Origin of the sequence: Brevibacterium sp. CT2-23B (assembly GCF_013168765.1) — a bacterium.
GTDB lineage: Bacteria > Actinomycetota > Actinomycetes > Actinomycetales > Brevibacteriaceae > Brevibacterium > Brevibacterium sediminis.
This window is the reverse complement of the sequence record NZ_JABBYK010000006.1, coordinates 228,472-286,142: the sequence shown is the minus strand read 5'-3', so window position 1 is coordinate 286,142 and position 57,671 is coordinate 228,472. Positions and strand designations below refer to the sequence as shown.

Sequence of the window (57,671 nt, the reverse complement as noted above, 5' to 3'; positions counted from 1 at the left end):
CGCGGCTGTGATCGGACTTCTTCTCCAGAGCGGTCATCGTGTCGGCGATGAAGAACCCGAGGTCGCGGTTGAGTGCGAGCATCGGTTCGTTGTCCGTCGCCGTGTACGTCTGCACCCATTTCGCCAAGGCGGTCGCCGCGACCGCGGGCAGCTGACGCAGGTTCGCGACCTTGAGGGCCCGACCGATCCCGCGGCCTCGATAGGCTCGGTCGACGAGCGTGTCCTCCTGGATGACGATCTGCGGATCGTGGGACGAGACCATGATCTCCGTGTAGCCGACGGCGAGTTCGCCCACGTGCGCCATCGAGCTGACCAAGATCCAGCCCTGCTCTTCCATCCGCTCCTCATGGCTGCGGATCGCCGCGGTGCTGGCATGGGTGGCGGAGCGGGTGAGCTTGCCGACGGGCACGTCCTCATCCATCTGCACACGCAGTTGGGTCCAGGATTCCAACACCTCCTCGGGGCAGGCTCCGATCCATGAGGTGACCGAGAAGTCCGGGTCCTCCCTGATCACCGGCACAACCGTCGACGCGCCCGAATCCTTGTACCGATTCGCATCGGCGTCCAGGTAGGCGGGCAGGTCGAGCAGCAGTCGGTGCTCTTCGTTGCCGATGCTCATCCCGTGCGCCTGCGCGAAGGCGACCCCGGCCGGGCAGTAGGTTTCGGTCTGCACAATCTCCGAGGAATCGTCACCATCATCGAGGAACTGTGCGGCCGCCTCGGCGAGGGCAGTGCCGAAACCCTGCCGACGGTGAGCCGAGAGGACACCGAGTTCGATATCGGTCGGAGTTTCCGGGGAGAGACTGATCTCGACGCCGCCGATGATCTCCTCGCCGAGGCAGCCCACCAGGGCGATGTCCTGCCCTCCCGGACGCGGGTGGGCGAATTGGGTCAATGTCGTCTCGGCGCTGCGCCACCAGGCGGCGGTGCGGCCCTCGGTGTAAGCGATGCGCATGACGTCGTTCCACGTCAGCAGCGCAGATTCATCGTCGGCGGCGATGCGCGTGATCTGAATCTCAGACATAGTGAAAGTCGATCACGGCAGGTGCCGGTTTTCAAGGACGCCGCGGTTCGGGGTCCTCGGGACGGTCAGGGTCGTCGGTGCTGTTCGTCCCCTCGGGGTCGAACTGGTCCGCAGCGGATCCGCGGTCGGACGTGTCGGTGGGGGCCGCCTCGGCGTGGGGATCATGTTTGGGCAGGCGGGAGCCGATATGAGAACCGGGAGTGTTCATCACCCGGTACACGAGGAAGGCGCCGATGCTGAAGACGACGATGATGCACAGGGTGAGGAAGATGACCGCGCCGAGCCCGGGCTCCATTATTTCGCCATTCGCCGACGGTCGAAGTAGTTCGCGAAGCGGGCCTTGAACGAGCCCATGCCGATCGATCCGCCCACGCGCACGAGGGGTCGGCGGCCGGTCGGAACCGCATCGACGACGGATTTCACGCTGCCCCAGGTCTTCGAGAGCTGGTCGACGTTGACGGCCCAATCGGCGGGGACGACGACGGTGACGGCGCCCATTCCGGCGACGATCTCGACCTCGATGACTTCGAGATCCGTCTCGACCTCGAGGAAGTTCAGTTCGATGTTCGACATCGAGGGTTCGCAGCGGATATACGGCGGGACCGCCCACCTGGCACGGCGGACCTCGGATTCCCAACCGGCCTTGATGACGAGCGGATCGAAGCGGTCGTGGCCAGTGACCGCCATCGCGCGGCCGGCGGCGGGAGTGATCGCCGAGGTGGGGCGGAAGCGATCGGAGGGCAGCTCGGTGGTGAGGTCGGCGAGCACCTCGTCGAGGTCGATGGGGAACTTTGCGGATTGGACCTTCTCCATCCGTTCGTCGAGCTCGTCGACCGTGATTCGACCGTCTCCGGCGGCTTCGCGCAGGATCTCGATCGCCTCGTCGCGCTCTTTGTGGCCGATGCGGAAGGTCTTAGCGGGGTCGTTCTCGTCGGGGGAGGGGGTGGCTGAGCTCATGGTCTCTATCGTGCCTGATCGGGAAGTCAGCGACAACGGCAGGGAGTCGGGGGCCGTGTCTCGTGTCAGTCGTTGGCATTAGGCTAGGGGACGTGTCCACCGCACTGTACAGAAGATACCGCCCAGAGACCTTCGACGAGGTCATCGGTCAAGAGCATGTGACCGATCCGCTGAAGGCCGCCATCGAACGTGGCCGCATCAACCATGCCTACCTGTTCTCCGGGCCGCGCGGGTGCGGTAAGACCACCTCGGCGCGGATCCTGGCCCGGTGCCTCAACTGCGAGCAGGGACCTACCCCGGTGCCGTGTGGGGAATGCCCGAGCTGTCGGGATCTGGCCAACGGCGGACCCGGCTCGCTCGATGTCGTCGAGATCGACGCGGCCAGCCACAACGGCGTCGATGATGCCCGTGACCTGCGTGAACGTGCCGTCTATGCGCCCGCGCGCGATCGGTACAAAGTGTTCATCCTCGATGAGGCGCACATGGTCACCTCGCAGGGCTTCAACGCTCTGCTCAAGATCGTCGAAGAGCCGCCGCCGCATATCAAGTTCATCTTCGCCACGACCGAACCCGAGAAGGTCATCGGCACGATCCGGTCGCGGACCCACCACTATCCGTTCCGACTGGTGCCGCCGGAGGCCCTGGGCAACTACCTCGAGGAGCTGTGCGCTCGTGAGGGTGTGCAGGTGGCCAAGGGCGTGCTGCCGCTGGTCGTGCGGGCCGGAGGGGGATCGGTGCGTGACACGCTGTCGGTCCTCGACCAGCTCATCGCTGGGGCTGGGCCCGATGGAGTCGACTACGGTCGAGCCGTCGCGCTGCTCGGATATACTCCTGATTCGCTGTTGTCCGACATCGTCGATGCGTTCTCCGCCGGCGACGGTGCCGGGGTGTACCGCGCGGTGGAGCGGGTCATCGAATCCGGTCAGGATCCGAGGCGCTTCGTCGAAGATCTGCTCGAGCGCTTCCGGGATCTCATCGTCATCAACGCCGCCCCCGAGGCGGCCCATGCCTTCCTGCCCGAAGTGCCGCCGGACCGCCTGGAGAGGCTGACCCTGCAGGCCAATGGTTTCGGACAAGGCGAACTCTCCCGCGCCGCAGACCTGCTCAACGTGGGACTGACGGAGATGTCGGGTGCCACCTCGCCGAGGCTGCAGCTCGAACTCATCTGTGCCCGCATTCTGCTGCCCGGTTCCGGCCGCAGCCGGGATGCTGTGCTCAGTCGTATGGAGCGGATGGAACGTCGCATCGGCATGTCGGCCACCGGTGTGGCAGCGAACGTGCCGCCGCCGCAGGCAGTCCCGGATCAGGGTGCGGCGCAAGCCCCTGTGCAGGGGCAGGCACCTGCTGTCGATCAGGGACAGTCGGGCGGTCGACCGCCGGCAGGTGATGCGTCGCCTGGTGCGCCGGGCCGCGGGGCCGGAGCACCGGATGCGGATGCGACCGCCGGTCAGCTCCAGAGCGCAGCTCACGACGACTTCGACGACATCGCGGCCATGGCCGCGGCCGCCGAGTCGATGCTCAACGAACCGGTAGCGCAGCCAGCGCAGCAGCGTGAGCAGGGGCAGCAGCGTCAATCTGATCGGCAGGGGGCGCAAGGGCAGGCCGAGCAACAAGAACAGTCGGATCAGCAGGCTCAGTCGTCTCAGCACGATGGCCAGACCGAGCCGGAGCAGGCATCGCCGTCCGGACCTCAATCTCAGACCGCGCTCGCGGGTCCGCAGCAGCAGTCTGCTGAGGATCCCCGGAGCGCAGCTGACGGCCAGCCGGCGCAGGAACAGCAGCCATCTCCCGATTCGCCGCCCGAGCCTGCGGCCGAAGCGTCGGGCGCGCCGCAGAATGAGTCGCAATCTGTCCAGGACAACCAGCACAGCCAGGACTCTGCCGGTGCCTCTGTGCCCAGTTCCGCAGCGGACTCCGCGTCGGCGAACCAGCCTCAGCGTCAGTCCGCTCCTGCGCCTGCGGCACCAGCCGGACCTGACGATGGCTCACGACAGTCCGAGCAGGCTGCGGCGCCGGAAGCGACATCGGTGGCGGGATCCGGCGACATCGGCGGTGAGATCGAAGCGATCCGCCGCGCATGGCCGAGCATCCTCGCCTCGGTGGAGAAGCGCAGCCGACTGACACGAGCGATCATCGCGGCCAATGCGATCCCGCAGTCGTTCTCCGACGGGGTCGTCTACCTCGGCTTCAACAACGCGGGATCCGTGCAGGGATTCCAGCAGCGTGACCATGCGGCCAAACTCGCGGCGGCGATCAACGACGTTCTCGGCATCCAGGCTCGTATCGACGTCGGTGATGTCGGTCGGATCGGCGGAGGAACTGCCGGCGGAGGCAGCCAGGGCAAAGGATCCTCGGCTCCGCCCATGAATGACTCCGGCGGCAATCACGGACCGGCGCCTAGCCAGCGACGCCCGAGTCCGCAGGAAGTCGCCGCAGTCGTCGGTACTCGTGAAGTCGACAAACCACAGGTTGACCACGAGAAGTTCTGGGAACCCAGCGGCCCGACGCAGGGGCCATGGTCCTCCGACGACGAGGAGGGGGAACAGCCGGGCCCTCCGACTGAACCCACACCTCAGGACAACCCCGGTGAACCGGCCGAAACCACCGAAGAAGGATCGGCCGAGTCTGAGCCGGAATCCTCGGTCGCTCAGGTTCCCGCTGCGGACTCGGCCGAGTCTGAAGGATCAGACTGGACTGCTCCTGAGCCGAGAGATCCTGACCACGATTCTTCCGAACCAGCGGTCCCGGATGTTGTTGTGCCCGACCTGTCCGACGACGACTTCTTCGGTGCGCCGACAGACACCGGAACCGAGTCGACCGACTCCGGTAACGCACCGACCGACGACTTCGGACGGTCTGACCACTCGCGCGAGCAGGAACCAGCTCCAGCAAGGTCGTCCGGCTTCGCCGACGATTCGCCGATGGAATATGTCGAACCGCGGTGGGAGGAACCGAATTGGAACGACGGTCCCTCCCCGATCGACCCCTCACCGGTCGATGCGGCATCGACAGGCACAGCCTCGAACGACGTCGACGAGACGAGCGCCGGCAGTGGAGCTGTCGACGTCGGCGCCGTCGTCGTTCCGCCGCCCGACGACGATCTCGACTATCCCGATCTCGGCGACACCTCGAGCGACTTCGGAGGAGGTGTCTTCGACCAGTCGGCACCTGCCGTGCAGTCGCCGCCACCGACCCATGGGGGAGAGGCGAAACCGTTCAAATCGCGCTTCGCCGCACTTGCCGAAAAGCACGGTGCCACCACCACTCCGCCTGCCGGACCCGGCTACGGATCTGCTCCGCAGGCCAACCCGGCAGGAGGGGCAGCACCGGGGGCTGCCTCGGCGCCGGGATCGAACCCCTACCCGCAAGGGTCGGGATCGGACGAGGACGAGTATGATCCGGAAACGGACCTCGACGTCTCCGAAGCGCCGCAGATGGGCGTCGATGTGATCGCACGGGTCCTCGGCGGCGAAATCATTGACGAAAGAGAAGTATGAGCGCTGTATACGAAGGTGCCCTTCAGGACTTGGTCGAAGAGTTCGGCAAGCTTCCGGGCATCGGGCCGAAATCGGCCCAGCGTCTGGCGTTCCACATCCTGCAGACGGACTCGCAGGACGTCAATGCGCTGGCCCAGGCGCTCACCGACGTGAAGAAGCGAGTGCGGTTCTGCGAGATCTGCGGAAACGTCTCCGAGGAGGCCGAATGCACGGTCTGCCAGGACCCGCGCCGCGATCGGTCGATGATCTGCGTGGTCGAAGAGCCCAAGGACGTCGTCGCAATCGAACGGACCCGAGAATACCGGGGCCTCTACCACGTCCTCGGCGGAGCCATCGACCCGATGGCCGGGGTCGGGCCCGACAACCTGCGGATCAAAGAGCTCATGACGCGTCTGCAGGACGGTGAGGTCAAGGAGACCGTCATCGCCACCGACCCGAACCTCGAAGGCGAAGCCACCGCCACCTACCTCGTCCGCCTGCTCGGATCACTCGGCGTGACCGTCACCCGCCTGGCCTCGGGGCTGCCCGTCGGCGGCGACCTCGAATACGCCGACGAAGTCACCCTCGGTCGGGCATTCTCCGGTCGTCGCGAAATCGACTGACCGCCTCGGTTTCGCCCTCTTGACACCATATCGATAATCGTGAAACATATTGTTTATCGATATATCGACAAACGATAAATCATCGGATGCGGCGAAGGTCGGCGAAAAGCTCGTCTGCTGCTCGCCGGGACGGGAAGGCGTTGTCATGTCACCGACAGAGGAACAGAGGCCGGACGGCGAACCTCAGAAGCGCAAGGCGTTCGGAACAGGTTACGAACTATGGATCGGTTTGGCGGTCGGCTTCTACGTCATCTATGCCGTCACTGATCTCGTCACGCGAATGATCCGCTCCGAAGTGGCGGTGACGGTGGACTTCTCCGACGGCTCCGCCTCCTCGCTCGATGCCGGGAACGGAGCGGTATCCCTGTCCGGACTCACCGAGATCGTCGTTCCGACGGCCGACGTCTCGGCCGGGGCGGTCGTGCTGGTGACCATTGCCGAAGTCACTCTTATCCTCACCGTGTTGGCGGCCGCGATCTCCCTGGTGCCTGTCATCCGTGACATCGCGGCGGGAACACCCTTCACGCTCCGGGCGTCCCGCGCCTTTGCGGCGTTCGAGTGGATCGTGGCGATCGGGTGGATTCTCCACTTCATCACCAAGGTTCCCGGCGGCAACTGGATCTCCGCCGATATCGGCATCGCTGATGAAGTGGGGCCGGGAATCACCGTCGTCCACGCGTTCTTCGTTCTCGGGGTCGTCGGCGGCGCCGAACTGCTGCGGCGGTGCTTCAGATCAGGACGCGAAGCTCAAGAAGAGCTCGAAGGGCTCGTGTGATGGTCGAGGAATTCGACTCCTCCCGGGTCATCTGCCACCTCGACAGTCTGCTGACCCGGCGTGACATGAGCCTGACCGAATTGTCCAAACGCGTCGGGGTTTCGCTCGCGAACCTCTCCGTGCTCAAGAACAACAGAGCGAAGGCCGTGCGCTACTCCACTCTCATCGCTCTGTGCGAGGTCCTCGACTGTCAGCCTGGTGACCTCTTCACCGTGGAGCGACGATCGGACTGACCGTCAAGAGCAGCGCCCGTCGGCACGAAGCCGGCGGGCCGCCTCGGCGAGTGAATCCGGCGTTCCACGATGCCTCGTTTATAACGATTTCTGAGCAGGGGCTGAACGCCCGGTGACCAACCGCCGCCTCGCCTATGTGCACAGTCAACGCTCGGGTCCGCAGGGGCGGACATTCGGCCCGGTCAGGCGGTGTCTGAATGACGGGCGAAGGTGAAGCGGAATGACGCACCTCATACAATGGTTCAGGTGCCGGGAGCCCGACACGGCTGAAATCCTGATCGATGCAGCACGAGACCTCCATGTTTGGAACCATGGAATCGATCGCCTGGCACGGAACTTATCAGCGATAAGGAAGATACTGCAGTGAGCATAGTCGTCCAGAAGTTCGGTGGGTCCTCGGTAGCCGATGCGGAATCGGTCAAGCGGGTGGCCAAACGAATTGTCGAGTACCGTCAAGCCGGTCACGAAGTAGTTGTCGTGGTCTCGGCCATGGGTGACAGTACCGATGATCTCATCGACTTGGCCCAACAGGTTTCCCCCATGCCCCCCGCCCGCGAACTCGATATGCTGCTGACCGCCGGTGAGCGCATCTCGATGGCGGTGCTGGCCATGGCGATCGCCAACCTCGGCTTCGAAGCCCAGTCCTTCACCGGCTCCCAGGCCGGAGTCATCACCGATGAGCAGTTCGGCAAGGCCCGAATCATCGACGTCACTCCCGGCCGCATCCGGTCCTCCCTCGACGAGGGATACGTTGCCATCGTCGCAGGATTCCAGGGCGTCAGCCAGACTGCGAAGAACATCACCACACTCGGCCGCGGCGGCTCCGACACCACCGCTGTGGCACTGGCCGCGTCGCTCGACGCCGATGTGTGTGAGATCTACACCGACGTCGACGGCGTCTTCACCGCGGATCCGCGGATCGTGCCCACGGCGCGCAAGATCGATGAGATCGGCTACGAAGAGATGATGGAGATGGCCGCCTCGGGCGCCAAGGTCCTCATGCTCCGCTGCGTCGAATACGCCCGCCGTTACAACGTGCCGGTGCACGTGCGGTCCTCATTCTCTCGCAACCAAGGAACCTGGGTGACCGATTCACCCATCCCCGAAGCCTTCCGCCAGGGCCGGGGATCATCGACCCCGGCAGCGGAACCAGAAACGGAGTCCACCATGGAACAGGCAATCATCTCCGGCGTCGCCCACGACCGCTCGGAAGCCAAGGTCACGATCGTCGGTGTTCCCGATGTCCCCGGCAAGGCCGCTGAGATCTTCAAGACTCTGGCCAAGCAGGAAGCCAACATCGACATGATCGTCCAGAACATCTCCACCCGCGAGCCGGGGAAGACGGACATCTCATTCACCCTGCCCATGGACGACGGAGCCAAGGCGCTCGAGGCCCTCGACGGTGTGAAGGCAGAGATCGGCTTCGACCAGGTCCGCTACGACGACCAGATCGGCAAGCTCTCCGTCGTCGGCGCCGGAATGCGCTCCCACCCGGGCGTGACCGCGACCCTGTTCGAAGCGCTCAGCGAAGCCCAGGTCAATATCGACATGATCTCCACCTCGGAGATCCGCATCAGCGTCGTCACCCGAGCAGACCTGCTCGACGACGCGGTCCGTGCCGCTCATGCCGCCTACGGACTCGACAGTGAAGACAACGAAGCAGTGGTGTACGGAGGTACCGGACGATGAGCGTCAATATCGGAGTAGTCGGTGCGACCGGCCAGGTCGGCGGAGTCATGCTCGACCTGCTGGCCGACGATCCCGGGTTCGAGATCGGGTCCCTGAGGCTCTTCGCCTCGGCCCGTTCGGCCGGGAAGACGATCGACTTCAAGGGCCAGCCGATCACCGTCGAAGACGCCGCCGAGGCGGATCCGAGCGGACTCGATATCGCCCTGTTCTCCGCCGGTGGGGCGACGTCGAAGGCACAGGCCGAGCGTTTCGCCGCGGCCGGTGCCATCGTCGTCGACAACTCCTCGGCGTGGCGTTCGGACCCGGAGGTTCCGCTCGTCGTCAGCGAGGTCAACCCCAATGCCCTTGATGAGCCGCCCAAGGGCATCATCGCGAACCCGAACTGCACGACCATGGCCGCCATGCCCGTGCTCAAGGCCCTCCATGACAAGGCCGGACTGAGCCGTCTCATCGTGGCTACCTACCAGGCAGTGTCCGGTTCGGGTCTGTCCGGGGTCGAGGAGCTCGCCGGTCAGCTCGAAGCCGGTCTGCCCGATGCCCGCAAGCTCACCACCGACGGAAACGCGGTGAGCCTGCCGGAGCCTGACAACTACGTCGAACCGATTGCGTTCAACGTCCTGCCGATGGCCGGATCGGTCGTCGACGACGGGCAGAACGAAACCGATGAAGAGAAGAAGCTGCGCAACGAGAGCCGGAAGATCCTCGGCCTGCCCGACCTGCTGGTCGCCGGCACCTGCGTGCGCGTGCCAGTCTTCACCGGACACAGCTTGAGCATCCACGCCGAATTCGACTCCGACATCAGCCCCGAGCAGGCCACCGAAATCCTGTCGCAGGCACCCGGAGTCTCCCTCGACGAGGTCCCGACCCCGCTCAAGGCCGCAGGTCGGAACGACAGCTACGTCGGCCGCATCCGCGCCGACCAGTCGGCACCAGCAGGCAAGGGACTCGTCCTCTTCGTCTCCAACGACAACCTGCGCAAGGGCGCGGCACTGAACACCGTGCAGATCGCCGCTCTGCTGGCCAAGAAGCTCGAGGCGAAGGCCGCCTGAGCCGGCAAGGCAACGACAGTCAGGTGATGAACCGCCCGGAAGCACACGCTTTCGGGCGGTTCGTTGTTTCCCGCAGTCGCACTCGACTGCCCGTCAGCGGCAGTCTCGTTCAAGGCCACGCTCGTTTATCCAGAGTTCCCGCACGCCGGTCGAACTTGTTCAAGCGCAACCGCAGATTGCACGCGGTACACGGAGCGAAAAGTGCGCTCCGCCTTGAACGAGCGGACCTTGGGTGACGGTATGGGTGCCAAGTGTCGAAAGCGGCCAGAACATATAAAAGCGTTGCTATATATAAATATTTATATTAGTGGCGGGCCTCTGATCTGAGTATCGTCGACGATGTTGCTTCATCCTCGATGCCTTAGAAAGGCTCCTCATGACCTCCTCGCGCATTCTTCTCACTTCCGCTGCCATCGCCTCCTCGGCGACGCTGGTCCTCAGCGGCTGCGGGGGACAGGCCTCCGAAGCCGACACCGGGGCACTGCGCGTGGTGACCTCGACCAACGTCTACGCCGACATCGTCTCCCAAGTCGCCGGCGATTTCGCCGAGGTGAGCCCGATCATCGATGATCCGAACCAGGATCCTCACTCCTACGAGGCGACCACGCAGGATCGACTCAAACTGTCGAAGGCCGACCTCGTGGTACAGAACGGCGGCGGCTACGACGCATTCATGACCGGAATGCTCGATGCCTCCGGTACTGACGTCGACATCATCGATACCGTTTCGATCTCGGGCCTGCCCGGCTCGGAAGGCCTCGGCAACGAGCCCCACGACCATGAACACGGTGAGGGCCATGACGACGAGGAAGCCCACGGCGGCGGGCACGCTCACGAGGGTGAGGAGGCACATGACCATGAACATGCCGAAGAGGGCCACGATGATGCGGGCCACGAAGGCCACGATCACGGATCATTCAACGAACACCTGTGGTACTCGGTCCCGACGATGACGAAGCTCGTCGACGAGGCGGCGACCCACCTCGGCGAGGCCCTGCCGGAACATCAGGGAGAGTTCGAGGAGAACGCGAAAGAGTACAAGGCGCAGCTGACCGCCCTGCAGGACGATATCGATGCGGTGAAGAAGGAACACGGCGGCGAGAAGGTCGCTGCGACCGAACCGATTCCGCTGTGGTTGTTCGACGATATGGGACTCGAGAACGTCACCTCGATGGAGTTCCTCGCCGCGGTCGAAGAGGGCAATGATGTGCCGCCGCTGGTGCTCAAGGCCGCGGAGAAGCAGATCTCCGATGGAGATGCCGTGCTGCTTGGATACAATACTCAAGCGGCAGGTCCGCAGGCAGAGGCCTTGAAGTCCACCGCTGAGGACTCCGACGTCCCGGTCGTCGACCTCGCCGAGACCATGCCTTCGGGAACGCACTACGCCGACTGGATGGGTGGCTACATCACCGAAATCTCAACCGCACTCGAAGGGCACAAGCACTGAACATGGCCAAGGAATCCGACGCTTCCGCACCGGCAACGCGACGGGAGCCGGTGATTCGACTGCGCGGTGCCGAACTGCGGTTCGGCCCGCGTGTGCTCTGGCACGATCTCGACCTCGACGTCGCGCCCGGGGAGTTCCTCGCCGTGCTCGGCCCCAACGGCACCGGCAAGACCTCCCTGCTCAAGGTGCTGCTGGGACAGAATGCACTGTCGGCCGGCACCGCTGAGGTCGGCGGTCGGGAAGTGCACAAGGGCAATCCCGCCATCGGCTACATTCCGCAGCAGCGCGGAATCGATCCGCACACTCCGATGCGCGGCCGCGATCTGGTGCGCATGGGCATCGACGGTCACCGGTGGGGGATGGGCCTGCTGTCCCGGGGGCGAAAGAAGAAGGTCGAAGACCTCTTGGCCTCCGTCGGCGCCACCGACTATGCCGACGCCCCCGCCGGCACGGTCTCCGGCGGTGAGCTGCAGCGACTGCGTGTGGCACAGTCCCTGGCCAACGATCCCACGGTGCTGCTCTGCGACGAACCGCTGCTGTCCCTCGACCTGCACCACCAGCAGGTGGTGGCCGCGCTGCTGCACGAACAGCGGGTCAAACGCGATGCCGCCGTCGTCTTCGTCACCCACGAGATCAACCCGATCCTGCCGTATGTCGACCGGGTGCTCTATATCGTCGGCGGGCATTTCCTCATCGGCACCCCCGCCGAGGTGATGACCACCGAATCGCTGTCCCGCCTCTACGGTGCTCCGGTCGAAGTGGTCCGCGTCGGCGGCCGCCTCGTCGTCGTCGGCGGTGAAGAGGAATGCGTCGACCACCACAACCTGCCCGATGACTCCTTCGACCTCGACGGGACGGTGGTGAACCGATGAGCATTCCTGAGATCTTTGCCAACCTCTTCACCTTCGAGGATTACGGCGAGCTCGTGGCGCTGCTGGCCAATTCTCTCATCGCCGCGGCGCTGCTCGGCGTTGTCGGAGGCCTCATCAGTGTCTTCGTCATGGCTCGGGACATCCCCTTCGCAGTCCACGGGGTCTCCGAGCTCTCCTTCGCCGGTGCTGCCTTCGCCCTACTCGTCGGCTTCGACGTCGTGACCGGGTCGATCGTCGGGTCCGTCGTCGCGGCTCTCATCATCGGCATCGGCGGGGCCAAGGATTCGGAGAAGAACGCGATCATCGGCGTCCTCATGCCCTTCGGCCTGGGACTGGCGATCCTCTTCCTCGCCCTCTACGACGGGCGAGCGGCGAGCAAGTTCGGGCTGCTCACCGGCCAGATCGTCGCGATCACACCCGGCCAGATCCTCACCCTCATCATCTGTGCGCTGGCCGTACTCGTGGTGTTGGCGATCGTCTGGCGTCCGCTCATGTTCTCCAGCCTCGACCCCGAGGTGGCACGGGCCAAAGGTGTGCCGGTCAGTGTGCTCACCATCGTCTTCATGCTCACCCTCGGACTCGCGGTGGCGCTGAGCGTGCAGGTCGTCGGTGTCCTCCTCGTCCTCGCTCTTCTCATCACCCCGGCCGCCGCAGCAACCCAGCTCTCGGCCTCGCCGGTGTGGGTTCCGGTGCTCAGCGTGATCTTCGCCGTGACCGCCTCGGTCGGTGGAATCCTCATTGCGCTCGGTTCACCGGTGGTCCCGATCAGCCCGTTCGTCACGACGATCTCGTTCCTCATCTACGTCGTCTGCCGTCTCGTCGGAGGTCGCCGGATGAAATCCCTGCACCGACGCCGCGCCCACCGCGCTGCAAGAGAACACAACACCCCCATCCCTACCCCCTAGTTGCTACCTGACGGCGGCCCAGCAACCTCGCGCGAGGTTGCTGGGCCGCCGTCAGGTAGTTCTGGGAGCGGATAGAGTTGGGGGAATGAAGAAGCGCGCTCTCCTCGCCGGTGCTCTTGCCGCCCCCACGGCCGCCGGAATCTGGGGTGCGGTCATCGAACCGCACCTCTTCGCCATCCGCCACCACACCCTGCCGATCCTGCCTGCCGGAGCCGAATCCATCCGGATCCTCCACGTCGCCGACCTGCACCTGGCGCCCTGGCAGAAGCACCGTGCCTCCTGGGTCAAAGCGCTCACCCGGCTCGAACCGGACGTCGTCGTCAACACCGGTGACAACCTCTCGGCCGATATCGTGCCCGACGTCCTCGACGTCTTCTCCGGTCTGCTCGACACACCCGGAGTCTTCGTCCTGGGGTCAAATGACTTCTTCTCGCCGCAGGCGAAGAATCCCGCGAAGTATCTGCGATCGCCGTCCCAGGTCAAACACCGAGTGAACCCCGATCTCGACGTTGGGGCCCTCGTCCGCGGATTCGAAGAACCGACATCCCCGTCGGACTCGTCGGCCGGTAGTCAGGGATGGCATTTCCTCGACAACACCGAGGCGACCCTGACGATCAAGGGCACCCGGATCCACTTCACCGGGCTCGGCGACGCCCATATCGACCGCGACCGGATCCGTTGGAGTGGGGGAGCACCCGGCAAGGGCGTGCTTGAGCATCCGCGGTTCGATTCCGAGGCCGGGCTCAAGGTGGGCGTGACACACGCCCCGTATTCGCGGACCTTGGAGGCGTTCGCCTCGGCGGGGGCGGACCTCATCATGGCCGGACACACTCACGGGGGACAGATCCGCGTGCCCTTCTGGGGTGCGCCGGTGACGAACTGCGACCTCGATCGGACACGCGCACGCGGAGTCTTTCCGTACCGGAAGAGCCTCGTCGCCATCTCCGCCGGTCTCGGATTCTCACCGTACTCACCAGTGCGTTTCGCCTGCCGACCTGAAGTCAGCGTCTTGGAACTCGTCGCAATGGCCTAACCTGTTCAGCGGTTTCTGAAGATTTGCACAAGGCAAATTCGTTAAACTGGCTACCATGGTGTCTCCTGAGTCAAACGCCCCACCCACAAAAATGGGCGCGTTCATGCAGTTCGTGGCCGTCAGCGCAGTGGCGGGAATCGTCGCTGCCGGTCTGGCCATTCCCGGAGTCGGTGTCGCAACAGCCAGTGCGAACAGCGCTGTCGAGATCTTCGATTCACTCCCCGCGACCTTGGAGATCAAGGACCTCGGTGAGAAGTCGACGATGCTTGCCTCCGACGGGTCCGAGCTTGCGGAGTTCTACTGGCAGAACCGCCAGGAGGTCCCGCTGGATAAGATCTCGAAGGATATGCAGAATGCGACGATCGCCGTCGAGGACTACCGGTACTTCGAACACGGCGGCGTCGACATCGAGGGCATTGCTCGTGCAGCGGTGCACAATATGGTGTCCTCGACGACTCAGGGCGGATCGACGCTGACCCAGCAGTACGTGAAGAACGTGCTGGCAGAGAACGCGCATGCCGAGGAAGACTCCGAAGGTGTGGCTGCGGCGAAGGAGTCCGAAGGCACCGCCGGCTATGCGCGTAAGCTCCGCGAAGCCAAACTCGCTGTCGCGGTTGAGAAGAAGTACGACAAGAAGGAAATCCTCAATCGCTACATGAACATCAACAACTATTCGGGTTCCCCGAACGTCTACGGTGTCGAAGCCGCCGCCTACCGGTACTGGGGCATCCACGCGAAAGATCTCAACATCCAGCAGTCGGCGATGCTCGCCGGAATCGTGCAGAACCCCTCGGCGTTCAACCCGCAGCGGTTCCCCGACCAGGTGCTCAAGCGTCGCAACACCGTGCTCGGGCAGATGCTCAAGTACGACCACATCACGCAGAAGGAGTACGACAAGGCGGTCAAGACCGACCTCGACCTCGACCTGCATGAGACTCCGAACGGCTGTTCGGCAGCCAAGAGCAAGGCAGAATTCTTCTGCAACTATGTTCAGAACGTCATTATGAATGATGACACCTTCGGCGACACGGCTGACGAACGCCTGGCCTTCCTCCAACGTGGCGGTCTGAAGATCAAGACCAGCCTCAATCCCGATATCCAGAAGATCGCGGACAAAGAGATCAAGAAGCGCGTCCCCGTCGGCGACCCCTCCGGCGCCGGTCACGCCCTGGTGACGATCGAACCTGGAACCGGTGAAGTCATCGCCATGGCCGAGAACCGCGAATACACCGCGGGAGAGGTCAAGAAGAAGGACAAGAACAAGAAGACCTCGATCAACTACACCGTCGACAAGAAGCACAACGGAGGCGGCGGCTTCCAGGTCGGTTCGACGTGGAAGCCTTTCGTCCTGACGGCATGGCTGAAGGAAGGAAAGAGCCTCAACACCACCGTCAATGCGACGAAGCGCAATTTCCCGGCCAGCTCCTGGAAGTACGAGGGCTGTCCGAATATGGGCGGAGACTGGGACCCGAACAACGCCGGCGACGGTGAAGGCAAGGGTTCGATGACCGCGCTGGAGGCCACGAAGAAGTCCGTCAACACGGGCTATGCGGCGATGGGCAACCAGCTGAACATGTGTGATGTCATGGACACCGCTATGGACCTCGGCATCCGCTATGGCAGCGGAGAGGCGCTCGACTTCAAGGACAAGTCCGGCTTCATCCAAGCCCTGTCACCGTCGTCGATTCTCGGTACGACGGAGACCACGCCGATCGCCATGGCCGCGGCGTTCGCCACCTTCGCGAACGAAGGCGAATTCTGCGGACCGAAGCCGATCATTGAGATCAAGGACCGCAAGGGCGAGAAGCTCGACCTGCCTGGCGAAGGCTGCAAGCGAGTGCTCGACAAGGAAGTGGCCAAGGGCGTCGCCTACGCGCTGACTCAGACGTTCAACGGCGGTACGACGAGCTCGCTGAAGATCGGAGTTCCGGCAGGCGCTAAGACCGGTACGACGAACTTCGAGGTCGGTCACACCTGGCTGCTCGGGTTCACCAAGACGCTGTCGACTGCGGTCTGGACCGGCGATCCGGGGGGCACTCGGGACTGGCGCACCAACGGCGCCGGCGCCGTCAGAGGCCACATCTACGGTGCGACCATCTCCGGTAAGACCTGGCAGGCATACATGAGCCAGGCGGTGAAGGAGACCAAGGGCAATACCGGGTTCCCGAAGCCCAGCAGCAAGTACTTCTCCGGCGGCGGCTCCGGCGGTGGTGGCGGTTCGTCCAGCGGCGGCCGCGGTGGAGGCGGCGGCACCGGCACTGGTGGCGGTGGCGGAAGCCACGGCAACGGCGGTGGCGGCACCGGTGGCGGCGGCAACGGCGGCGGTGGAGGCGGCAACTCCGGAAACAACGGAGGCGGCGGCGGAAACGGCGGCGGCAACAACGGCGGCAGTGACGGCGGCAGTGACGGCGGTGACGGCGGCGGCGAGGCTCCCGGCCTCGGCGGCAACTGAGCCGATGAGATGCCGGTCGTGACCGGCCGATAGAACCCGGCGGAGAACGTCCCGGTGAAGGCGGGGAGGACCAGGGCCTCCCCGCCTTCGCTGTCTGACTTTCACGGGTGTCGCCGCAGCGAAACAGCTGTGACCGCCGCCCACGGAACACGGGTGCCCAGCGTGCCCAGTCTGGGCTAGTGTGGGGAACGGACCTGCGTCGTCGACCGCACCAGGAAAGCCTGGTCATACCGGATCACTCGGACCGCCTCGGCGCCGCACCAACAACTGAGGAGAACCATGACCAAGTGGGAATACGTCACCGTGCCGCTCATCGTCCACGCGACCAAGCAGATCCTCGACCAATGGGGCGAGGACGGATACGAACTCGTGCAGGTCGTCCCGGGTCCCGACAACAACGGACTCGTGGCTTACCTCAAACGCCCCAAAGAATGAGCTGAACCGGCCGGACCGTTGACACCCCACCCTCACCGAAAGAAGAACAATGTCGAAGACCCTTGAGCGCATGAACGAACTCGGCCTCGAACTGCCCGAGATCGCCACACCAGCCGGCGCCTACGTCCCCGCACTGCGCACCGGGAACTACGTCTATACCTCGGGCCAGCTGCCCGTCGTCGACGGCAAACTGCCTGCGACCGGTCACCTCGGCACGGACGTCGACCTCGACACCGGCTACCAACTTGCACGCACCGCCGGGCTCAACGCTCTGGCCGCCATCGCCGGAGTCATCGGCGATCTCGACAAGATCGTGCGCGTCGTCAAGGTCACCGGCTTCGTCAACTCCGCCGACGATTTCACCCAGCAGCCGGCCGTCATCAACGGCGTGTCCGAGCTCTATGGCGAGATCTTCGGAGACCGTGGGCAGCACGCCCGCAGCGCGGTCGGCGTGAACACTCTGCCTCTGGGCACCCCCGTCGAGGTCGAAGTCATCGTCGAGGTCTCAGGCGATGCCGCTTAGCGGACGCACTCTTCCCGTCTCGTCGGAGCTGCGGTGGCTGCTTGACCACTGGCAGTCCGACGGACGGTGGCCCGTCCCGGAGGCCCCGCGACCCACCTCGGCGATCGTGCTGATCCGGGATTCCGCGGACGGGCTGGAACTCTTCATCACCCGGCAACTCGACGCCCGCGGCGTCGAAGACCGCAACCGGTGGGCATTTCCCACCAGCAGCCTGCGCCCGGGTGATGTGCGGAAGCTGCCTCTGGCCGGATGGAATTCGGCCCGGTGCGCCCGTGCGCTGAGCATCGAAAACAAATCCCGCGCCCTCCACCACTTCTCCGCGGCCGCCCGCATCACCTTCGCTGCCACCGGAATCCTGCTCGCCGAGGATGTCGACCGGGAGATCGTGGCCGCACCGCAGACGGACTGGAACACCACCCGATCGAGGCTGTTCTCGAACGAAGTGTCCTGGTCACAGGTCTTACGCGACCGAGACCTGCGGTTGCGTCCCGATCTGTGCAAACCGTGGCTGCGCTGGATCAACACCCCCACCCAGCTGCACCGCTTCGACACCACCTACTTCATCGCCACCGTGCCCTTCGGCCAGGACGTCGACTTCCTGTCACCGAACGAGACCTCTGCCGGATGGAAACGCCCCGACCAGATCATCGCCGAGGTGGGAGGAGACCCCGACCGCATCGGCGCGGCCGCCCGCATCATCGTCGAAAGCCTCGCCGAGGTCCCGACCGTGGGCGCGGCCATGGCGCAGATCCGCAACCTCCACCCGCTGCGTCCGGAGATCGTCGATGACGACGGCGACTGGAAGGTCGTCATCCACACGGGCAAGGACCCCCACAGCAAGGGAAGCCTGCGCGACCGGGCCGTGGCCGTCGGCGAGACCGACACCGACCAGAACCCCGGCTTCCTGACATTCAGCGGTGACGATGACGAAACGACAGACGAGGAGAACGACGACTCATGAGAATCCGTGCGAACAACCCCGGCCCGATGACCCTGACCGGTACGAACACCTACGTTCTCACCAGCCAGGATGACACGTCCGCAGTTGTCATCGATCCCGGACCGGAGATGGCCGATCATCGTGAAGCCTTCCTCGCGGAAGTGGCCGACCGTGACCTGGCGGCGGTCGTTCTCACCCACCAGCACGCCGACCATTCTGAGATGCTCGGAAGCATCGACCAGTGGGCCCCCGACGTGCCCGTCTATGCCGTGCTCGAGCGTTTCGCTCGGCACACGGACCCGGTCAGCGACGGCGACGAGATCGCCTTCGGTGACACTCCGGCCGACGTTCTGCGCGTCGTCGCCACCCCCGGACACACGAGCGACAGCATCAGCCTCATCCACTCCGGAGCCCTCTACAGCGGCGATACGATCCTGGGGGAGGGGACGACGATCGTCACCCACCCGGAAGGCTCCCTGGGCGACTATCTCAACTCCCTCGACCGATTGAAGGAGCTGCTCGACGACGGGGAGTTCGCCATCATCGAGCCGGCCCACGGTGAGCGCATCGACGCCCCCGCCGAGGTGATCGACTACTACCGTTCCCACCGACTCGAACGCATCGAGCAGGTCAAAGCGGCATTGGAGCAGGGGGCGAAGACGGCCTCAGAGGTATGCGACATCGTCTACCACGACGTCGACTCCAGCGTACGGTCGGCGGCCGAGCAGATCGTCAAGGCTCAGCTGGCCTACCTCGACGCCCTGCCCGCCGCCGACGACGCCTGAGTCCCGCTGCGGTGCCTGGCGCGCGACGTCTTCGGTCTAGCTGGATGCCACACCACTCACAACTCGGGTTCTGATCCAGTCATCGAGTTTGAACTCGATGACTGGATCAGAACGCGATCACGAAACTTCCCACACCTCACGCGACAGCCCCTGAGACGGCGAGCGCCGGGCACGACGCACACCTGTCCCGACCAGAACGAACGCCCCAGCCGAATCGGCTGGGGCGTCCATTTGTCGCGGCGTCCACGCGGCCATAGCGGCCGGAGGTCGCTGGGAGGATCAGCGGGCGCGGTTGCGCATGCGGTCCATGTCGAGGATGACGACGGAGCGGGCCTCGAGACGGATGAAGCCGCGGGCGGCGAAGTCGGCCAGTGCCTTGTTCACGGTCTCACGCGAGGCACCGACGAGCTGAGCCAGCTCTTCCTGAGTGAGGTCGTGAGCGACGAGCACACCGTCGGGAGCCGGCTTCGAGAAGCGAGCGGCGAGATCGAGCAGAGCCTTGGCGACACGGCCGGGCACATCGGAGAAGACAAGGTCGCCGACGGTCTCATTGGTGCGACGCAGACGCTGGGCGAGGGCCTTGAGCAGGTTCATCGCGGCCTGCGGACGCTCGTTGAGCCAAGTGGTGAGGTCTTCGTGCTTGAGGCTGAGCAGCTCCGACTGGGAGACGGCAGTGACAGAGGTCGAACGCGGGCCCGGATCGAAGAGGCTGAGCTCACCGATGATCTCGCCGGGGCCGACCACGGACAGCAGGTTCTCACGGCCGTCGGAGGACTCACGGCCGATCTTGAGCTTGCCCGAGGAGACGATGTAGAGCTCGTCACCGGCATCGCCCTCATGGAAGAGCACGGTTCCCCGACGGAGACTCCGCGGGTTCATGAACTTCATCAATGCACTGGTGGCTTCATCGTCCAGACCTGCGAAGAGCGTCGCGCCCCGCACCACTTCAATATCCACTGGTTCCTCCTTGTCGTGATAATCACACACAAATCTACCTGGTCATCTGCATCGATACCAGCAAAGACGCGGGAGTGTGGCCCATCAGTATGAAAACCTCTCCCGCACCGCCCAACACGACTCCCGTCCACACCATTCCCGCAGCCGGCCAGAACAAGGTGCGCAGATACGAGCGCGAACATGATTCACGGGTGTGACCGGCATGACTGCGGAATGACAGGGCACGGATTAGGATGGTGAGTCGTGTTGACTGTGGCAGAGAAGAGCGCGCGGAAGTTCGCGAAGGAGACCCCGCTGGGCCGGACCCGCCGGGCGCGGAAGATCCATCGCATCCTCGCCGAGGTGTATCCGAACGCGAAGTGCGAGCTCGACTTCGAGTCTCCGTTCCAGCTGCTCATCGCTACCGTCCTCTCCGCCCAGACCACCGATATCCGCGTCAACTCGGTCACCCCGAGCCTCTTCGCCGTCTTCCCCGACGCCCACGCCCTGGCCGTGGCCAATCTCATCGAGGTCGAGGAGCACATCCGCTCCACAGGGTTCTACCGGGCCAAGGCCCGCAACATCGTCAAGCTCGCGAACGAACTCGTCGATGAATACGACGGCGTGGTGCCGAACAAGCTGGACAAGCTCGTCAAGCTCGCCGGAGTCGGACGAAAGACCGCGAACGTCGTCCTCGGAAACGCTTTCGACACCCCTGGGCTGACCGTCGATACACATATGGGCCGGCTGGCCCGCCGCTTCGGTTGGACCGAGGAGACCGATCCGGTCAAGGCCGAGCACGAGATCGCGGCCCTGTTCCCGAAGAAGGACCTCACCATGCTTTCGCATCGGGTGATCTTCCACGGCCGCCGCATCTGCCATTCCCGCAAGCCCGCCTGTGGAGCCTGCCCCCTGACGGCGCTGTGCCCATCGTTCGGGATCGGGGAACTCGACCCGGACAAGGCACGTGCCATGCTTCGGTTCGAAATGGCGCCTTTGGCCACTCCCGCCGAGGAGGCTGTCCCCGAGGAGGGACGATGAGCGCCCGAATCCCCGACCTTCCACCCGAATCGGCGACGATCGCCGATGGGGCCCTGCGCGGGCAGCTCGAAGATCTCGCTGCCTCGCACGGGTCCCCGCTGTGGCTGCGCCGACAGAAGGACGCCGCAGAGCAGTCCGCCCGTGACGCCGCCGTTCTCATGCTCTTCGGGCGCGGGGGAGAGCCTCGCACCGAGGCAGGAGGAGCAGAAGCATCGCGCCTGGCCGAACTCGGCGTCGCCGATGTCGACATCGTTCTTCTCCAGCGTGCCGCGACCCTGCGCCATCATCCCGGGCAGGTCGCCTTCCCCGGAGGCGGTCGTGATCCCGAAGACGATTCCATGGCGGCCGCCGCGCTGCGTGAAGCGGAGGAAGAAGCCGGAATCTCCCCGGACACCGTCGAAGTTCTCGGAGAGATGGACCCGCTCTATATCCCCGTCTCGAAGTTCGAGGTCACTCCGGTCATCGGCTATTGGCGTCAGCCGGGCCAAGTCCAGGTGATGGATCAGCGGGAGTCCTACTCCGTCTATCGGGTGGCCATCGCCGACCTCGTCGCCCCCGCCAACCGCGGAACCTTCGCCCGTCCCGATCTGAAGATCTCGACCCCGGCCTTCGACGTCGGAGTCCTCAAGGTATGGGGCTTCACTGCCGGCATCCTCGACTTCGCCCTCGACCATCTCGGCTGGGCCGGTGATTGGGACAAGAAGGTTCCCATCGCCATCGACTTCTGAATTCGGCCACTGCGGATTCCGGCGACGGTCAGCGCTGCCCGGCCTTCGCTCTGAACAGCACCGCCGCCCACACCGCCGCCACAGCGAGGATGAGCAGACACCAGCCGACAGCGAGATAGCCGGAAGCGCCCATCTCGGTGCCAATGAGCAGTGCGCGCAGAGCGTCGATGATCGGGGTGATCGGCTGATTGTCGGCGAACACCTCCAGCCACTTCGGCATGGTCTCGACCGGCACGAACGCGCTGGAGACGTACGGGAGGAAGAGCAGGATGAAACCGTATCCATTGGCGGATTCGGGAGACTTCGCGGCGAGGCCGATAGCGGCGAAGAGATACGTGATCGCCAGAATGTAGAGGGCGACGAGTCCGACGGTCGCCAGCCATTCGCCCACTCCGGCGGAGGGGCGGAATCCGATGGCGACGGCGACGAGGAGGACGATGGAAGTGGCGAACAGATTCCTTGCGAGGCTCGCCGCCACGTGCCCGGTGATGACGGCAGACGCTCGCACCGGCATCGTCCGCAGTCGGTCGACGAACCCGGAGGTCATGTCCGAAGCCACCGACAGCGAGGTCGAGGCGGCACCGAATCCGGCGCAGGTGAGGATGATTCCGGGGACGACGTAGTCGACGTAGCCGCCGTCGGGATCGAGAGCGCCGCCGAAGACGAAGGTGAACATGAGCATGAGCATCACTGGCAGAGCGACGGCCATGAGCAGCGATTCGACGTCGCGAACAGCGTGACGCAGGCTCCTGCCGATGAAGGCGGCCTCGGTGGAGAACCCGCGAGGGCGTGTACGGGAGACCCCTCGGGGGAGGGGAGAGGCGGTGGTCGCTGCTGTCGTCGGGGTATCGGTGATCGGGTGACTGTGTGACATTGGTCTGTCCTCTCTGGACGGTGTGGAGATCGGAGACGTGGGATCGGATATCGAGCGCTCAGTGAGGTGAGCCGGCCGAGGTGAAAGCGAGGAAGACATCGTCGAGGCTGGGACTGTGCAGGGAAACCGAGGCCCGAGGCGATCGGGAAGTCCACGGCTCGAGAGCCGCGGCGAGGCCGGCGACAGTGCCGTCGGTCGCGATCTCATCCAGTTGAGTTCCGTCTGTTCCGCGGATCGACACGGTGTCCTCGCCGATGCGTGCCTTGAGTTCTGCCGGTGTGCCCAGACCCGCCATTCGGCCGCTGTCGAGCAGGCCGATCCGGTCGGCCAGTGCATCGGCCTCGTCGAGGTACTGGGTGGTGAGGAACACCGTCGCGCCGCCTCGGGAGAGCTCGCTGACTTCAGTCCACAGCTCCTGCCGGGAGCGGGTGTCCAGCCCGGTGGTGGGTTCGTCGAGAATGAGCACCTCGACGGGGACGACGAGGCTGAGAGCCAGGTCGAGGCGGCGACGCATACCGCCGGAGAGTGCGGCGACCCGGGTGGACATGAAGGCTGTGAGGCTGAGCCTCTCGGCGAGGTCGCGGCTTCTCGCTTTCGCGGCACTCCGGCTCAGTCCGGAGAGCCGACCGAGGAGGACGAGGTTCTCTTCGGTCGAGAGGTGGGCATCGACGGCAGCTGACTGGCCGGTGACGGCGAATCGCCGCTTCGCCTCGGCGGGTGACTCACGCACATCGACGTCCATGACTCGAACTGATCCGGCATCAGGGCGGACGAGTGTGGTGAGGATATTGATGCATGTGGTCTTCCCGGCGCCGTTGGAGCCGAGAAGTGCGAAGACCTCGCCTCTGTGCACGTGGAAGTCGAGTCCGTCGAGGACGGTCTTCGTTCCGAAGCGCTTGCCCACCTGTGTGAAGGAGATAGCGGGAGAACGGAGGTCACCCGTGTCGTTGTGCCCTGTCGGTTTCGGTGACGGTGCCGTTGAGTCCTGTGCGGTGCTGGTTGAACTGTCCGTGGTCATGATGGGAGTCCTCTCACGAGTCGTGGTTCCCGGAGCAAGTTTCTGTATATGACAGAAACTGTGTATGACAATAACACGCAATATATGCCATACACAATATAGACTGGCGGCATGAGCACGGATGATCTGATCGAGCAGCTTCCCAGTGGAATCGCACTGGCCTGGGGTGTCGCGGCGACTCCCCAGCGGGGGCCGAAGAGGGAGATGAGCGTCGAGAAGATCGTCGACGCTGCGATTGAGATCGCCGACAGCGACGGCATTCAGGCGGTGTCGATGTCGGCGGTCGCGAAACGACTCGGGTACACGCCGATGTCGCTCTACCGCTATGTCAGCTCGAAGGACGATCTGCTGCTGCTCATGCAGGAGGAGGCGACCGGCCTGCCTCCGGAGCCAGGCGCGGAGGATCTCGGCTGGCGGGCACGACTCGGTGAACTCTATGAGGCGCAGTCACAGATCTATTCGCGTCAGTCCTGGCTGCTGTCGATGCCGATCACCGGCAGTCCGATCACCCCGAACAGTTCGGCCTGGCTGGAAGCCGATCTCGAGGCGCTCCGCGATACCGGTCTGACCGAAGAGGAGGGGATCGCTGTCTCTCTTCTCGTCACCGGTGCGGCTCGTTGGAAAGGGCTGATTGCGGCAGGCTACGAGGAGCAGAGCAGAGCGACCGGTTTGGACGCCGCCGAGGTGGCGGCGCGGGAGCAGCGTCTCTTCGACGCCGTCATCACCGAGGATGGATATCCCTTCCTCAGGAAGGCGATCGATGCGGGGGTCTTCGCCTCGGAATTCGATCCCTTCGACTTCGGGCTCGAACGGGGTTTGGACGGGGTGGAGGCCTTCATCGAGGCGATCGTGAACGCGCGGGCAGGTGCCGTGTCCGACGTGGCGAACGACGGCTCGAGCGCAGCGACCTCAGTCGCCGCGTCCGATGATGCGACGGAGGCAGCGGCTGCAGGGCATGCCGCGATCGCCGATGATGACCCTGCGGTAGCGGCCGATAAGAAGCTGAGAGAGGCGCAGAAAGCGGTCCGGCAGGCGCAGAAGGTGCTGGCCGAGGCACGGAAACGGGAACGTCAGGTTCTGCGGGAAGCCAAGGAGCGAGTCGCGAAGCGACGCTGAGCGTGAATGCGAGAAGCGGCGCCGGACGGAATGTCCGGCGCCGCTTCTCGCATCTGCCGCGGTTCTCAGATTGGGAGAGGTGTCAGTACCTGGGTCCCGAGGGATTCTTCACTGCGCGCTTGACAGAGGCCACCAGCGACTTGGCCGAACCGATCGCGGTGCCGGGAACCGGGTTGCCCTTTTTGAACAGCGGGAGGGCCACAAGGACGAGGATGATCGCAATGACGGCGAGGATGCCGAAGACGATGAGGAAGCTGCCCCACCATGGCCAGCCCAGACCCTCATGGAATGCGGCCGCACCGGCGAAGATCACCATGAACGAGGACAGGAAGAGCAGGAAGAGAGCGACGATGGCCAGTCCGGCCCCGATGCCCAGGTTCTTCGCACCGGCAGTGGCCTCGGCCTTGGCGAGGGCAATCTCTTCTTCGGCGATCGCTTTGGAATCGTCGCTGATGCCTTTGATCAGTTCGCTGATGGACCGTTCGGCCATGAGAGCTCCTAAATCGAGAACGAGGACAATCTAACTTAAGAGTAGTCTGAACGGGCTCTGCGGCCAAAGGCGAATCGGCGGGGAACCGGGAAAACCCGTCGGATCCGGACGACCGCCGTTATGCGGCAGGGTCGTCTGTCACCGACGGGTCATCCGATTTCGGCCTCAGAGCGAGGGGCTCAGGCTCCTGTGACGGACTTTTCGATCTGATCCATCACCGAGGCATCGGCGAGGGTCGACGTGTTGCCGACCTCGCGGTTCTCGGCAACGTCCTTGAGCAGGCGACGCATGATCTTGCCCGAGCGGGTCTTGGGCAGGTCCGTGACGATGTGCACCTTCTTCGGCTTCGCGATGGGGCCGATGTCCTTGCCCACATGCTGACGCAGCTCCTCAGAGGTCTCGGGGGAGTCCTCGACGCCGTTGGAGACGATGACGAACGCGACGACGGCCTGACCGGACGTGTCGTCGGCGGCGCCGACCACAGCCGCCTCGGCGACCTTGGGATGCGCGACGAGCGAGGACTCGATCTCCGCGGTGGACAGGCGGTGACCGGACACATTCATCACGTCGTCGACACGCCCGAGGAACAAGATATCCCCGTCCTCATCACGGCGGGCGCCGTCGCCGGCGAAGTACGTGTCTTCGAACCGCGACCAGTAGGTCTCCTTGAAGCGCTCCGGGTCTTTCCAGATTCCGCGCAGCATCGACGGCCATGGGCGGCGGATGACGAGCAGTCCGCCTTCGGGGCCGGCCGGGTTCTCACCCGAATCATCGACGACATCGACGGAGATGCCGGGAATCGGACGCTGTGAGGAGCCGGGCTTGGTTGAGAGCACGCCGGGCAGAGGCGCGATCATGTGGGCCCCGGTCTCGGTCTGCCACCATGTGTCCACGATCGGGCAGCGCTCACTGCCGATGACGCGGTGGTACCAGCGCCAGGCCTCGGGGTTGATCGGTTCGCCGACGCTGCCGAGCAGGCGCAGACTGGACAGATCGTACTTCGCGGGGATCTCCTCGCCCCACTTCATGCAGGTGCGGATCGCCGTCGGTGCGGCGTAGAGGATCGTGGCTCTGTACTTCTCGACGATCTCCCACCAACGACCCTGATGCGGGGTGTCCGGAGTGCCTTCGTAGATGATCTGAGTGGTGCCGGCGGCCAGTGGGCCGTAGGTGACATAGGAGTGACCGGTGATCCAGCCGACGTCGGCGGTGCACCAGAAGACATCGGATTCGGGCTTGATGTCGAAGACGGCCTTCATCGAGTAGAGCACCTGAGTGAGGTAGCCGCCGGTGGTGTGGAGGATGCCCTTGGGCTTTCCTGTCGTACCGGAGGTGTAGAGGATGAACAGCGGGTGCTCCGAGTCGAAGAATTCGCACTCGTGTGTGTCGCCGGCCTGGCCGACGGAGTCCTCCCACCACTGGTCACGGCCTTCGACCCAGTCGACGTCCTGACCGGTGCGCTTGACGACGAGGACGTGCTCGACGGGAGTGTCGCCCTGGGCGATCGCTTCGTCGACGGCCGGCTTGAGGCTCGTGGGTTTGGCGCGCCGGTAGCTGCCGTCGGCGGTGATGACGACGCGGGCCTCGGCGTCGATGATGCGCGAGCGCAGAGCATCGGCGGAGAATCCGCCGAAGACGACGGAATGCGCCGCACCGAGGCGGGCACAGGCGAGCATCGAGATCACCGCTTCGGGGATCATCGGCAGATAGATGGCCACCCGGTCGCCGGTCTTCACGCCGAGGTCGATCAGCGTGTTCGCCGCCTTCGACACCTCGGCGAGGAGTTCGGCATAGGTGAAGGTGCGGGAGTCGCCCGGTTCGCCTTCGAAGTTGATGGCCACTCGGTCGCCGTTGCCGGCGAGGACGTGACGGTCGAGGCAGTTATAAGCGACGTTGAGCTTTCCGCCGACGAACCACTTCGCGAACGGCGGGTTCGTCCAGTCGAGGATCTCGTCGAAGTCTTCGTGCCAGTCGACGAGCTCACGGGACTGTTCGGCCCAGAAACCCAGGTAGTCCGCCTCGGCGCGTTCGTATTCATCGGCCTTGACGTTGGCGGCGGCCGCGAACTGCTCAGGTGGGGCAAATGTCTCGGTCTGCTCGGCAGCGGTTTCGGTCATGCTTTCCCTCCGACTTCCTTGGTGGATCGAAAATTCTAGTTGCACTGTATACCTGTGGTCGGGGGGTGGGGAGAGCAGTTTCACTCGATGAACAGGCAAATCGGGGGTAGCCACCGTGCTTCTATCGTGGTATAGCTCACGCGATTTCGACGGCTACGCGGCGACGGAAGGGCCGCCTCGGCGGGGGACTGAGGAGTCTTCGACGTGCCTGAGAATGCGCATATGAGTGCACAGGTGGCCTGTGTTCTGCAAGGATGGGGTCAGAGTCTGTCGGGATCCGTCCCGCGCGGACACGGAAACACTGTTAGCTTTTCCCCGAGATCGACTGGAGTCAGCGATGAGTTCGCCGCAGCATCCAACCGGGTCCGGGCCACAGCCGTGGCAGGATCAGCCCCCGCAGTACCCGGGCCAGAACGCGCAGCAGCCTGGTGGTCAGCCGCCGGCCTACGGTTCGGGGCCAGGGCAGTTCGGTTCTGCTCCCGGGCCGGGCTATGGTTCCGCACCGGGACCCTACGGTTCGGCACCGGGACAGCCCGCCGCACAAGGACCCTATGGTTCGGCTCCGGCTCAGTACGGTTCGGGACCTGGCCCGTACGGTTCTGCTCCCGGTCAGTACGGATCGGCGCCGGGACCCTATGGTTCGGCTCCGGGACAGGGCCAGTTCGGTCAGGCGCCTGCGCCGAAGCAGAAGACCGGCCCGGGAATCCTCGGCCCGCTGACTCTGCGCGATCTCTTCCTCCTGTTCGCCGGACTGCTCGCCTTCATCGCATTGTTCGTGCCTTACCGGGGTTACGACTACGGCCTCGGCAGTGAGACGACCACTCTGTGGCACTGGAATGTCGCCGATATGGGCGCGCTCGTGTTCGGAGTGCTCACAATTCTGCTCATCGTGGCGGCCGTGCTCGTCAACAAGCTCGGCAACAGCCGACTGCGAGTCGGATCGCTCAGCCTCGACCAGTTCATCTCCGTGCTCTCGGCGATCGCCTTCACCTATGTGTTCGTCGATCTGCTCACTTCGGCGGTCTACTGGCATGTGGGTTCGTACCTGACGTTCTTCGCCGGCCTCATCGCGTTCTTCGCCGGAGTATTCACGATGCTGCCGTTCTTCGCCAAGGAATTCGCCGGCCGCGAGGACATCGAAACCCATCCGAAGGCTCGCCCTGTCACCAAGCACACCCAGCATCCGGCACCAGTGGCCAATGTGCCCGGTGCTGCCGGCCCGGGCGCTGGTGCACCCGGATTCGCGCCTTACGGAGCGGCTCCGGCCGGTGTGGGACAGGCGGCGCCCGGTCAGCCGGATCAGTTCGGTCAGCCGAGCGGCCCGGGACAGTCCGCCCAGCCGACTCAGTTCGGTGCGCCCGGACAGCAGGACCAGTTCGGCGGACCAGGACAGTCGGGTCAGCCTGCACAGCAGGGGCAGCAGGACCAGTTCGGTCAATCAGGACAGTTCGGCGGTCCGGAACAGCAGAACCAGTTCGCCGCTCCGGAACAGCGGGCCCAGCCTTCCGACCAGCAGAACCAGCCCAGCCCCTACGCTCCGCCGCAGGAGCAGGACTCCGAGCGTTCGGCTAGCTCCTTCGCCGCACCCGCCGCTTCCGGCACCTCGGGCGCGGGCGCTGCGCCCGAATCCGCGGACGTAGCATCCGACCAGGCCTCGGACGACGGACCGGTGCACAGCACCGGTGACGGACAGACCTACCTGGGTCGTCACGATTCGGGCGCCCCACAGCATTCGCAGAGCGAACCGACTCAGGCATTCGGTGTCGGAGCCGGACAGCCGCAGACCGATGCGACCGGAGACCAGACCGCCGCTGCGGGAAGCCGGGCTGCTGAGTCGGGCAGCCAGCCTGCAGCGTCTGACGCCCAGTCCAGGCAGTCCGATGACAAGTCACACTCGGGCGCCGCGGCCGCTGCCGCAGGCGCCGGAGTGATCGGTGCCGGTGCTGCCGGCGTCGCTGCCGCGCATTCGGATTCCGAACGTCGCCGTGGCCGCCACGCCGCTCCCGAAACGGAGTCCGACGCGGAAATGACGTCCGGTGCGGAATCGACCCTCGGTGCGGAATCGACCGACACCGGGTCGGCTGCTCGGAAGGATGAAGCGAACGACGACACGTCCGCGGACCGGTCCACGGCAGCCTCGTCGGAGTCAGACGAGACCCCCACGGTGGTGTCACCGTCCGAGAGCAGCGACCTGGTCTCCAAGGTCAACGCCAAATCGTCCGACACGAACGCCGCCGAAGGTGCGAACGTCGCCGGCGCGAATTCGGCTGCGCAGTCCTCGACCGATGTCGGTCAGGCCTCGACAGGAAATGCATCGGAAGATGCGGCCTCGGCAGATGCGGCGTCGAACGATTCGCCATCGGATTCCCCGGCATCGACCGACGGGACCACGGTGCAGGACCCGGACGACGACGCCAACATCCGCTCAACCGATGCCACCGTCGTCAGCACCCCGGCCGACGACAAGGTCGTGTCAGATGATGAACCCACCTCAGTTGGCAAGACGGGCGCGGACGACGACGAACAGGCGACCGCTGTGATGGAGCCGGCAGTCAACTCGGAGCGGACCACCGCTCCCGAAAGCGAAGAGCCGACTCAATACGTTCCCGTGGCCGACTACGCCAACCGGCCGGAGACCGACGGGGGCGCGGAGAGGTCGAACGACGAGACCATGGCACAGACGGCCGTCGACAACCAGCCGGTGCCCGCCGATGCGGGGCAGAACCGGTCCGGTGATGCGCCGAACGACGGACGGAACGCCGATCAGGACAATGGTCAGGCCGAGAACCAGGACGCTGGACGCCCCATCATCCAGGCCTTCTGGTTCGCCGTTCCCGAACCGCGCGAAGCCGTGGACGAGACCACCGGAATGCCGGTGTTCACGATCTACCCCGGCGACTGGTACCTCAGCCTCGAAGACAACGGATCCTGGTTCAAGGTCCGCGACTCCGACGGCAGCACCACTGGCATCCTGCGCAATATCGAAGGAATCCAGCGCGGCTGAGCCGACTGGAATCCACTCACGCGTCAACGCTGTGGACAGACCTCGGTCGAATCGGTGCCCACCGGCACCACATGATGTGACCGGCCGGTCGGCCCACCGCGGCTGACGTGGACGGAGGCCGCCGACTGCCGCTGGGGGCGCCTCCTGTGACTCAACCTCACAGGAGGCGCCCCTTCGTCGTTCCATCCACAGGGCGGCACTCCGGCCTGGCCGGTGACAGCCGGGCGGATCCAGGCTCGGTGCATGCAGGTAGCCCTCATCACCGACCTCGGTGCGATCACGGAAGAATGCGCCCGAGTGGCCGAAAGCATCGGCATCTCGCTGACCGTCCTGCCTCCCGACTCCGGAGGCTGGCAGTCCGCGTCGCTCATCCTCCTCGGAGAAGACGTCCGCGAAGCCCCCGCCACCGACCGGGCAGACACGATCCTCGTCGTCCTCGACGATGACGAACCCTCCTCGACCTGGGCGAGGGCCGCGCACCTCGGCGTCGACCAGCTCGCCGTGCTGCCTGCTGCTGCGGAATGGCTGAGCGGGCGGATGATCGCCGCTGTCGAACCGCCGACGGCACCCGGGACCACGGTCGGCGTCGTCGCCGGATGCGGGGGAGCCGGAGCCTCCGTGCTCGCCTGCGCACTCGCCCGGCGGGCCGGAGCCGATCACAGCACCGTCCTCGTCGACGCCGACCCGCTCGGCGGGGGACTCGACCTCGTCCTCGGTGCCGAACAGGCCCCCGGTCCGCGATGGACCGACCTCAGTGCCTCCCGCGGACAGCTGCGCCCCTCCACCCTGGCCGAAGCGCTGCCCCGCCACGACGGGCTCGCCCTTCTGTCCTGGGGGCGAGACGACACCGTCGACCTCGACCCGGACGTCTTCGACGACTTCCTCGCCGCGGCCGGCCAGGCCTTCGACCTCGTCATCGTCGATCTGCCCCGCCACGCCCCACCCCGGTGGACCCGGCGCTGCCATCATGTCCTCCTCGTCTCCCCGGCCCGGGTCAGATCCGCCGTCGCCTCCTCCCAAGTGGCCAAGCGGCTCTCCCAAGCCCACCCGGATGTGCGCCTCGTCGTCCGTGAAACCGGGGCCGGCGGGCTCGACGCCGACCTCCTCGCCGATTCCATCGGGCTGAGCCTGGCTGGAAGCATCCGCGACGATCGGGGCCTGTCCGCTGCCGTCGACCGCGGCGAGGGAATCCCAGGTGGGGCGCACCTCGGCCGCCTCGTCGACCGATTGCTGGGGGAGTGGGTGGAATGAGCGAATGGCTCGACGCCTCGCTCGTCGCCGATGTCCGCAAAACGCTGCTCGACAATCCGGGACCGGTGACCACGGCCGCCGTCGCCGAGGCGGTCCAGCGCACCGGACGCGTGCTCGGTTCCTCCGCCCTGCTCGAACTCGTCACCCGGCTGTCCGCGCAGCTGTCCGGGGCCGGACCCCTGCAGTCCGTGCTCGAGGTGCCCGGCACCACGGACGTGTTCGTCAACGGGCCGCGGGAGGTCTTCGCCGACACCGGTGACGGTCCCCAGCTGCTCGACCTGACGCTGGGATCCGAAGAGGACGTGCGGTCCTTGGCGGTGCGTTTGGCCGCCCTCGGCGGGCGCCGCCTCGACGATTCTTCCCCCTATGTCGACGTTCGTCTGCCCGACGGGGTGCGGATGAACGCGATCGTCCCACCGATCTCCGGGGAGACGACGACGATCAGCTTCCGCGTACCCAAACGGGCCGGATTCCCCTATTCCCAGCTCTGCGCCGAAGGGTTCGTCCCCGCTGAGATCAGCCCCCTCGTCGCCGAGGCGGTCACCTCGCGGGCGAACATCCTCGTCTCCGGCGGAACGGGCACGGGAAAGACCGTCCTCCTCGGCGCTCTGCTGTCGCTGGTCGAACCGATCCAACGCATCGTCATCGTCGAGGACTCCCGCGAGCTCATCGTCACCCACCCGCACACCGTGCAGCTCGCTGCGCGTCAGGCCAACGTCGAAGGCGGCGGCGAAGTGACCCTGACCGACCTCGTGCGCAATGCCCTGCGGATGCGGCCCGATCGCCTCGTCGTCGGGGAATGCCGCGGTGCCGAGGTCCGGGACATGCTCACGGCCCTCAATACCGGGCACGAGGGTGGGTGTGCGACGATCCACGCGAACACCGCCGAGGCCGTGCCCAGCCGGGTGGCTGCGCTCGGTGCGCTGGCGCAGATGAGTCCGGACGCCGTGTATTCGCAGTTCTCCACCGCCATCGACCTCGTCATCCATCTGCGTCGCACGGGTTCCGAGCGGGGAGTCACGGAATTGGCGATCCCGACGAGGACCGGATCCGAGGGAGTGGTGATGGAACCGGTGTGGGGTCGCCCCTCGCCGTCGACGGCCGGCACTGTCAATCGGCGTGCCCTGGCCCGGTTCGAAGCCGTGCTCGAACAGAAGTCCGCGCAATGATCGTCGTCACCGCCGTCCTCATCGCGGCCGGGATCATCCTCGCCGCGCCTCCGGACCCGGGCTCCAGGCTGCGCGAGCTCTTGCCCCGTGGCGAGGGCGGAGAATCTGTGCGGAAAGGGGTGCGTGCCTTCTTTCGCCCAGGCGGTCACACCGCCGACGATCAGGCCGAGCGTCTGTGGGCGATCGCCGCCGTGGAGAACTGCGCCCACCTGCTCAAGGTGGGGATGACCCCGCAGGCGGTGATGAGCACGCTGAGTCGCCGCAACGACGTCCTGACCCCGATCTCACGAGCCATCTCCCTGGGTGAGGAACCCGGACGTGCCATCGCCATCCGCAGCTCCGGACTGTCGGAAACCGCCGCTCACGTGCTGTCGGGAATGGCCGCTGTGTGGACGGTGTCCGAACGCTCCGGAGCACCGGCAGCGGAGATGATCCTCAGGTATGCGGCAGCCCAGAGAGACGCCCTCGACGCCGAACGCGAACGCCGCATCGCCATGGCCGGACCGAGGTCGACGGTGCGGGTGCTCAGCTGGCTGCCGCTCATCGGCGTCGGTCTCGGTCTGCTCATCGGCGTCCGCCCTCTGGAACTCATCACCGGACTGCCGGGACAGCTGAGCATCGGTGCCGGTCTCCTCCTGTACGGGGCCGGCCGGTGGTGGATGCGGACGATGATGCTCAGGGCACAGAGATGACCATGCTGATTGTGCTCATCGGTGTCTGCGTCGGACTCGGCGTGCTCCTGTGGTCCGGACCGACCCGCGGGAGACTGCAGAGCCTCCTCGGCGAGGGCCGATCCGTTCCCACCGACACCGAGGCGGCTGCCGGGGAGGCGGGAACGCCGGAGTCGGGGACGGCAGGAGCAGTGGCCGATGATCAGCTGGCGTTCGACCTCGACCTTGTGGCGATCTGCCTGACCTCCGGTCTGCCGATTCCCGTGGCGCTGACCCTGACCGCCGAGGCGACCGACGACCGGTCGGGTCTGCAGAGGATCGCCCGTGCAATGACGATCGGAAGGCGCAGGCTCGCCGACGACGATCGCCTGCTGCCGGTGCTCGAGGTCTTCGAGTTCTCCGAACACACCGGCGTCGGCCCGGCACCTCTCATCGAGTCAGTGGCCGAGGAGCTGCGGGCTTCGTCCCGTCGGCGTCGGCAGGAGGCGGCCGCCTCTTTGGGTGTGCAGCTGGTGCTGCCTTTGGGCGTGTGCATTCTGCCGGCGTTCCTGCTGCTGTCTGTCGTTCCGGTCGTCATCTCACTGCTGACCGACCTCACGACCGTGTTCTTCTGAAGTGGTGACCGGGTTTTCAGACTCGACCGATAGGCTCGGGACATGGCACCGGTCACACCTTTCAATCAGCTGTCCAATGTCGAACAAGCCGAGGACTACGCCGAGAATCTCTTCGTCGGTCGATCTGTGCGTCTCCGGCCGCTGAGGGAGGATGATCTGCCGTACCTCGAACAGTGGTGGTTCGATCCCTCGATCGTCGTCCTGCAGAATCACACGGTTCTGCCGCGGCCCGAAGGGGGTGTGTCCGAGCAGTTCTCGCAGTGGAGTGCGAACACCTCGAGCGAGGCAGTCGGCTTCAGCATCGAGCTGACCGAAACCGAGGAGTTCGTCGGCCATGTCACCCTCTACGGACGCAATCCCATCAACCAGTCCGCTACTCTGGCGATCGTCCTCGGCCCTGAATTCCACGGTCGCGGATACGGCTCGGATGCCGTGCGACTGGCCGTGAAATACGGGTTCCTCCAATTGGGACTCAATCGCATCGAGCTGCAGACCTGGGCGTTCAACACCCGTGGAATCGCCTCCTATACGAAAGCCGGATTCGTCGAAGAAGGCCGTCGACGCGAAGCCGTGTTCTTCAACGGCCGGCGCCACGACGAAGTCATCATGGCCATCCTCAGAGACGACTGGGCCGGCAACAGCTGAGGCGCCCCGCCACTGACTCGCACGCCGTTTCCTGTGGACGGCGCCTCCACTCACACACGGTGAGCCTGTGGATGCAGAACACGTTTCCACAGGTGCGAATCCGGCCCTGGACACGGCAGCATGCCGACTCCCAGGCTGAAGGTCCGCTCGCAGAGTGTGAACGGGGTTTCAGCCAAGGAGGAGAGCATGGCCACCACATCACCGTCCCCGCAGATCGAGGACCCACCGACCGGGCACGCGGAACCGGTCGAGGACCACAGCGAGATCGAACAGTTCTGGGAACCCGACGCCGGAGCGACCACAGCCGAATATGCGATCACCACTCTGGCCGCGTGCGGATTCGCCGCACTTCTCGTCGTGGTCCTCAAATCCGAACCGATCAAGGAACTCATCACGGGGGTCATCTCCTCGGCGCTCGGTCTGGGTAGCTGAACCGTCATGGCACGCGGACGCTCCCGTCAGCGGCAGCGAGGATGGGATCGCGATGCGGGAACGGCGACGGCGGAATTCGCCGTCGTCATGCCGGCTGTCGTTCTTCTCATCGTGCTGCTCGCGGGAGCCGCCGCTGTCGGGTTCTCCCAGCTGCGAGCCTTCGACGCGGCACGGTCCGCGGCCCGTGAGATCGCCCGCGGCGAACCACAGGCCGCCGTCGTGTCCGAAGCGAAGAAGCTCGCCGGTGACTCATCCTCGGTCCGTGTCCGAGCCGACGGCGGATACTCGGTCGTCACGGTCACGATCGAGCTGCCGGCCGCGATCTTCTTCCTCGACACCGTCGACGCGGATGCCACCGCACGGTTCGAAGGGGACAGAGGAGGACCGTCATGACGAACATCGTCGTGGGTCTCTGCTCGATCGTGCTCGTCCTCGTCACCGCCATCGGCAGCCTCGGCCAGGCGTTCGTCGCCCACAGTCGGGCACAGAGTGCCGCGGATCTGGCGGCGCTCGCCGCCGCGGACGCCGTGCGCGGACTGGCCACCGGGGAACCGTGTGAGACGGCGAAGGAGGTCGCGATTCGCAACGGCGGACACCTCAAGGACTGCCGTGCCTCATTGAGTGAGCAATCCGCCTATGTCGTCATCGAAGTCGACATCCCGGGACCTCTGCCGAAGGTCAGAGAGGAGGCCGTCGCCGGGAAATGAGGGGGATCGCTACCTGAGCACGGTGCGCAGCAGCCGCAGCGCAGCGTCCTTCTCCAACGGTTCGTTGCCGTTGCCGCACTTCGGCGACTGCACACACGACGGGCAGCCGTCGATGCACTCACATGCGGCGATGGCATCCCTTGTCGCACCCAACCATTCTTCGATGACCTCGCTGCCGCGTTCGGCGAAACCGGCACCACCGGCCAGACCGTCATAGACGAACACTGTCGCCAGTCCGGTGTCGGCATGCAGAGCTGTCGACACCCCGCCGATATCCCAGCGGTCACAGCCGGCGAAGAGCGGCAGCAGACCGATCGAGGCATGCTCGGCGGCATGGACGGCTCCGGGCAGGTCTCCGGAGACGACTTCGGCCTCGTCGAGGACGCTCTGCGGAATGGTCCACCACACGGCCTTCGTCCGCAGCGTGCGCTCCGGCAGGTCGAGCTCGTGTTCGGCGATGATCGCTCCACCTCGCTTGGCCCGCATCCGGTAGGCGACGACCTGATCCTTGACGTCGACGGTGCCGCTGCACACAGCCACCCCGGAGGGCAGAACCCGCTGCGCATCGGTGTCGACGATCGAGATCTCCGTCTGCGAGCGCGGCTGAGTCGTGTAGTCGACCTCGGCACGTTCGACGGCGACGATCCGGTCCTCGAGGTCGAGATCGAGGACGGTGAAGTCGATGCCCTGATGCGTGTACACCGCGCCCGGATGGGCTCCCGTATGTGCACCCGATTCGTCGACCGTGCCCAGCAGAGTGCCGGTGCTCGCTTCGACCAGGCTGAATTGTCCGCCGCCGGAACCGCGGATATCGGACAGGTCGGTCGCCGGTTGGTCTTTTGCCCAGAACCATCCGGTTGGCCGTGCTCGCAGCATCTTCCGCTCCACGAGATCGTCGATGACCTCGGACGAATCGTCCGGGAAGTGCACGAGATCGGCCGCCTTCAGAGGCACCTCGGCGGCGGCCGCACACAGGTGACCGGAAAGCACGTGCGGATTGCCAGGATGGATGACGCCGGCGTCGACGGGGGAGTCGAAGATGACTTCGGGGTGGTGGACGACGAAGGTATCGAGCGGATCATCGCGGGCGATGAACACAGTCATCCACCGTTGCCCGGCTCGGCCCGCGCGTCCCGCCTGCTGCCATAGGGACGCCAAGGTCCCCGGCCAGCCGGAGATGATGACCAGGTCGAGTCCGGAGATGTCGATGCCCAGCTCCAGAGCATTCGTCGACGCCACGGCCAGCAGCTGACCCGAACGCAGAGCCGTCTCGAGCATCCTGCGCTCTTCGGCCAGATACCCGCCCCGGTATGCCGCGACCTTGCCGGTCAGGGTCTCGTCCACCTCACCCACCTGGTCACGGACCGTCTGCGCCAGGGCTTCGGTGCCTCGGCGGGAGGCGATGAACGTGATCGATCGATATCCGGCGCACATGGAATCGGTGATGACATCGGCGGCCTCGACGAGGCCGCTGCGCCGGTCCCCGCCCGGTGACACAGGAGGCTCCCACAGTGCGAAGCTGCCTGCTGCCCGGGGTGAAGAATCCTCGGTCACCGCGTTTGCGGGCCGCCCGGTCAGCTTCGCAAAGGCTGCGTCCGGGTCCGCCATCGTCGCCGAGGCTCCGATGACGACCGGTGAGGCCCCGTAGTGGGCGGCGATGCGCAGTAGGCGGCGGAGGATGAGTGCGACGTGGGACCCGAACACTCCACGGTAGCGGTGGGCTTCATCGATGACGATGAAGCGCAGGTTTTTGAACATCCGGGCGAAGCGTTCGTGCTGGGGCAGAATGCTGCGGTGGAGCATGTCCGGGTTGGTGAAGATGATGTTCGCATGCCGTCTCGCCCAGTCCTTCGAGACCTGTGAGGTGTCCCCGTCGTAGCTGGCGGGACGCATGCCCTGGATGACGAATCGTTCGAGTTTGGCCAGCTGATCGGCGGCCAGAGCCTTTGTCGGAGCGATGTAGATCGCCGAGGCGGTGCGCAGCTTCCCGCGAGTCGATTGGATCGCTTCGAGCACCGGCAGCCAGAATCCCAACGACTTGCCCGACGCGGTGGGGGTGGCGATGACGACGTCGGAACCGTCCCTGGCCGTCTGCGCCGCCTTGAGCTGGTGCTGCCACAGAGCGTCGACGCCGATGGAATGACATGCGTGCTTGAGTTCCTCGTCGATCCAGTCCGGCCACTCGGCATCCCGTTCGAAACGCTGCGGGATATCGCGGACATGGACGATCCGCTCATCCCGGGCACCGAAACCGGTGACGATGTCGAGAAGAGCAGAGGAGGCCATGAGTCAATTATGGCGCAGTCGCTAGGATTCTTCTGTGACTGATCTGCCGTTGGCCCACCTGGGCGAGACCCTCTACCGTTCCGGATACACCGAACCACGGCTGCGCCAGTTCTGGGGTGGTCCGACCTCGGAGGCGCTGCTGCGCAACAACGCCGCACCCGCCATCCACCACTGCGCCCGGACGCTGGCGGACCAGTCGTCGACGGCCGCCGACCGTGCCATGGCCAGCGCGGCGCTGATCTTCCACTTCCACCGCACAGTCCCGGTCGCCCAGGTCCGCGCCCTGCTGGGGGAGTCCTTCGACACCGCCGCCGAGGCGGGGCTGATCACCGTGGACGACGACGAGGTGACCGCCCCCTTCGCCCTGACCCCCTATGAACTTCCCGTGGGTGTTCCCCGCGGCTTCCGTCCCGGGGACGAGAACCTCTACCTCGTGGCCGACCACGGGACCCTGACCACACCGGATGTCCTCGACGGCGAGTTCGTACTTGGACTCGGCGGAGCCGGCCGGACACTGGTGTCGATCACCCCGCGCGACCACGTCGGGGTGGCCGCCGACATCGGCACCGGCTGCGGAATCCAAGCTCTGCTGCTGACCCGCCACAGCGACCGAGTCATCGCCACCGACATCTCCCACCGGGCCCTGCGTCTGGCCGAACTCTCGGCCGGACTCAACGGTGTGACGACGATCGAATTCCGGCACGGCTCGCTTCTCGAACCATTGCAGGAACCCGTGGATCTGCTCGTGTCGAATCCGCCGTTCGTGATCACCCCGCGCAGCACGGACACCACCTTCGAATACCGGGACGGCGGAATGACTGGGGACCGACTCGTTCGGGAGCTCTTCACCCGGATCCCTGAGAACCTCGCCCCGGGCGGACGCAGCGTCTGCCTCGGAAACTGGGAAGCCGCCTCGGGGAAGGACGAAGGACCGGAGTCCTGGGTCAGCGATGACGACACGTCAGTGTTCGTCATCGAACGCGAAGCCCTGGACCCCATCGCCTACGCCGAGACCTGGATCCGCGACAGCGGGATCCCTCGCGCCAGCACTGCCTGGAACGACGCAGTCGCCGCATGGCTCGACGACTTCGCCACCAGAGCTGTGGACGAAGTCGTCTTCGGGTACGTGCTGATCGCGAAGTCCGATAACGATGTGCCAACGATTGGTACCGAAGATCCCGCGATCGGCGACGTCACCTCGGACGTCGACCGCGGACCGTTGGAGACGGCCGAGGGAGTGTTCAAGACCCGGGTCAGAGTCACCTCGGCGCCGGCGAACAATCCGCACGGACTCGCAGAGTTCCTCACCACGATCATCGCGATCCGGTCGTGGCTGGCAGCGGCCGGACCGGAGGAGATCGCCGCGACTGCTTTCACACGCTCTCCGGACCTCGTCGAACATCGCCATTTCCTTCCCGGGGCGCCGGAACCCAACTCGATCACCTTGGAACAGGGGATCGGCTTCGGGCAGGTCTTCGACCTCGACACGGCACTGGCCGGATTCGTGTCCGTCGCGGATGGGACGCTGACCCTGCGACAGACGGCCGGGGCCTTGGCCCAGCTTCTCGAGGTCGATCCCACGGCTCTGGAAGATCAGCTCGTGGCGCAGGTCAGAGCCCTGTGCGCGGCGGGTGCACTGCTGCCCGACGGCGGTTCGATCGGGACCTCGACGACTGGGACGTCGGCGGAATAGGGATAGGATCGGAAACCGTTGACCCCGTGTCCGAGCCGAGATCGGACGAGGTCCGGGCAGCATCCGGGCCGCAAGTGCCGATGAGGAACGTGTCCGTTCAACAGTGTTACATTGGGCCGGATCGTCCGTTGCAGCGGGCAGCTGATGCCGTGAGAGGAATGTGAAAGCGTGACCACAACCGAGAAGAAGCCCCGTCGCCTCGTCATCGTCGAGTCTCCGACGAAGGCGCGAACGATTGTGGGATACCTCGGCGACGGTTATGACGTCGAGGCCTCCGTCGGTCATATCCGCGACCTGCCCACCCCTTCGGAGCTGCCCGCCGATATGAAGAAGGGGCCGTACGGAAAGTTCGCTGTCGACGTCGACAACAACTTCGATCCCTATTATCGGATCGATCCGGGCAAGAAGAAGAAAGTCACCGAACTCAAGCGTCTGCTCAAGGACGCCGACGAACTCTATCTGGCAACGGATGAGGACCGCGAGGGAGAGGCCATCGCCTGGCATCTGCTCGAAGTCCTCAAACCGAAGATTCCGGTCAAGCGCATGGTCTTCCACGAGATCACGCCTGAGGCGATCGAACGGGCCCTGGAGAACACCCGCGATATCGATTCCGCGCTCGTCGACGCGCAGGAGACCCGCCGCATCCTCGACCGTCTCTACGGCTACGAGGTCTCACCCGTGCTGTGGCGCAAGATCCGTGCCGGGCTCTCGGCCGGACGTGTGCAGTCCGTGGCCACCCGCCTCGTCGTCGAACGCGAACGCGAACGCATGGCCTTCGTGCCCGCAGACTACTGGGACCTCGATATCGATCTCGGTCTGCCGGACGGGACGAACCCGTTCGCTGCGAATCTCACCACACTCGACGGATCGCGGGTGGCCAGCGGCCGTGACTTCAACGACAAGGGCGAGCTGAAGAACACCTCGGCGACGATCGTCGACCAGGCGCGAGCGGAGTCGTTGGCCACGGAGCTGAACGGCAGCGCCAAGGATGCGCTGACGGTGACCGCGGTGGAGTCGAAGCCGTACTCCCGGCGCCCGGCCGCACCCTTCACGACCTCGACCCTGCAGCAGGAAGCCGGACGCAAACTGCGCATGAGCGCTCGTCAGGCCATGCGCACCGCTCAGTCGCTGTACGAGCACGGCTACATCACCTATATGCGTACCGACTCCTCGGCGCTGTCGGGTCAGGCCATCGCTGCCGCCCGCAAGCAGGTGACCGAACTCTACGGTCCCGAATTCGTTCCGCAGTCGCCGCGCCAGTACGCGAGCAAGCAGAAATCGGCGCAGGAGGCCCACGAGGCGATCCGTCCCGCCGGTGACTCCTTCCGCACCCCGGCACAGGTGTCCAAGCAGCTCAACGGCGACGAGTTCCGTCTCTACGACCTCATCTGGAAGCGCACCGTCGCCAGCCAGATGGCCGACGCGAAGGGCAAGACCGCGACGATCAAGGTCAGCGCTGCTCTCGCCGACGGCCACGAAGCCGGTTTCAGCGCCAGCGGCACCGTCATCACCTTCCGCGGGTTCCTTGCCGCCTATGAAGAGGGCCAGGACGCGTCCCGCTACGACACGAAGTCCGGAGAATCGCGGCTGCCGCAGGTCGAAGAGGGCCAATCGCTGTCGGTCGTCAAGGCCGAAGCCGACGGCCACACCACCGCTCCGCCGCCGCGCTTCACCGAAGCCAGCCTGGTCAAGCAGCTCGAAGAGCTCGGCATCGGCCGACCCTCGACCTATGCTGCGACGATCTCCGTCATCCAGGACCGCGGCTATGTGACGACTCGCGGCAACGCATTGGTGCCCAGCTGGTTGGCGTTCTCCGTCGTCCGCCTGCTCGAAGAGCACTTCACCGGTCTGGTCGACTACGCGTTCACCGCTGACCTCGAATCCGAACTCGACCGGATCGCGATGGGCGAGGAGGATCGCAACGACTGGTTGGCCGGATTCTATTTCGGTGACAAGACCCAGGACCGTGAAGGACTCAAAGCCATCGTCGACGACCTCGGCGATATCGATGCCCGCGAGGTCAACACCGTCGCCATCAGCGAGGGCGTGAACCTGCGCGTGGGCCGCTACGGTCCCTACCTCGAGGTGGCTTCGGAGAAAGACGGAGAGGACCCGAAGCGGGTCTCCGTCCCCGACGATCTGGCACCCGATGAGCTGACAGCGGCGAAGGCCGCCGAACTCATCGAATCCCAAGGCGACGGCGACCGCGAGCTCGGCGTCGACCCGGAGACCGGACACACCATCGTGGCGAAGAACGGTCGTTTCGGACCCTATGTCTCCGAGGTGCTGCCCGAACCCGAGGAGAAGCCGAAGCGCGGCGCGAAGAAGCCGAAGCCGCGCACAGGTTCCCTGTTCAAGTCGATGGATCTGAACTCGATCGACCTCGAGACCGCGCTCAAGCTGCTCAGCCTGCCGCGCGTGGTCGGACAGGACGAAGAGGGCACGGACATCACCGCGCAGAACGGCCGATACGGACCGTACCTGAAGAAGGGAACCGACTCCCGCTCCCTGACCGATGAGGAGCAGATCTTCAACATCACCCTCGAAGAGGCGCTGAAGATCTACTCCGAGCCGAAGCAGCGCGGCGGTCGTCGGGCCGCGGCACCGCTGAAGGAACTCGGCGAGGACCCGGAGACGAAGAAGCCCGTCGTCGTCAAGGACGGTCGCTTCGGACCGTATGTCACCGACGGTGAGACGAATGCGACCCTGCGCAAGGACGACTCCGTCGAAGCCGTGACGCTCGAACGCGCCGCGACTCTGCTCGCCGAGAAGCGCGCGAAGGGACCGGCGAAGAAGAAAGCTCCGGCAAAGAAGGCCCCCGCCAAGAAGTCGACTGCGAAGAAGACGACGGCCGCCAAGACGACTACGTCGAAGACCACCGCGTCGAAGACCACCGCCGCGAAGAAGACGACGGCTTCCAAGTCGACTGCGTCGAAGTCCACGGCGGCGAGAACTCCGGCTGCGAAGAAGACGAGCACGGCCAAGCCGAAGACTCCCTGAGTCGACGTCCGCCGAGCCCGCGGCGTTCACCTGTCACTGCTTTCGCCACCTGCCTGATGGTCCGGCAGGTGGCGAAAGTCGTTTCTTCTCCCGTCGCCTGTGACACCCCGTGGCCCGTGATTGTTGGGTCGATCCACGGTGATCTCGACGTCGAAAACACCGTGGATCGACCCAACAATCGCCGTTTGCCGGCGCCGGCCACGTACTCCAGTGCCTCAGGGACGAGGACAGCAGTGCCTCAGGGATGAGGTCAGTCGCGCGACGAATCTGCGAAATCCGTGAGCGCCTGGCCGTCGAGTCGGTAGGTCTCCCACTCGTCCTGCGGCTTCGCACCCAGCGATTCGTAGAACCCGATGGACGGGGTGTTCCATTTGAGCACGCACCATTCGAGCCGCGTCAGTCCGCGCTCCTGGCAGATCTGCGCCAGCCGGCCGAGCAGCGCCTTTCCGGCTCCCGAGCCGCGATGTTCGGGCAAGACGAAGAGGTCCTCGAGCCAGATGCCGTTCCTGCCCGTCCAGGTCGAGAACGAATGGAACCAGATCGCGATGCCGATGACCTCGCCGCCCGACTCGGCCACGAGACCGAACGTGTTCGCATGACCACCGTCGGGGAACATCACTGCCGCGAAATCCGCCTCGGTGGCCTCGACCGCATCCGGTTCCTTCTCGTAGACGGCCAGCGCGCGGACGAGCCGCAGGATCTCGGGCAGATCAGAGCGTTCTGCTTCACGAATGGTGACGGTCATGGTGTGTGCTCCCAAAGTCGTTCGGTCAAAGGAATTCAGTCTCCGCGGTTCGCGCGCTGTCCCGGCCTGTGCCGACCACAGCTTTCGCCGACCTCACAGCCGGTGCTTGTCCGCGTGGGCGGCTACTTCGGCCAGCTCCTCGGCAGTGGGGGACAGGGGCGAATCCGGATTCGCGTCGGCATAGTAGGCGGCGAACGCCTCGGCGACGGAATCGATCGTCACCTCCGGATGGACCTCGCTGATCGATCCGCCCGTGGACGGATCCCAGTCGATTCCGAGGGCGGCTTCGACATCGGTGAGTACCGCGCGGATCGGATCCGGGTCCTCGACGACGACGGACGACGAGAACAGCCAGGCACCGGAGACCACGCGCTGGGCGGTGCCGATCGCCTTGATCCGCCCGGCCACGTTGACGCTGTGTTCACCGGGACAGTATTCGCCGGGAATCTCGCCGAGGCGGGCATCGATGCCCAGCCCGCGCAGCACCTCGACATAGTCCTGGCCGAAACCGGTGAACCGTGCGTTGGTGTTCGTGATGAATGAATCACTCGGTTCGATGTGATCGATGACCAGCGAACCCGGATGGTATGCGGCCGCGCGCCCGCCGAGGCTGCGCAGGGCAGGCGTGAAACCGTGATCCCGGGCCGCTTCGATGGCGGCGGCGAAGCCGGGCAGGAAACGATCCCTGGCACCGAACGCCAAGGTCGGGGCCGGTCGGTACATCCGCAGAGTCGCTCCGCGGCGTCCGGCCTTGACCGAATCGAGGAGGACGCGGGCGAATGCGAGTTCCTCCACGGGGCCCAAGCCTTCCGCCGCCACCGTTGTCATCGCCAGTGAGTCTGTGTGCACGAGTTCAAGGGTAGAGGATCGGCAGGCCCCGGTCGGGTTCGGGTTGTCGCAGATCGCACTCGTTTCCAAGAGATATGTCAGTTCGGCCAGATAGTGTAGGGCTGTGAGCATGTTGACGACTACAGGACACCGACTGCCCGGAGCCCCCGGCCGCCTGGTCACCGAGACCGCCGCCTGGGGTGCCCTGATCGTTCTTGTCGCGATCAGCTATGTCGTGGCAGGAACCAGCGGACTCGTCGCGACGGTGGGCGGACGCGCCTACACCGCCATGGGGGAGTCTCTCAGCGCCGGAGGTTTCGACAATCAGTTGGGCAGTCTGTCGCTGCTCATCGTCTTCGCCCTCTCCTGCGCAGGTCTCTTCATTCCCGCAAAGGTCTTCGCCTCCCGACCGCCGGCGGTGCGCAAGACAGCTCTGAGCATCTCAGCGATCGTCGAAGCCGCACTTCTCGTCGTCCTCAGCCTGGCTCCCAGCGCCTGGTTGACCTGGGTCGCGGCCCTGTTCCTCGGCGCCGTGGTCGGTCTGCTCATGAGCATCAACCCCTTCAGGCACGAGAAGCCGTGGCGCCGTGTCGGCATTCCCGCGGCCGTCCTCGTCTTCGTCTCCTGTGCCTTCCAGATCCTCGGCGGCTCTGCAGCGGGAACTCAAGCGCTCGGCTGGGTGTCCCTGCTGGTGGGCATCGGCATGGCCGCCGGTTCCGTCATCATCTTCCTCACCCCCGAACGTGCCCTGCACGCAGAGTCTGCGACGACCGGGCAGTTCCCCGAACTCAAGGCCCGGGTCGCCCGCCCCGCCGAGGCGATCGCGAATCCGTGGGTGTGCATCGGCCTCTTCGCCGTCCTCGGCGCGACCTTCATGCTTGCCCAGCCGACGGCGATCGGCCACGGCTATGGTCAGGCCGGTTTCGCGCTCATCATCGCCTGCTGCCTCGTCGGGTGGGCCGTCGGATTCGAGATGGGGCCGACCTTCGCCCCCGGAATGTCCCGTCCGCGTGTGTCCACTTTCGCTCTGCTCGTCTCCGGTGTGCTGCTGCTCGCCACCGGCGCCATCAACGAACTCTCCGGCAAGGTCGTGCTCTCGGCCGCGATCGCGTTCCTCGTCGGCATCGGCGTGCGCGCTCAGCCCTATGACTTCTCCCGCCGCTACGGTGCCGTCGCGGGCGCCGGTCTGGCCTTGGTGATCAACGCCCTCGATCTCGGCGGCACGGTCGAAGTCGGTTCAAGTCCTGACTGGATCCTGGCTCCCAGCGACGTCGCGTTCCTCATCTTCGGCATCGCCGCCCTGGTCGCCGGAGTCATCGGACTCTTCACCTTCGACCCGCACAGACTGCAGGGGCTGTCCGTCGACATCGTCCACGGATTCCGCCCGCCCAGCCAGCCGGAGACTGCGGCCGGCGGACTCGGGAACTCGGCCGAACGCCTCGGCGCCGGATTCTTCATCGCCATCGAAGGCGGAGATGGTTCCGGCAAGACCACACAGATCAAACGCATCTCCGCGGCTCTGGCCGATGACGGCTATCACGTGGAGGCCACTCGCGAACCCGGCGGCACCGAACTGGGCACGAAGATCCGTTCTGTTCTCTTCGACTCCGACCCGCCGAGCTCGCGCACCGAAGCCCTGCTCTTCGCCGCTGACCGTGCCCACCATGTGGCATCCCTGGTCGACCCCAGCCTCGACGCCGGAAACATCGTCATCACCGACCGGTACATCGATTCGACGATCGCCTACCAGGCAGCCGGTCGCAGCTTCGACGAGAAGACGATCCTCGCGCTGAGTCGGTGGGCCACCCAGGGGCTCGTACCGAACCTGACGATCGTCCTCGACATCGAACCCGAGGTCGCGGCCGAGCGGATGGGCAAGCGCGGCGACAGCAACTACCTCGACGACGAGAACCAGCAGTTCCACCAGCGCGTGCGCCAGACCTACCTGTCCCGCGCACACAAGGAACTCGACCGGTATGTCGTCCTCGACGCCTCGGTCGACGCCGATGAACTCACCGAGCAGATCCTCGCGGCCATCCGCGCTCGGCTTCCGCAGACCCTGGTCAAGCGCGACACCGGCACCGAGGCGCCCCCCGCCTCAACATCGAATGCTGAGCCCGACAGCGGCCCGGAACGCAGCTCCGTGCCGATCGCTGCCGTGGCCGCCGGAACCGTGCCTGACGACGATAAAGACGAAACATCCTCTCCCGACTCCTCCGCAGAAGTGGACGGTGCACCTGAGACTGCAGACGACTCTGTCGACGGCCGGGATACGGCAGATGGCTCCGCCGAGGATGACACCGATGCGAACGACACCGACGAACGCGATACGCGCGGCGAAGACGAGATGCACGAACGTGGACCGCGTTTCGTCCCCGCCTCCGGCGATCGCTTCGTTCCCTCTGCGGTCACCGACGCCGAGGCCGAGATCTCGGGTGCTGTTCCCACCAAACGCGTCGACCTCGGAGCGGATCTGCGAGAGGATCCGACCGCCTCGGCGAGTGAGGAACCATCCGGTGCTACCAGTGCTCCGGGGGTCGCCGGTGAGGCCGCGGACCGGGACTCGGAGAATGACGAGGAGGAGCTCCCGTCGTTACTCGAGCAGAAGGGTGCGCGCCGATCCGACGAGGATGATGCCACCACGGTGCTGCCGACCCACGGAACCGACGCGATCATCGATGACAGCGACGATGCCGATGGTGTGCCGACGGACCGAATCGTCACGGATGAAGACGCGGAAACCCGCATCGTCAACCGTGTCGATCCCGAAGACGCCGAAACCCGCGTGGTTCACCGGGCCGATTCGAGTGCCGAGGCAGGTGCGGGTGGCGCATTCGAGGACTCGGCCGATGCCGGGGATGCGGAAACCACGGTGCTGCCGGTCCGCAGTGCACGGGAGATGAGTCGTGAACGGCTGCAGGCGCAAGCCGAGATCGAACGGCAGGCTCGGGAACGTCTGCGCAGGCAGCGGGAACGCAGCAACCGCCGCTTCACCAACCCGGAGGATTCCTGAAGTGAGCGTCTTCGACGAACTCGTCGGCCAGGATGACGTCGTCACCCAGCTCGGCTATGCCCTGGACAACCCGGCGGCGATGACCCATGCCTGGCTGTTCACCGGTCCTCCCGGCTCAGGGCGATCCAATGCGGCTCGGGCCTTCGCCGCGGCCCTGATCTCCGGTGGCACCGAATCGAACGACGTGACCGCCAGGGTGCTGTCGGGACATCACGAGTCGCTGACGATCATGTCGACGCAGAAGTCGGTCATCTCGATCGAAGAGGTCCGCGAACTCGTATCCAAGGCTCAGTCGTCGCCGGTGAACTCGAAATGGCGTGTCGTCATCATCGAAGATGCCGATCGGATGATGGAGCGGACGGCGAACGTGCTGCTCAAAGCCATCGAAGAACCTCCTCCGGGAACTGTGTGGCTGCTGTGTGCACCGAGCCCGATCGATGTGCTGACCACCATCCGATCGCGGTGTCGCCCGGTACGCCTGCGTATTCCTTCTCGGGAGGCCGTGGCACAGCTGTTGATGCAGCGAGACAGTGTCTCGGAGGATCGTGCCCATTGGGCTGCGGCCGTGGCTCAGAACCACATCGGGCGCGCGAAATACCTGGCGCTCAACGAGTCGGCCGACGCCGAACGCAAACAGATCCTCGCCATCCCGGGCAAACTCACCTCGGTGGGGGCGACGATACGTTTGGCCGGTCGGATCGTCGACGCAGCGGCAGAGACCGCGAAGTCACGAGTCGAAGAGCGCAATGCCGCCGAGCGGACTCAGCTTCTGACCACATTGGGGGTCGAAGGGGAGAAGACGATTCCGCCCTCGGCCAGAGCGCAGATCAGAAAGCTCGAGGAAGAGCAGAAGCGCCGTTCGGTGCGGGCCCGCAACGATGAGCTCGACCGGATCTTCCTCGAGCTCATGAGCCTCTACCGTGACATCCTCATGTACCAGCTGGGGATCCGAGACGGGTGGATCAACGCCGGCGAAGTCGATCTCATCGCCGAACAGGCGAACCGGGACGGCCCCGACACCACTCTGCTGCGCATCGATGCGATCACCGAGGCCCGGCAGCGCCTGCAGACGAACATGTCGCCCGTGCTCATCGTCGAAGCAGCCTTCGTGCTGCTGTCGAACCCCTGGCTGCAAGAGGACCGCACGGGCGCACTCTGATCGCCGACGGTTGGGCGCGCCGGGGGAATGGCCGAAGACGCTCAGTCGTCGCCGAGGAGTTCTGCTATGAGTGCTGCGGTGAGTTCGATGCGGCGGGGAATCCAGATCTGCAGAGCATGTTCGGTCCGGGCGTGGGAACCTCCGCCGACGGTGCCGAGGCCGTCGAGGGTCGGCGTCCCGACTCCGGCGGTGAAGTTGCCGTCCGACCCGCCGCCGACTGCGACTGACCGCAGCGGGGGATGCCCGAGTCGTCCTGCCAGTCGTTGGGCACGGGCATACAGGCCCATCGCCATGTCCTCTTCGAGCGGGGCGCGGTTGATTCCGCCTTTGAGTTCGATCTTCGCACCGGCCACGCTGGGCGTCAGGGCGCGCAGAGCCTCATCAATGCGCACCTGTTCATCCGCCGAGGCTGCCCTGGAGTCGATGCCGACGACGGCTTTGGCCGGTACGGTGTTCGTGGTCGATCCGCTGGTCATCACGGTCGGGACTACAGAGGTCCCGACAGAGGGTTTGTGCAGTGCAGCGATCTCGATGACCTGGTTGGCCACTTCGATGGTGGCGTTGATGCCCTTCTCCGGTTCTACTCCGGCATGCGATGCCAGACCGGTGACTTCGAGCTGGTAGATCGCCACGCCTTTGCGAGCGATCTTGACGGCACCGTCGGCGGCACCGCTTTCGAACACGAGGGCGGCCTTCGATCCGCGCGCTTCGTCTTCGATGATCTGCCGGGAGCCAGGGGAACCGAGTTCTTCATCGGCAGTGATGAGGAGGCTGACGCCATCGAGATGGCCGAGTTCGGCGCGGACCTTCGCCAACGCGTAGATTGCGATGAGCAGTCCGCCCTTCATGTCATCGGCGCCGGGTCCGCGAACAACTCCGTCCTTGACCGAATACGGAAAATCAGCGAGCGTTCCCGTCGGCCAGACGGTGTCGTGGTGGCCGATGAGCACGACTTTGCGCGGTCCGGTGCCGAAGCGCCACAGCACATGCGGGTGGCCGTCGGTCTCGACGATCTGAGGTGCGGCACCGAGCATTCCGGTGCCGATTCGCGAGACGAGCCGTGCACTGCGGGCCAGGGAAGAGAGGTCGTTGGAGAACGACTCGCATTCGATGAGCGCCTGGAAATCACTCATGAAATCGTCGGAGTCGAACTCTGCCATGGATGTCTCACCTTCTCGCTTGTCAGCCAACTGTTCTTTCAAGGTTAACTGGTGCCCGGTCGCGGCCCGGCGGCACCCGCTCAGGGGCGGGCCAGGTGGTCGGTTGTCGCCGTCCGGCGAGGGGGTGACGAAGCTCTCTGCCGGAACCGCCCTGGAGGGTGGTCGTCGTTTTGACCGCTGGCAGAGAAGTTGGCTAAAGTTGGTTCGGTTGCCGCCTTAGCTCAGTCGGCAGAGCGATTCACTCGTAATGAATAGGTCGCGGGTTCGATTCCCGCAGGCGGCTCGGCAACAGCCCCTCCCACCAGGACAGACTCTGGTGCGGGAGGGGCTTTCTCGTGGCCGAAGTGCCTGTTAGGCGAGACCCTCTCAGCCGGGAGGCGGAGCGAAGACGGTCTCACTTGCTTGGCAACCCGTCTGCAGGCTGCGGCTGAGATCGTCGGTGGTGCTCACTCGGCTGACCATCAGACACAGCGCTTCGCCATCGACGGACGTCGTCGTGTGAAAGCTGCCTGGAGACATGACGATTCCCTGCCCCGGGCGGACAAGAAACCGATTGACCGTTCCGTCGTCGACATCGTCTCGGAACAAGTGCTGGACGATCGTACCGGTGATCGGAATGAGCGCCTGCTCCGTGAGCAGATGCGCTTCGAAATCCTCCGGTGGCTCTGCGCGGTCGTAAGAAACCCACAGCAGATCGGTCGTTCCGTCGGCGCCTGGTTCGAAAAGGGAAGCACGGAAGAACGAGGTCGCTGCTGACAGGAATGCTGACGAACCGGGCACCTGCTGGGCGTGGAAATCCATCACCCTGCCGAACGGCGCGAAGGCTTCCGGCGTCAGCTCGAGCATTCCGTCCCCCGCGAGGTCGGAGTTCTCGCGCCGACCCAAGGTCACGTGAGAGCGGGAAGGAGACTTCACGGTTCACTTCACCCGACCGGCTCAGGCATCTTTTCCACGGTGTAGGACATTTCGATGCTGTCCTCGGTGCGCGGGTCGAACAGGCGCACTCGCCAGAGTGAGGCGAACTGGTCAACACCTTCAGCCATGGGGATGGTGCCAGAGATGAGGACGGTGCCCGGCTGCGCGACCTCCTTGGCCTTGAGTTCGTCAAGCCAATAGCTCGGAGGCAGCAGATCGGCAAAGCTTCCATCCTGAAGCTGTGATTCGACGCCACCCGCATCAGTGACGAAGGACTCGATGCGGATCTCGTCGATGTGATCGGCAATTTCCTCATAGACCCATGCACGCTTGGCCAGAATGTTCGGTGCAGCATTCTTGCTCCATGCCACTCCATACACTTCGAGGTCGCGATCGGTCTGATCGCTGGCTGCGGTGATGAGTACGCCGCGGTCCGATACGACCAGCGCCCATTCCGCCTCTCCAGAAGATTTTCCGTGCTGGACCGTCACGGTCTCAGCCTGCTGAGCAAGGTAAGGAGACACGGGGTATAGGGCGGGCACCTGGCTGGGGCCAGGTACTCCGAGAGCGGCCAACTCGTCAATGTGATGCTGAACCGCTTCTTGGTTTCGACCGGCATAGCCCGCGTTGAGAAGCCTGTCGACGTGTACGTCAACGGTGGTCTTGTCCGGGAGTTCGAAGGTAAGCATCGTGTGTTCTTCCTTGTCGTCGATGAGGTTTCACGTGATGTTGTCTCATTGTATACAGCCTGTATACTGTTAGCGCAATCACAGTTCTTGCCGCAGAGTCGCAGGCGAGCATTGTCCAGACAGATGAAAAGGATTGCTATGCAGAGTGCATCAACAACCCGTCCGCCGGTGGCGCGGAAGGATCTCATCAAGGCATTCGCCGCCAGCCTGAGCGGCACCACGCTCGAGTGGTACGACTTCGCCATCTATTCGGCAGCGGCGGCCATCGTCTTCCCCGTGCTCTTCTTCCCTTCGGGCGACCCGATGGTCGGCGTGCTGTTGGCCTTCTCGACCTATGCAGTCGGCTACGTCTCTCGGCCGTTGGGCGGAATCGTCTTCGGCCGCCTCGGCGACAAAGTCGGTCGAAAGAAAGTCCTGGTCTGGACTCTTGTGCTCATCGGAGTCTCGACATGTCTCATCGGCATCCTTCCGACCTACCAGAGCATCTCCCTGTGGGCTCCGCTCTTACTGGTGCTCCTGCGTTTCGCTCAGGGCATCGGTGTCGGCGGTGAATGGGGCGGCGCTGTCCTCCTGTCTAGCGAATACGGAGATCCGCGCTATCGCGGCTTCTGGTCGTCAGCTGCTCAGATCGGACCTCCGGCCGGCAACCTCATGGCCAATGGTGCCTTTGCGGGTCTGACTCTCGCCCTCAGCGAAGAGCAGTTCTTCGCTTGGGGCTGGCGTGTGGCGTTCCTCGTGTCGGCGGTGCTCGTGCTCTTCGGTCTGTGGATCCGTCTCAAGCTCGAAGACACCCCGGTATTCAAGGCAGTCGAACAGTCGGGTGAGCGTCCCGAGAAGCCGATCACAGAACTTCTGCAGACCGAGTCGCGCCCGCTGTTCTCGGCGATCCTCGCCCGCATCGGGCCCGATGTCACCTACGCACTCTTCACAGTCTTCACCCTCGCCTACGGCACGATTGTGCTCGACCTCGACCGGACCACGGTGTTGGGCGCGGTCATGCTCGGCTCAGCTTTCCAGGTCATCTGCATCCCGCTGGCCGGCTACCTCTCAGACATCATCAACCGGCGTCTTGTCTATGGTGTCGCTGCGGTGGGCGCAGTGGCGTGGACCTTCGTTTTCTTCACCAAGCTCGAAGCAGGAGACGCCACCTGGATGTACGTCGGCATCCCCGTCGGACTGTTCTTCCACTCGCTCATGTACGGGCCGCAGGCGGCGTTCGTCGTCGAGCAGTTCACACCTCGACTGAGGTACACAGGTTCGTCACTGGCATACACCATCGCCGGTGTGCTCGGCGGGGCGATCGCTCCGATGATGTTCACGCTGCTGCTCGACAACACCGGAACCTGGGTCTGGGTGGCCGTGTATTTGGCCGGAGCCGTGACTCTCACGTTGATCGGTCTGATCATGGGACGCAACAGCAACGTGCAGGAGGACGTCGACCATCTTGAGAAGCTCGCCGCTGCGCAGCGTTCGGCTGAAGTCATCGATGAGGTGGCGCCGAGTCATTGAGTTCGGTCAGTCATGTGCTCCGACTGCGACTAACAGTCGGGGCACATGACTGGCCTTCTCGCGGCGAATGTGGCACTCAGCGGGACAGCAGCAGATTCTGCGTCTGAGTGATGTGCTCGCAGATAGCGTTGGTAGTCGCCTCGGCATCACCGGAGCGCAGCGACTCAAGGATCTGGGAATGTTCTTCGAGCACCTGTGCCGGACGGTCGGCGCTCGTCCAGGTTGCAGAGATGCCGAAGCGGACGTGTTTGACTCGCAATCGGGTGTAGATGTCGCTGAGCACCCTATTGCCTGCGGCATCGACCATTGCGGCATGGAAACGCTGGTCGAGACTGATGAAATCCGGAATCGTGTCGTCGGCGACCGGCAGCTCCACCTGCTGCTGGTAGAGGTCATCCATGGCTGCGATCGGCGCTTCTCCGGATGCCAAGATCTGCCGAGCGGTCTCGAGCTCGATCATCTGCCGGACCTCCATCGTCTCGCGGATCTCTCGATCGTCACTGGGCCGTATGTATGCCCCGCGGTGCGGAATGAGGTCAACGAGGCCGTCAGAGGCGAGCATGATAAGCGCTTCACGAATTGGGGTGCGGGACAGGCCGAACCTCTTGACCAGATCCCCTTCGGTCAGGAAGGTGCCTTGTATAGCCGGGTCCGTCAGTACGAGGTCGCGCAGGCGCTCATAGGCAGTCCGGCGTGCAGCGGGACCTGACGATGTTTGCATACAACCCACCTTAGTCGTTTGCCGGATAACCAGCATCGGCCACGACAAGAGAAAAAGAGGAGAGATACATGAAGATCGCAATGGTGCAGATGAACTCGACTGGGGACCAGCAGGAGAATCTCGACCGAGTCGCCGAGCACACTGCCTCGGCAGTTCGGAAGGGAGCTCGCCTCGTCGTCTTCCCTGAAGCTGCCCAGATCGCTTTCGGGAACGACCTGGCGCGTGCGACCGCTGAGGATGACGGTCAGTGGTCTGAGTCGATTGCGCAGATTGCTGCAGAGAACAACACTGTAATTGCTGTCGGTGCCTTCCGCGCGGGTGAAAATGGGACGGTGGTCAACACTCTCATCGTGCGCGGAGTCGACGAAGGCCGCGAGATCAGTGTCGACTACGACAAGATCCATCTCTACGATGCATTCGGACATCGCGAATCGGACACAGTGACTGCAGGGGAGTCGGTGCGCACATTCCGCCTGGGCGGACTCACTTTCGGCCTGGCCATCTGCTATGACGTACGTTTCCCGGCACTGTTCACAGCTCAAGCTCGAGCAGGAGCAGATGCGATCATCGTCGCGACCTCATGGGGCGCGGGCCCTGGAAAAGCCGAGCAGTGGAAGCTGTTGGGTCCAGCCCGCGCCCTGGATTCGACCGCTTACGTGCTCGCCTGCGACCAAGCCGACCCCGCGGTCACAGGAATTCCGGTGAAGGACGGCAGTCCGACGGGGATCGGACACTCCTATGTGGCGTCACCGAACGGCACGCTGATCGCCGAGGCAGGGCGAGGTGAGGAGATCATCTTCGCTGACATCGACCACAGTCGAGTGGCGGAAATCCGTGGGACCCTGCCTGTCCTTCAGAACTCGCGTCTTGAAGGTGCCCTTTTCGTCGAGGGCGTCTGAACCGACTCGCCTCGGCCAGCAGACGAAGAGACGGATGACTTCGGCCGCCGGTCGATGAATGGACAAGCAAGGCGGCCGGTGCTGCTCACTCGTCCTCGGAGCGGGCCTTGTTCTCCTGGTCCAGAGCCCGCATCAGCTCGAACCGGGACTTCACACCGACTTTGCGGTAGATATTCGTCAGTCTCAGCTCCACCGTCCGCACCGAGACGAAGAGCTCATGGGCTATGACATGGTTTTTGTAGCCCTGAGTGAGCAGTTCGACGACCGGAAGTTCTTTGTCGTTGAGGGAATCCGTGATCGACCCGGACGACTCGGCGTGCGTTTCTCCCACGACTCGAGCGTCCCCGAAGCCGATGTCGGCGAGGACGGACCGACCGATCGCCTTCATCTCTTCGCTGTCAGCGTCATAGCCGAGTTCCTTGAGCTTATGGGCATAGGCCAAGAACGTCCGGCCGCGCACATATTCGAGTTCCGGACTCGTCCACGAATCGAGGAGGCGGGAGAACTCCCTCCAAGCCTCATCGCCAGACATCAGCAGCGCTCTGCTGCGCGCGGCCGCCGCTGCAGTCCAGGTCATCGGCACATCCCGCTGTGCCTGTTCGAGCTCGGCGAGGATCCGCTTGGCTTTGGAGATATCGCCGACATAGACGAGGGACTCGATGAAGTCGTCGAGATAGCGCAGAAGGTGAGGGCTGGGCAGTCGCGTCGACAGGCGGTGGCAACGCGCGAAATGCCTGTTCGCGGAGGCGAAATCGCCCTCCTGCATCGCTGTTCGTGCTTCGATCGCCGCGAGCCTGCATCTCAGCAGCCAACTCGACCCCTGCGCCGTGAGTCGGCGGGCGTCGTGCACTGCGTTGCGGGCGAGATCCGAATGGCCGTCGAGGACCGCCATCATCGCGGTTCGAATGTGATCGTTGACGGACACACTCTCGTGATGGTCATTGCCGGCGGTGAGCAGTTCGTCCAATTCGCGAACGCGATGGTAGTTTCCGGCACGGCACTCGTTGTCGAACGCCACGACCCTGGACAACCTCGCCCACAGGGGTGTGAGATGAGATGACTGGTCGAAGAAGTTGCTCAACGCTGCACGAGCCTCGTCGAACCGGTCTGCCAAGGACAGAATCTGGGCGATGACGATCCATGAGAATTCGACGGCGAAGGTCCGGCGAATACGGTAGCCGATGACAACGAGTTCCTCGGTGGAGGGAAGGCATCGTCCATTGAGGGCTGCGTCGAAGAGATCGACGACTGATTCGACGACCTGAGCCACCTCTGCATCTGGGCCGAGCAGAGTTGATATCCGTTCAGCTGCTGCTCGTGCATTCTCTGCGTCCCATTGCTGGAGATAACAGAATCCCGTACTGGCCAACAGGGAGGCACAGGCTTGCGGTGATTTCTCCGCATTGCTGTCGACGACTCTCATCACATGCTGATCGTTGATCACGCTCAATTCGGCATAGTCGATGAGGATTCGCAGCCTCAGCACCGAGGGACTGACCTCATCGGTACCTTTCCGCCCCTGCAGAAACCGCAGATATCTGCGCGCAAGGGTGTACTGGCACTGTGCCATGAGTTCTGCGGTCAGCTCCTCGACCGCCGACTCAGGCGCAGGGCCGTCAGAGAGGAGAAGAGCTCGTTCTGCCAATTCCAGTCCGTGAAGTATCCGACCGCCTCGGACACATTCGGTTGCACACATCAACAGGCCGACGACTCTTTCGGCATCGATGGCAGCGAAACTGGTGTGCCACATGTGCAGCACAGCCTCATCGTCCGCGAGCTCATCGGCGATCGCCGCATGAAGACGATGACGTTCGGTGTCGGTTATCGAATAGTAGACAACCGATCGGATGCGTGGATCGCAGACCTCGACGCCGTTCCGCATCTGTCGGACCAATCCCTGTGCGACGAGGTCCTCGATGCTTCCCTCACCGACCTGCGCGACCTGCTCGGCGATGTGGGTGGGAATGTACGCACCGCATGAGATGACTCTGAGCGCATCCAGCATCTGTATGGAGCAGTTCTCGAACGAGCGCCCCGCTGTCTCCTGAAGCTCGGGACCGGGCCTGAGGGGAAGCGAGAGAGCTTCGTTCTCGTAGAGCGCTCCAGGGCGAATCGCCGAGAGGAGCGATTCGAATGACCCGGGATTGCCTGCACTGCACCTGGCGACGATTTCGAGCACGCTCTTCCACGCCAGAGGCGACGTCGAGGACAATCCCAACTCGATGAGCGATTCGACCTTGAGCGGGCTCAGGACGACCCGTGGAAAGCTGCTCAGGGGTCCGGATCTGTCGATCGACCGGACCGAGAGGATCGCGCGCAGATTCTTGACGCTGCGACGTCGCAGCAGATAGCCGATCACCTCTAGACTGGCCGGATCCATCAGATCGGCATCATCGACGATGACCGCGAAAGCGTTGAAAGCTCTCTGCCGCAGAGAAGCGTCGAGGTTCTCTGCGACGGCAAAGGTCGATCGTTCATCGGTGGACGACGTGATCAGCGACCGCAGGCTCGTCCCGACGGCATCGTCGACAGCCGCGAGGAACGCAGAAAGTCCTGAGAGTCGCCACTCCCTTTCGACCGGGTTGGCACGCACGATGCTCACCGAAAGGGTGGTTGCATCAGCCACAGAAGTGAGGAGAGTGGTACGCCCCGAACCGGCAGGGCCGGTGACGACGACCGTGTCGGACCCGGCTCCTCTGGTTACGCTCAGCAGTTCGCTGAGCTCGTTTTCGCGTAGGTTCTGGATCATCGAAGGTGCTCGCTTCTCGGTATCGCCTGCTCCACAGACCGCGGTGCGAAACGAGGAACGCACCAGGCTCAGAAGAAGCCTGTGAAAGGTGGGGAGCGGGAAACCCTGGCGCAATGGGTGGGTCGCGCATCTGGGGGAGTGGTCTGCGGATAGGGGATCAACGTGTTCCCGGGGTGGAAACTGCAGATGATGCTACCGAACATCAGGCGATTTCCGCGGAGAAAATGTTTCAGTCATTGAATAGTTTCGCGAAACTGTGGAATTTGCGGGATCT

General features: G+C 64.6%; 49 protein-coding genes and 1 tRNA gene (1 of these 50 running past the window's edge). 34 read left to right on the top strand and 16 right to left on the bottom strand.

Translation table 11 applies throughout. The annotated features are described in order from the left end of the window. The 3 genes in view from HIM68_RS16145 to HIM68_RS16135 are tightly spaced (at most 31 nt apart) and all read right to left on the bottom strand, a layout consistent with a single transcriptional unit that may run on beyond the window. On the bottom strand, window positions 1-1,024 hold the 5' portion of the coding sequence (locus HIM68_RS16145) for a GNAT family N-acetyltransferase (RefSeq protein WP_172174004.1). It extends 5 nt beyond the left edge of the window; 1,024 of the gene's 1,029 nt are visible here — the first part of the coding sequence; it begins with the start codon at window positions 1,022-1,024; its stop codon lies beyond the left edge, outside the window. Window positions 1,025-1,055: 31 nt separating this feature from the next. Beyond that, on the bottom strand, window positions 1,056-1,319 hold the full coding sequence (locus tag HIM68_RS16140) for a hypothetical protein (RefSeq protein ID WP_172174001.1): 264 nt from the start codon (window positions 1,317-1,319) through the stop codon (window positions 1,056-1,058). Beyond that, window positions 1,319-1,981, bottom strand: a complete 663-nt coding sequence (locus HIM68_RS16135; protein ID WP_172173998.1) for a DUF1707 domain-containing protein — start codon at window positions 1,979-1,981, stop codon at window positions 1,319-1,321. Before HIM68_RS16135 ends, HIM68_RS16140 begins: the two co-directional genes overlap by 1 nt. A gap of 92 nt (window positions 1,982-2,073) precedes the next feature. On the opposite strand from HIM68_RS16135, the gene HIM68_RS16130 reads away from it, so the two are divergent. From HIM68_RS16130 to HIM68_RS16060, 15 genes are all read left to right on the top strand, one after another. Further along, window positions 2,074-5,478, top strand: a complete 3,405-nt coding sequence (locus HIM68_RS16130; RefSeq protein WP_172173995.1) for a DNA polymerase III subunit gamma and tau — start codon at window positions 2,074-2,076, stop codon at window positions 5,476-5,478. Beyond that, window positions 5,475-6,080: a recombination mediator RecR gene (gene recR / locus HIM68_RS16125; protein WP_025780860.1), complete on the top strand. Its 606-nt coding sequence runs from the start codon at window positions 5,475-5,477 to the stop codon at window positions 6,078-6,080. Before HIM68_RS16130 ends, recR begins: the two co-directional genes overlap by 4 nt. A 145-nt stretch (window positions 6,081-6,225) precedes the next feature. Further along, window positions 6,226-6,855 carry a DUF2975 domain-containing protein gene (locus tag HIM68_RS16120; RefSeq protein WP_172173992.1) on the top strand — a complete coding sequence of 210 codons (630 nt, stop codon included), beginning with the start codon at window positions 6,226-6,228 and terminating at the stop codon, window positions 6,853-6,855. Next, window positions 6,855-7,088, top strand: a complete 234-nt coding sequence (locus HIM68_RS16115; RefSeq protein ID WP_139907175.1) for a helix-turn-helix transcriptional regulator — start codon at window positions 6,855-6,857, stop codon at window positions 7,086-7,088. Before HIM68_RS16120 ends, HIM68_RS16115 begins: the two co-directional genes overlap by 1 nt. A 363-nt stretch (window positions 7,089-7,451) precedes the next feature. Next, entirely contained in the window at window positions 7,452-8,777 is a 1,326-nt protein-coding gene (locus tag HIM68_RS16110) for an aspartate kinase (protein ID WP_139468722.1), read from the top strand. Further along, window positions 8,774-9,826, top strand: coding sequence for an aspartate-semialdehyde dehydrogenase (locus HIM68_RS16105; protein WP_139468721.1), 1,053 nt, complete (start codon window positions 8,774-8,776; stop codon window positions 9,824-9,826). The genes HIM68_RS16110 and HIM68_RS16105 overlap by 4 nt, the downstream gene beginning before the upstream one ends. Window positions 9,827-10,202: 376 nt before the next feature. Beyond that, window positions 10,203-11,273 carry a zinc ABC transporter substrate-binding protein gene (locus HIM68_RS16100; protein WP_172173989.1) on the top strand — a complete coding sequence of 357 codons (1,071 nt, stop codon included), beginning with the start codon at window positions 10,203-10,205 and terminating at the stop codon, window positions 11,271-11,273. A gap of 2 nt (window positions 11,274-11,275) precedes the next feature. Beyond that, window positions 11,276-12,145, top strand: coding sequence for a metal ABC transporter ATP-binding protein (locus HIM68_RS16095; protein WP_172173968.1), 870 nt, complete (start codon window positions 11,276-11,278; stop codon window positions 12,143-12,145). Then, on the top strand, window positions 12,142-13,050 hold the full coding sequence (locus HIM68_RS16090; RefSeq protein WP_172173965.1) for a metal ABC transporter permease: 909 nt from the start codon (window positions 12,142-12,144) through the stop codon (window positions 13,048-13,050). The genes HIM68_RS16095 and HIM68_RS16090 overlap by 4 nt, the downstream gene beginning before the upstream one ends. Window positions 13,051-13,135: 85 nt before the next feature. Beyond that, complete coding sequence (locus HIM68_RS16085) at window positions 13,136-14,083, top strand: metallophosphoesterase (RefSeq protein ID WP_172173962.1); 948 nt, start codon at window positions 13,136-13,138, stop codon at window positions 14,081-14,083. A 55-nt stretch (window positions 14,084-14,138) separates the two neighbouring features. Beyond that, on the top strand, window positions 14,139-16,535 hold the full coding sequence (locus HIM68_RS16080) for a transglycosylase domain-containing protein (protein WP_172173959.1): 2,397 nt from the start codon (window positions 14,139-14,141) through the stop codon (window positions 16,533-16,535). 279 nt (window positions 16,536-16,814) lie between these two features. Continuing rightward, window positions 16,815-16,970 carry a hypothetical protein gene (locus tag HIM68_RS16075; protein WP_009883339.1) on the top strand — a complete coding sequence of 52 codons (156 nt, stop codon included), beginning with the start codon at window positions 16,815-16,817 and terminating at the stop codon, window positions 16,968-16,970. 49 nt (window positions 16,971-17,019) lie between these two features. Further along, on the top strand, window positions 17,020-17,493 hold the full coding sequence (locus HIM68_RS16070; protein ID WP_139907182.1) for a RidA family protein: 474 nt from the start codon (window positions 17,020-17,022) through the stop codon (window positions 17,491-17,493). Then, window positions 17,483-18,454: a hypothetical protein gene (locus HIM68_RS16065; protein ID WP_172173956.1), complete on the top strand. Its 972-nt coding sequence runs from the start codon at window positions 17,483-17,485 to the stop codon at window positions 18,452-18,454. The genes HIM68_RS16070 and HIM68_RS16065 overlap by 11 nt, the downstream gene beginning before the upstream one ends. Next, window positions 18,451-19,218, top strand: coding sequence for an MBL fold metallo-hydrolase (locus HIM68_RS16060; RefSeq protein ID WP_139907184.1), 768 nt, complete (start codon window positions 18,451-18,453; stop codon window positions 19,216-19,218). The genes HIM68_RS16065 and HIM68_RS16060 overlap by 4 nt, the downstream gene beginning before the upstream one ends. Before the next feature lie 279 nt (window positions 19,219-19,497). Here the strand turns inward: HIM68_RS16060 and HIM68_RS16055 are convergent, their stop codons facing one another. Next, the gene (locus tag HIM68_RS16055; protein ID WP_101545702.1) at window positions 19,498-20,175 is read right to left on the bottom strand and encodes a Crp/Fnr family transcriptional regulator; all 678 of its coding nucleotides are present in this window, start codon (window positions 20,173-20,175) and stop codon (window positions 19,498-19,500) included. A 246-nt stretch (window positions 20,176-20,421) separates the two neighbouring features. On the opposite strand from HIM68_RS16055, the gene nth reads away from it, so the two are divergent. Then, window positions 20,422-21,195 (top strand): endonuclease III, encoded by a 774-nt coding sequence (gene nth, locus HIM68_RS16050; RefSeq protein ID WP_216657213.1) that lies wholly within the window; start codon window positions 20,422-20,424, stop codon window positions 21,193-21,195. Continuing rightward, on the top strand, window positions 21,192-21,923 hold the full coding sequence (locus HIM68_RS16045) for a CoA pyrophosphatase (protein ID WP_139468711.1): 732 nt from the start codon (window positions 21,192-21,194) through the stop codon (window positions 21,921-21,923). The genes nth and HIM68_RS16045 overlap by 4 nt, the downstream gene beginning before the upstream one ends. Before the next feature lie 28 nt (window positions 21,924-21,951). On the opposite strand, the gene HIM68_RS16040 is transcribed toward HIM68_RS16045, so the two are convergent. Together HIM68_RS16040 and HIM68_RS16035 are read right to left on the bottom strand one after the other, a co-directional pair. Then, window positions 21,952-22,797 carry an ABC transporter permease gene (locus HIM68_RS16040; protein ID WP_139907187.1) on the bottom strand — a complete coding sequence of 282 codons (846 nt, stop codon included), beginning with the start codon at window positions 22,795-22,797 and terminating at the stop codon, window positions 21,952-21,954. 58 nt (window positions 22,798-22,855) lie between these two features. Next, window positions 22,856-23,815: an ABC transporter ATP-binding protein gene (locus HIM68_RS16035; RefSeq protein ID WP_172173950.1), complete on the bottom strand. Its 960-nt coding sequence runs from the start codon at window positions 23,813-23,815 to the stop codon at window positions 22,856-22,858. 111 nt (window positions 23,816-23,926) lie between these two features. Between HIM68_RS16035 and HIM68_RS16030 the strand changes: the two genes are divergently transcribed. Further along, complete coding sequence (locus HIM68_RS16030) at window positions 23,927-24,931, top strand: TetR/AcrR family transcriptional regulator (protein ID WP_172173923.1); 1,005 nt, start codon at window positions 23,927-23,929, stop codon at window positions 24,929-24,931. Window positions 24,932-25,013: 82 nt separating this feature from the next. On the opposite strand, the gene HIM68_RS16025 is transcribed toward HIM68_RS16030, so the two are convergent. Next, entirely contained in the window at window positions 25,014-25,421 is a 408-nt protein-coding gene (locus tag HIM68_RS16025) for a phage holin family protein (RefSeq protein ID WP_039211350.1), read from the bottom strand. Window positions 25,422-25,600: 179 nt separating this feature from the next. Continuing rightward, window positions 25,601-27,538, bottom strand: coding sequence for an acetate--CoA ligase (gene acs, locus HIM68_RS16020; protein ID WP_172173920.1), 1,938 nt, complete (start codon window positions 27,536-27,538; stop codon window positions 25,601-25,603). A 337-nt stretch (window positions 27,539-27,875) separates the two neighbouring features. Between acs and HIM68_RS16015 the strand changes: the two genes are divergently transcribed. The 9 genes from HIM68_RS16015 (at window position 27,876) to HIM68_RS15975 (ending at window position 36,031) form a co-directional block, all read left to right on the top strand. Further along, window positions 27,876-30,542, top strand: coding sequence for a hypothetical protein (locus HIM68_RS16015; protein ID WP_172173917.1), 2,667 nt, complete (start codon window positions 27,876-27,878; stop codon window positions 30,540-30,542). A gap of 243 nt (window positions 30,543-30,785) precedes the next feature. Beyond that, complete coding sequence (gene ssd, locus HIM68_RS16010) at window positions 30,786-31,793, top strand: septum site-determining protein Ssd (protein WP_172173914.1); 1,008 nt, start codon at window positions 30,786-30,788, stop codon at window positions 31,791-31,793. Beyond that, window positions 31,790-32,962: a TadA family conjugal transfer-associated ATPase gene (locus HIM68_RS16005; protein ID WP_172173911.1), complete on the top strand. Its 1,173-nt coding sequence runs from the start codon at window positions 31,790-31,792 to the stop codon at window positions 32,960-32,962. Before ssd ends, HIM68_RS16005 begins: the two co-directional genes overlap by 4 nt. After that, window positions 32,959-33,654 (top strand): type II secretion system F family protein, encoded by a 696-nt coding sequence (locus HIM68_RS16000; RefSeq protein ID WP_172173908.1) that lies wholly within the window; start codon window positions 32,959-32,961, stop codon window positions 33,652-33,654. The genes HIM68_RS16005 and HIM68_RS16000 overlap by 4 nt, the downstream gene beginning before the upstream one ends. After that, window positions 33,651-34,247 carry a type II secretion system F family protein gene (locus HIM68_RS15995; RefSeq protein ID WP_253904004.1) on the top strand — a complete coding sequence of 199 codons (597 nt, stop codon included), beginning with the start codon at window positions 33,651-33,653 and terminating at the stop codon, window positions 34,245-34,247. The genes HIM68_RS16000 and HIM68_RS15995 overlap by 4 nt, the downstream gene beginning before the upstream one ends. 42 nt (window positions 34,248-34,289) lie before the next feature. Further along, on the top strand, window positions 34,290-34,892 hold the full coding sequence (locus HIM68_RS15990) for a GNAT family N-acetyltransferase (protein ID WP_092016110.1): 603 nt from the start codon (window positions 34,290-34,292) through the stop codon (window positions 34,890-34,892). A gap of 186 nt (window positions 34,893-35,078) precedes the next feature. Further along, window positions 35,079-35,324 carry a DUF4244 domain-containing protein gene (locus tag HIM68_RS15985; RefSeq protein WP_172173905.1) on the top strand — a complete coding sequence of 82 codons (246 nt, stop codon included), beginning with the start codon at window positions 35,079-35,081 and terminating at the stop codon, window positions 35,322-35,324. A 6-nt stretch (window positions 35,325-35,330) separates the two neighbouring features. Further along, window positions 35,331-35,717 (top strand): TadE family protein, encoded by a 387-nt coding sequence (locus HIM68_RS15980; protein ID WP_172173902.1) that lies wholly within the window; start codon window positions 35,331-35,333, stop codon window positions 35,715-35,717. Beyond that, on the top strand, window positions 35,714-36,031 hold the full coding sequence (locus HIM68_RS15975; protein WP_139468699.1) for an Rv3654c family TadE-like protein: 318 nt from the start codon (window positions 35,714-35,716) through the stop codon (window positions 36,029-36,031). Before HIM68_RS15980 ends, HIM68_RS15975 begins: the two co-directional genes overlap by 4 nt. Before the next feature lie 9 nt (window positions 36,032-36,040). On the opposite strand, the gene HIM68_RS15970 is transcribed toward HIM68_RS15975, so the two are convergent. After that, window positions 36,041-38,317: a DEAD/DEAH box helicase gene (locus HIM68_RS15970; protein WP_172173899.1), complete on the bottom strand. Its 2,277-nt coding sequence runs from the start codon at window positions 38,315-38,317 to the stop codon at window positions 36,041-36,043. Between the two features lie 34 nt (window positions 38,318-38,351). Between HIM68_RS15970 and HIM68_RS15965 the strand changes: the two genes are divergently transcribed. Then, on the top strand, window positions 38,352-40,010 hold the full coding sequence (locus tag HIM68_RS15965) for a methyltransferase (protein ID WP_367647567.1): 1,659 nt from the start codon (window positions 38,352-38,354) through the stop codon (window positions 40,008-40,010). 168 nt (window positions 40,011-40,178) lie between these two features. After that, window positions 40,179-43,010, top strand: a complete 2,832-nt coding sequence (gene topA, locus HIM68_RS15960; RefSeq protein ID WP_172173896.1) for a type I DNA topoisomerase — start codon at window positions 40,179-40,181, stop codon at window positions 43,008-43,010. 250 nt (window positions 43,011-43,260) lie between these two features. Here the strand turns inward: topA and HIM68_RS15955 are convergent, their stop codons facing one another. After that, window positions 43,261-43,755, bottom strand: coding sequence for a GNAT family N-acetyltransferase (locus HIM68_RS15955; RefSeq protein ID WP_139468696.1), 495 nt, complete (start codon window positions 43,753-43,755; stop codon window positions 43,261-43,263). A 93-nt stretch (window positions 43,756-43,848) separates the two neighbouring features. Continuing rightward, window positions 43,849-44,604, bottom strand: a complete 756-nt coding sequence (locus HIM68_RS15950) for a lipoate--protein ligase family protein (RefSeq protein WP_248283969.1) — start codon at window positions 44,602-44,604, stop codon at window positions 43,849-43,851. A gap of 109 nt (window positions 44,605-44,713) precedes the next feature. On the opposite strand from HIM68_RS15950, the gene tmk reads away from it, so the two are divergent. Beyond that, complete coding sequence (tmk, locus tag HIM68_RS15945; protein WP_172173893.1) at window positions 44,714-47,596, top strand: dTMP kinase; 2,883 nt, start codon at window positions 44,714-44,716, stop codon at window positions 47,594-47,596. A gap of 1 nt (window position 47,597) precedes the next feature. After that, a complete protein-coding gene (locus HIM68_RS15940; RefSeq protein ID WP_172173890.1) occupies window positions 47,598-48,755 on the top strand; it encodes a DNA polymerase III subunit delta' in 1,158 nt (385 codons plus the stop codon). Window positions 48,756-48,796: 41 nt separating this feature from the next. Here HIM68_RS15940 and HIM68_RS15935 read toward each other — a convergent pair whose 3' ends face one another. Continuing rightward, window positions 48,797-49,915 (bottom strand): M20/M25/M40 family metallo-hydrolase, encoded by a 1,119-nt coding sequence (locus tag HIM68_RS15935; protein ID WP_172173887.1) that lies wholly within the window; start codon window positions 49,913-49,915, stop codon window positions 48,797-48,799. Between the two features lie 210 nt (window positions 49,916-50,125). Here HIM68_RS15935 and HIM68_RS15930 point away from each other — a divergent pair. After that, window positions 50,126-50,198, top strand: a tRNA-Thr gene (locus HIM68_RS15930). Window positions 50,199-50,281: 83 nt separating this feature from the next. Here the strand turns inward: HIM68_RS15930 and HIM68_RS15925 are convergent. Beyond that, entirely contained in the window at window positions 50,282-50,830 is a 549-nt protein-coding gene (locus tag HIM68_RS15925) for an ureidoglycolate lyase (RefSeq protein WP_139468693.1), read from the bottom strand. An 8-nt stretch (window positions 50,831-50,838) separates the two neighbouring features. Further along, complete coding sequence (locus HIM68_RS15920) at window positions 50,839-51,519, bottom strand: DUF2848 domain-containing protein (protein ID WP_139468692.1); 681 nt, start codon at window positions 51,517-51,519, stop codon at window positions 50,839-50,841. 138 nt (window positions 51,520-51,657) lie between these two features. Here HIM68_RS15920 and HIM68_RS15915 point away from each other — a divergent pair, with 138 nt between their 5' ends. Continuing rightward, a complete protein-coding gene (locus HIM68_RS15915) occupies window positions 51,658-53,028 on the top strand; it encodes an MFS transporter (RefSeq protein WP_253904003.1) in 1,371 nt (456 codons plus the stop codon). Between the two features lie 76 nt (window positions 53,029-53,104). On the opposite strand, the gene HIM68_RS15910 is transcribed toward HIM68_RS15915, so the two are convergent. Then, window positions 53,105-53,749: a GntR family transcriptional regulator gene (locus tag HIM68_RS15910; RefSeq protein WP_172173881.1), complete on the bottom strand. Its 645-nt coding sequence runs from the start codon at window positions 53,747-53,749 to the stop codon at window positions 53,105-53,107. Between the two features lie 68 nt (window positions 53,750-53,817). Here HIM68_RS15910 and HIM68_RS15905 point away from each other — a divergent pair, with 68 nt between their 5' ends. Continuing rightward, window positions 53,818-54,648 (top strand): carbon-nitrogen hydrolase family protein, encoded by an 831-nt coding sequence (locus HIM68_RS15905; protein WP_139468689.1) that lies wholly within the window; start codon window positions 53,818-53,820, stop codon window positions 54,646-54,648. Between the two features lie 85 nt (window positions 54,649-54,733). Here the strand turns inward: HIM68_RS15905 and HIM68_RS15900 are convergent, their stop codons facing one another. Continuing rightward, complete coding sequence (locus HIM68_RS15900; protein WP_172173878.1) at window positions 54,734-57,397, bottom strand: LuxR family transcriptional regulator; 2,664 nt, start codon at window positions 57,395-57,397, stop codon at window positions 54,734-54,736. Window positions 57,398-57,671 lie beyond the last annotated feature (274 nt).

What these genes read in the sequence shown, in the direction of transcription:
- HIM68_RS16140 (WP_172174001.1), bottom strand. Translation starts at nt 1,319, where the DNA reads ATGGAGCCCGGGCTCGGCGCGGTCATCTTCCTCACCCTGTGCATCATC.
- HIM68_RS16135 (WP_172173998.1), bottom strand. Translation starts at nt 1,981, where the DNA reads ATGAGCTCAGCCACCCCCTCCCCCGACGAGAACGACCCCGCTAAGACC.
- recR (WP_025780860.1), top strand. Translation starts at nt 5,475, where the DNA reads ATGAGCGCTGTATACGAAGGTGCCCTTCAGGACTTGGTCGAAGAGTTC.
- HIM68_RS16120 (WP_172173992.1), top strand. Translation starts at nt 6,226, where the DNA reads ATGTCACCGACAGAGGAACAGAGGCCGGACGGCGAACCTCAGAAGCGC.
- HIM68_RS16115 (WP_139907175.1), top strand. Translation starts at nt 6,855, where the DNA reads ATGGTCGAGGAATTCGACTCCTCCCGGGTCATCTGCCACCTCGACAGT.
- HIM68_RS16105 (WP_139468721.1), top strand. Translation starts at nt 8,774, where the DNA reads ATGAGCGTCAATATCGGAGTAGTCGGTGCGACCGGCCAGGTCGGCGGA.
- HIM68_RS16100 (WP_172173989.1), top strand. Translation starts at nt 10,203, where the DNA reads ATGACCTCCTCGCGCATTCTTCTCACTTCCGCTGCCATCGCCTCCTCG.
- HIM68_RS16095 (WP_172173968.1), top strand. Translation starts at nt 11,276, where the DNA reads ATGGCCAAGGAATCCGACGCTTCCGCACCGGCAACGCGACGGGAGCCG.
- HIM68_RS16090 (WP_172173965.1), top strand. Translation starts at nt 12,142, where the DNA reads ATGAGCATTCCTGAGATCTTTGCCAACCTCTTCACCTTCGAGGATTAC.
- HIM68_RS16085 (WP_172173962.1), top strand. Translation starts at nt 13,136, where the DNA reads ATGAAGAAGCGCGCTCTCCTCGCCGGTGCTCTTGCCGCCCCCACGGCC.
- HIM68_RS16080 (WP_172173959.1), top strand. Translation starts at nt 14,139, where the DNA reads ATGGTGTCTCCTGAGTCAAACGCCCCACCCACAAAAATGGGCGCGTTC.
- HIM68_RS16075 (WP_009883339.1), top strand. Translation starts at nt 16,815, where the DNA reads ATGACCAAGTGGGAATACGTCACCGTGCCGCTCATCGTCCACGCGACC.
- HIM68_RS16070 (WP_139907182.1), top strand. Translation starts at nt 17,020, where the DNA reads ATGTCGAAGACCCTTGAGCGCATGAACGAACTCGGCCTCGAACTGCCC.
- HIM68_RS16065 (WP_172173956.1), top strand. Translation starts at nt 17,483, where the DNA reads ATGCCGCTTAGCGGACGCACTCTTCCCGTCTCGTCGGAGCTGCGGTGG.
- HIM68_RS16060 (WP_139907184.1), top strand. Translation starts at nt 18,451, where the DNA reads ATGAGAATCCGTGCGAACAACCCCGGCCCGATGACCCTGACCGGTACG.
- HIM68_RS16045 (WP_139468711.1), top strand. Translation starts at nt 21,192, where the DNA reads ATGAGCGCCCGAATCCCCGACCTTCCACCCGAATCGGCGACGATCGCC.
- HIM68_RS16040 (WP_139907187.1), bottom strand. Translation starts at nt 22,797, where the DNA reads ATGTCACACAGTCACCCGATCACCGATACCCCGACGACAGCAGCGACC.
- HIM68_RS16035 (WP_172173950.1), bottom strand. Translation starts at nt 23,815, where the DNA reads ATGACCACGGACAGTTCAACCAGCACCGCACAGGACTCAACGGCACCG.
- HIM68_RS16030 (WP_172173923.1), top strand. Translation starts at nt 23,927, where the DNA reads ATGAGCACGGATGATCTGATCGAGCAGCTTCCCAGTGGAATCGCACTG.
- HIM68_RS16025 (WP_039211350.1), bottom strand. Translation starts at nt 25,421, where the DNA reads ATGGCCGAACGGTCCATCAGCGAACTGATCAAAGGCATCAGCGACGAT.
- acs (WP_172173920.1), bottom strand. Translation starts at nt 27,538, where the DNA reads ATGACCGAAACCGCTGCCGAGCAGACCGAGACATTTGCCCCACCTGAG.
- HIM68_RS16015 (WP_172173917.1), top strand. Translation starts at nt 27,876, where the DNA reads ATGAGTTCGCCGCAGCATCCAACCGGGTCCGGGCCACAGCCGTGGCAG.
- ssd (WP_172173914.1), top strand. Translation starts at nt 30,786, where the DNA reads ATGCAGGTAGCCCTCATCACCGACCTCGGTGCGATCACGGAAGAATGC.
- HIM68_RS16005 (WP_172173911.1), top strand. Translation starts at nt 31,790, where the DNA reads ATGAGCGAATGGCTCGACGCCTCGCTCGTCGCCGATGTCCGCAAAACG.
- HIM68_RS16000 (WP_172173908.1), top strand. Translation starts at nt 32,959, where the DNA reads ATGATCGTCGTCACCGCCGTCCTCATCGCGGCCGGGATCATCCTCGCC.
- HIM68_RS15995 (WP_253904004.1), top strand. Translation starts at nt 33,651, where the DNA reads ATGACCATGCTGATTGTGCTCATCGGTGTCTGCGTCGGACTCGGCGTG.
- HIM68_RS15990 (WP_092016110.1), top strand. Translation starts at nt 34,290, where the DNA reads ATGGCACCGGTCACACCTTTCAATCAGCTGTCCAATGTCGAACAAGCC.
- HIM68_RS15985 (WP_172173905.1), top strand. Translation starts at nt 35,079, where the DNA reads ATGGCCACCACATCACCGTCCCCGCAGATCGAGGACCCACCGACCGGG.
- HIM68_RS15980 (WP_172173902.1), top strand. Translation starts at nt 35,331, where the DNA reads ATGGCACGCGGACGCTCCCGTCAGCGGCAGCGAGGATGGGATCGCGAT.
- HIM68_RS15975 (WP_139468699.1), top strand. Translation starts at nt 35,714, where the DNA reads ATGACGAACATCGTCGTGGGTCTCTGCTCGATCGTGCTCGTCCTCGTC.
- HIM68_RS15970 (WP_172173899.1), bottom strand. Translation starts at nt 38,317, where the DNA reads ATGGCCTCCTCTGCTCTTCTCGACATCGTCACCGGTTTCGGTGCCCGG.
- HIM68_RS15955 (WP_139468696.1), bottom strand. Translation starts at nt 43,755, where the DNA reads ATGACCGTCACCATTCGTGAAGCAGAACGCTCTGATCTGCCCGAGATC.
- tmk (WP_172173893.1), top strand. Translation starts at nt 44,714, where the DNA reads ATGTTGACGACTACAGGACACCGACTGCCCGGAGCCCCCGGCCGCCTG.
- HIM68_RS15935 (WP_172173887.1), bottom strand. Translation starts at nt 49,915, where the DNA reads ATGGCAGAGTTCGACTCCGACGATTTCATGAGTGATTTCCAGGCGCTC.
- HIM68_RS15920 (WP_139468692.1), bottom strand. Translation starts at nt 51,519, where the DNA reads ATGCTTACCTTCGAACTCCCGGACAAGACCACCGTTGACGTACACGTC.
- HIM68_RS15915 (WP_253904003.1), top strand. Translation starts at nt 51,658, where the DNA reads ATGCAGAGTGCATCAACAACCCGTCCGCCGGTGGCGCGGAAGGATCTC.
- HIM68_RS15910 (WP_172173881.1), bottom strand. Translation starts at nt 53,749, where the DNA reads ATGCAAACATCGTCAGGTCCCGCTGCACGCCGGACTGCCTATGAGCGC.
- HIM68_RS15905 (WP_139468689.1), top strand. Translation starts at nt 53,818, where the DNA reads ATGAAGATCGCAATGGTGCAGATGAACTCGACTGGGGACCAGCAGGAG.
- HIM68_RS15900 (WP_172173878.1), bottom strand. Translation starts at nt 57,397, where the DNA reads ATGATCCAGAACCTACGCGAAAACGAGCTCAGCGAACTGCTGAGCGTA.